Origin of the sequence: Pseudomonas sp. BIGb0164, assembly GCF_024810135.1 — a bacterium.
Lineage (GTDB): Bacteria > Pseudomonadota > Gammaproteobacteria > Pseudomonadales > Pseudomonadaceae > Aquipseudomonas.
In genome coordinates, this window is the sequence record NZ_JANUEA010000009.1 from 288,358 (window position 1) to 340,010 (window position 51,653).

Consider the following 51,653-nt stretch of genomic DNA (forward strand, 5'->3'; position numbering starts at 1 on the left):
CGAAGCGGACAACACGGTGTATCAGACAGACCGCGTTGATGCATTCGCGAGCAAGCCCGCTCCCACACAAGCCCAACACCCGCAGTAATCAGCAGGTCTTACAGAACGTCGAGCAGCTCGACGTCGAACACCAGAACGCTGTGCGGCGGGATGCTGCCAACGCCTTGAGCGCCATAAGCCAGTTCGCTCGGCACGTACAGGCGCCATTTGCTGCCGGCATTCATCAGTTGCAGGGCTTCGGTCCAGCCAGCGATCACGCCACCGACCGGGAATTCTGCAGGCTGGCCGCGCTCGTAGGAGCTGTCAAACACAGTGCCGTCGATCAGGGTGCCGTGGTAGTGGGTACGCACTTGGTCTTCACGGGTTGGCTTGGCGCCAGTACCCGCGGTCAGCACTTCAAATTGCAGGCCAGAAGCCAGGGTGGTGATGCCATCACGCTTGGCGTTTTCAGCCAGGAATGCCAGGCCAGCGCCAGCAGCCGCTTCAGCCTTGGCAGCCGCTTCGGCTTGCATGATTTCACGGATGACCTTGAAGCTGGCAGCCATTTGCTCCTGGTCAACACGGCTTGGCTTACCGGCGAACGCGTCGGTCAAGCCGGCCAGGATCGCGTCGATGCTCACGCCCGGTGGCGGGTTGTCGCGCAATTGGTCGCCCAGTTGACGGCCAATACCGTAGCTGACGCGGGTTTCGTCGGTGGACAGATTAACTTCGGACATGAAGGTGCTCCGCTGTAGGACGGCACGAATATCCGTGCCCTCCAGATCTAAAAGGGCCAGCAGACTAGCACACAACACCCAACCTTGATGAGCGTCCCGCTATAGCTATCTACAGCCGGACACCCGTCGCCACTCCCCATGCTGGTGGTTCCATTCATCACCCTGGGACCGTGCCGATGAGTACGCCGAATCACCGCCTCCCCCTGCAACAACTCCACAGTCACCTGCTGGAAATCGCCCCAACGCTGCGCCCCCATAGTCGGCGCCCCGTCACCTTGCCAGATGAGCGGCTGGCACTGGACACCCTCAACACCACCCTCAAGCGCATCAACCAAGCCTATATGACCCAGGCCAGCGCCCTTTACCAGGCGCTGGACCTGACCGACCCCGGCCAACTGGCCAAACTGAAAACCCGCCTGGACACCCAGCTGCAACACCTGGATGACACCAGCACCGTCAATGGCCAGAGCCGCAAGACCTACCTGACTGACACTGCCGGCATCAAGGCGCTGGAACAGGAAACCCGGCTCAATGTCAGCGATACCTTGCTGTCCCCCCTCGACCTGCAGATGCTGGAAGACTGCTCCCGGCCTCCGACGTTGCGCCCTGGTCTGTACGCCTTGACCTTTGATTACCAGGACCGACGCATCGAATTCGCCGGGGCGTTCGTGCTGACACGCCAGGCTACCCCGAGCGTTGACCGCTTGAGCGGCGATGCCGTCGTGGGCCCGGTGCTGCTCTTCACGCCCTCACGTGGGTTGGAAGCCTTCGCCACCTTGCAAGACCTTGACCAGGGCCTGCTGCATACCATGGCACTGCGCAGCGGCCATGCTGAATTCAGCCGTCACTTGCCGGTGCAGTATCAGCACTTGGATGTCACCGATATCTGGCCGCTGGCACTGCAACCGATCACCGATCAACCGCTGTTCGAACATGCTTATCAAGCCCTGCTCGACAAACGTAAAAAAGACATCCACCACGCCCTGAGCCTGGCCGAAAATGCTCAGTTGAACGCTACCCAACTCAAGCAGCACCTCGACGACGCCCTCCACGCCGCGCTGCCCGACCTCACACTGCGCCTGGACATTCTCGCCCAACGCCTGCTGGAGCGCGACCTGTTCAATGCCCTGCCCGACTGGTATCGCAGCGCCAACACGCGCGAGCGCGCGACCATCGACCAGCACCTGCAGCGCTACAATCAAGCCCGCCAGGCTTTCCTCGAGCTGTTCGGCCCCGCCGCGACACCTCAAGCCCTGGCCCGCCATCAATGGGCCGAGCAACTGGCCGATGAGCTGGATATCCACGACCTGGACCCGGACCTGCTGCACATCACCACGCTTCGTACCGTGCCTCAGGTTGGCACCTACAACCAGCAACGGTCATTGGTGGAGCTGACCCTGCGCGGCCTGCACCCCGGCGACAGTACGCCCGGTTCGGCGTTCCTCGATCGCAGCACCTTGAGCTACGCCGGAGCGCCGCTTGGCGCCGCCCACGCGCACCTCAACCTGCCCACCTTGCTCACGCTGCTGCAAGACATGCAACCGCGCCTGGACTTCGCCAGCACGCTGAAAACCGCACTGGCCGCTCCACAAATCAAACGGGCGGCACGGAGGCTCTTCGATCAGCGCCTGGTGCTCATGGCCAACCTCGCCCGGCTGCAAGGCCATCTGGGCCCGGACGATTTCCAACGTTTCGAAGACTTGCAAAAACACACACGCCAATCGTTGCACGCCCAGACCGTGTTGCTCCACGGCGCACAACTCAAGGACCTGTGGCTGCTGCGCGAAGATGACGGCCAGGGCCAGGTCAAACGCCTCTTGCTGTGTACGCCCGACGCACCGAGCGCCCGGCAGTTCATCGCATTCAACACACTGCGCGAATGCCAGACCCATATCATCGGCTGGACGGACAGCAAGGCCCGCCTCAAGGGGCGCACCATGAGCGACTACCTGCTGGAGCAGGTGCCGCTGCGCTTCAGGCCAAAGATGCGTGACTTTCTGCGCAGCATCAGCCTGCGCCCTGACGCCAACGAGCACCTGGAAGTGACTTTTGGCAAACCGTGCACCTATGCCGACTGCCTGGAAGCGATCGCCGCGCACCAGTTGACGATACAGTTGGATGACTACGAGTTCAGCTCACCGGCCTGGTACCGCACGGCCTCTGTCAATGATCGCAGCCGCCTGGCAAGCCTGGCCGACGATGCGGCCGGCGCACTGCGTGTCTATAACGCAAGGCCAGACGCTGAATCCAGCGTCCCTGCGTTCGAGCGCTACCTGCATGACCAAGCCAGGCTCAGTCTCAACCGTCTGTTAGGTCGCCAGCAAAACGATATTGACCCGGATACAGTATTTGCCTATGCCCCCAAACCACTGGTGGGCGCTGCGGCGACGCCAGTGTCGTACACCACGCTGTATCGCGATGGGTATGAAGACGGCATCGGCTTTCTCAATGAAAAATTCTCAACCTCCGCGACCTTCCGCGGCCCGCCCGACGTAGACCTGAGCCCGTTGACAGCGCAGAACGTAGCACGCTCCGTCACGGGCGTCTGGATCGGTCAACGCTACACCGATGAAATCCGTCGACGCCTGCAAAACAGTGACAGCCCAGGCTATGACGAGCGACGCACTGCCGTGCTGGCCATCGTGCAACTGCAGATAAAAAGCGCGGCTCTGGAGTCCCGCCTGCAAGGGCATCTCACTCCAGCTGACCTGGCCTGGCTGGAGAAGGCCATTGAGGGTCTTTCCGACAGCGGCAACACCGAGCGCAACATCTACAGGGTGCACCGACTGTCCATTGATGGAGACTGGGTGATCGGCAACTACCTGTTCAGCCACGGCGACAACCCGATACTGCTTTACACCCCTGATGCGCCGGACGGCATCCGTTGGCGCGAGGCCAGGCTGTTCAACTACGTGCTCAAAAAAGTTGAGGGGATGCCCGCTTACTGGGGCGCGCGGGTACCGTTGCCGTCAATGGCACGGGTTGCACAGTTCCTGAAAACCGCTCGTGAAGGGTTGCCGGTCGAGATCGACCGCACCACCCCGAGCCCTGCCCGGTATGACAGCATCCAGCACATCACACCGCTGACCGATCTGCGCCATGAGTTCTACAACATGAGCCTGCAACGCAAGATCGATGACGTGCACGCGACAACAGTCAATCGGCTCCAGATGATCACTGGCATTCTGTGGACCTGCGTCGAGTGGCTGACCGCGGTCGCCACCATGCCGTTCCCACTGCTCAGTCTGACCCTGGGCGGCCTACTGGCCTTCAAGGACGCCATGCTCGCCCTCAACGCCTACCACCAGAACGACACGGACAGCGCCCTGCAGCACTATCTCGGCTACCTGGCCAATGTGGGTGGGGCGCTGTTGTTCGACGCGCGTCCGGCATTGAAGGGCGCCTTCAAGTCACTGCGTCCGACGATTCGCACGAGCACACAAGCTGCCGACAACGCAGTGCTCAGCCAGGTAGACATGCTCAAACCCGAGGGCATGCAGCCGGTGCTGTTCGACGGAAACTCACTGTGGGCGTCACACACCCCGGATGCATTGGGTCGCTACTTGCTGTATCGCCATGACCCGCAGAGCGGCCAGTTGCTGTCCACCTCACGGTTGGTCAACCGCAATGCCGACGGCCAATGGGTGCGTTCCGGTGTGGTCGGTGGCGGGCGCAAGAAATACGAAAAGCTGTTGGCCGACGAGAGCAGCCCACTGGAGGCATTCGACGTCGCGCCCGAGCAAGCCAAGACCTTCCGCGCGATGCTCGACCCGGAGTTCAAGGCCCGCCTGGAGGGGATGGGGGCCGAATATGGCGGTGCCGCACAAGGTAATGCCTTCAACCAAGCGGCCCCCTTGCGCACGGCGTATGCCAAGCAGATCGAACGGCTGAACCAGCGTGCCGACGCCTTCTTCCCGGCGCTCCCCGCTGCAGCGCCCAAGTCCCCCTTGCCCGTGTTCGCGGTCGATACCGCACCTGTGGATATCCTCAAGTCCCTGTTCAATCGCCACAAACGCCTGATCATCGGCGCCCTCGACAGCTCCATCGCCAGCAAGCAACTGTTGATCGAACAATTGCCTGCGCTGGCCGAACAGGGGCTCAAGCGCGTCTACATCGAAAACCTGCCCCGCGACCTGTTCCATCGCAAGCTGAAGGTCCTCAACAACCAGCTCGGCGGCAACAAGGCCCAGGCGCTGGCCCAGATCGAGCGGCATCTGATGCAAGTCGATCAAGCCCTGGGGCTCACGGCCGATGCCCCGTTCACTTATCGAAAATTGCTGCTGGAAACCCAACGCTTGAATATTGCCATCGATGGCATCGACGGGTCCGCCTCGTACCATATGGAGCACGTACTGGCTCTTGGGGAGGGTCCGCGCTTCATTCCCCGCAGCAGCAAGCTGCGCAATGCCTACTCCCACTCCGTGATTGAACAAAACCTGAAAAACAACCCCGGCGAAGGCTGGTTGGCGCTGGTGGACTCCAACCGCCTGGGCACTCATGAACAGGTCGCGGGCCTGGCAGATCTACAAAACACTCCGGCCCTGCGGGTTGAAGACGCCGCACCCGGCCAACGCATCGGCGTATGGCCCGACACCGCCACCCGCGCGCAGTCTCGCGGTGACTTCATCCTGACCCTGCCAACCATCCACGCCACGTTGCGCAGACCCAGTACGTCGGGCACACCGGCGGGCGCTGCCAGCCATTACGCCGCGTTCGACCTGCCCTCGGACATTCGCAGCGATATCAACCTGATCAGGCAGACCCATCGCGGCCTCGACACTCGCTACTCAATTGCCACCCCCCGACATGCTGCCGCGCAATCCACCTTCAGCCAAACCCGGCAGCGGCTTTCGGACAACGCCAAGATTTTTTTCAACGAGCTCACATTGCCCCCGCGCAGTTTGCCGGCGAACCTGGCCACGACCAGCAGTGAAACCGTGTTCATCGAGCGGCTGTACCAACAAAAACTCGGGCTGGTCATTGGCGAAGCCCACAGCGCCCGCGCCAGCAAGCGGCTGCTGATCGACAACTTCAAGCTCCTGAAAAAACAGGGCGTCAAGACGCTATACATGGAGCATCTGCTCACCGACCTGCACCAGGCCGCGCTGGAGACTTACCAGCGCACGCTGAAAATGCCGCCCATTCTGGAACATTACCTGCTGAGTCTGGACGCCGGTCACATGCCGCAATACAGAGGCCCGGACACCTTCACTCAAGTCGTCAAGGCAGCCAACAAGCACGGGATCCGCATACGCGCACTGGACTGCACCGCCAGCTATCACGTCAAAGGCCTCGGTGGGGATACCCCCCGCGCCCGGCTGTTCAGCTACTTTGCCAACCAGGTGATCAGCGCAGACCAACAGGCCCTGGGTCCGCATAAGTGGGTAGCGTTCATGGGCAGTACGCACACGGACATGTATGTCGGCGTACCCGGTATCGCGCAGTTGCAGGATGCCGTCAGCCTGCATGTGCGTGATACCGCGCCGTCATTGGCCAAACCGTTGCACAGCGCTGGCTGGCAGAGGGTTGACGACCGCTACGGCGTGGCCTTGCACAGCGACTACCGCGTTGAAGTGGGCATTGCAGGGCGGCCGCTGCCCCCCGTCGAACCGCTGCCGGACCGCAGCAAGCTAACGGCGCCCGGACAGTTCTTCATCGAGCGCCCCACTGACGGCGAGGCCAACCTGGTGCACTTCTCGCGCAGCAATGAAATTCTCACCACGCCGATTCAAATCGACGACAAGGGCCAGTACTTCGTCGAGCGCTGGGAGTCCTTCAGCCCCCTGCGCTTCTACTACTTGTCTCAATTGGTCGAGGCGCTCAAAACCCCTCCCCCAAGAGGCATGGGGCTAACACAAGTGGCCGGATAAGCCGCCAGCACCCTGCCCGTTCATCGGGCAGAGTGCCTGTTTCACCCCACCAGCCGAAAAAGCCATTTCAGATTCATGTATCGCCGCCGATACCCATCTACTTACTTTGGCTGGCTCAAACAACAACACCGTCCAGCAGACAAACATCAACTTGCGGAGCATTCGATGAACAGCTGGTTCGGCAACATCAGCGTCAACCTCAAACTGGGCCTGGGCTTCGGCCTGGTATTGGTCCTCACCTCGATCCTGGCCTTGACCGGCTGGACCAGCCTGGGCGGCCTGATCGATCGTAGCAACTGGATGAGCGACATCACCCAGCTCAACGCCTCGTTGACCAAGCTGCGCATCGTGCGCTTGCAGTACATGCTGGCCAACGGTGATGAGGCCGTGGCGCAGAACGTGCAGACCAACCTCGACGCCTTCGCCGCCCAGCAACAGAAACTGCTGGACAGCTTCAAGAGCCCGGAAAACCTCAAGCTGCTCAACGAGCAGAAGAGCATCATCACCGCTTACCAGCAGTCTTTGAACAAGATGCGCGAGGCCTATCGCAACGGCAGCGCCGCGCGCCAGGTCATGGGCGACAAGGCTGACATCGCCAACGCCCAGATCAACGCCCTGGAAACCAACGTGCAGCAGATGCCCGACAGTGCAGAGCGCTTCACGCAATACCAGGCCGTGACAGATGCCAAGGAAGACTTCCAATTGGCGCGCTATGAAGTGCGCGGCTACACCAACAACGTCAACGCCGAGACCGAAGCCCGCGCCGCCGCACAAATCGAAAAAGCCATCGGCGGCTTGAAGAAGCTGAGCGCCGCGTTCGGCAGCAGCCAGCAAGCCGCATTGGCTTCGCTGGAAACGGCACTGGGCGCCTATCGCAGTGCCGTGCAGAGCTACAAGGCCGCCAACGCCAACATCGTGACCGCTCGTGCCGAGATGACCACCCAGGGCACCGACATCGTCTCGATCAGCGAAAAGCTCTACGACATCCAGCTGGATCGCCGCGACGCAGAAAGCGCCCAGGCCCGCAGCCTGCAATTGATCAGCACCCTGCTGGCCCTGCTGGTCGGCATCATTGCCGCACTGGTCATCACCCGCCAGATCACCCGCCCACTGCAAGACACCCTGGCCGTGGTTGAACGCATCGCCTCGGGCGACTTGAGCCACAACATCCAGGTCACCCGCCGCGACGAACTGGGCGTGCTGCAACAAGGCATCCAGCGCATGGGCACCACGTTGCGTGAACTGATCAGCGGTATCCGCGATGGCGTGATGCAGATCTCCAGCGCCGCCGAAGAGTTGTCGGCCGTGACCGAACAGACCAGCGCTGGCGTGAACAGCCAGAAGATCGAGACCGATCAAGTGGCCACCGCCATGCACGAGATGACCGCTACCGTGCAGGAAGTGGCGCGCAATGCCGAGCAAGCCTCCCAGGCCGCCTCCGACGCCGACGGCCAGGCCCGTGAAGGCGACAAGGTGGTGGCCGAAGCCATTGCCCAGATCGAGCGCCTGGCCGCCGAAGTGGCGCGCTCCACCGATGCCATGACGCACCTGCAGCAAGAGAGCAACAAGATCGGCAGCGTGATGGACGTGATCAAGGCCGTGGCCGAACAGACCAACCTGCTCGCCCTCAATGCGGCGATCGAAGCGGCACGTGCCGGTGAAGCCGGTCGTGGGTTTGCCGTGGTGGCGGATGAAGTGCGCGGCCTGGCCCAGCGCACGCAGAAGTCCACCGAGGAAATCGAAGGTCTGGTAGCCGGTTTGCAGAACGGCACGCAGCAAGTGGCCAACGTGATGAACAACAGCCGCAGCCTCACTGACAGCAGCGTCGAACTGACGCGCAAGGCCGGCGTGTCACTGGAAAACATCACCCGTACGGTGTCGAACATCCAGTCGATGAACCAGCAGATCGCAGCCGCCGCCGAGCAGCAGAGCGCCGTGGCTGAAGAGATCAGCCGCAGTATCGTGAATGTGCGTGATGTGTCTGAGCAGACCGCAACGGCGAGTGACGAGACGGCTAAATCGAGTGTGGAGCTGGCGCGCTTGGGCAGCCAGTTGCAGCAGATGGTCAGTCATTTCCGGGTTTAAGCGTAATCAATGTGGCGAGGGAGCTTGCTCCCTCGCCACAGGTGCAAACTCAGACATACTCGGCCCTCCGTGAGTTGGGCCTTACCTCCAGCGCACTTACCGGAACACGTGAGCCCTCGGACGCAGGTCGATGCGTCCTTTGAGAGCGCAACCCCAGCCACTAACTGGTTTTTTTATTGCCTGCGATTTCCCCTCAGCCCTCGCCTTCCTCGACAAACACCAGCCGATTCCCAAACGGGTCTTTGATGCTCATCTCACGCGAGCCCCAGGGCGTGTCTTCAACCCCTGGCTTGGCATACCGGTAGTCCTTGCCCACCAACTGCTGCTGATAGGCGTCCACCCCTTGCGCCTGGATCCGCACCGCCGCGCCCGGCGACGCATCGCCATGGTGCTCGGACAAATGCAGCACGCAGTCACCCAGCGATACTTGTAAATACAGCGGAAAATTCGCTTCGAAGCGATGCTGCCAATCCACCTTGAACCCCAGGAAATCGACGTAAAACTCCAGCGCCTTGGCCTCGTCGAAAATCCGCAAAATGGGGGTGACTTTTCCTAAGTGCATGCATCCGCCTCCGTGTCTGAAAACCACAACTATAGGGGGTTCCATTGTTGAATGGCAGATCGAAATCGCAGGCAGCTCCCACAGTGGATCGCATTCATCCAGCCCCCCCGATCCACTGTGGGAGCTGGCTTGCCTGCGATGAAGGCCAAACCGATCTACCGCCCCGCCACAAACCCACCCCGCAAATCCCCACTGCGCGCCAGGAACCGCCCCGGCCTTTCACCGTTCGCCTGCCCTTCGCTGTAGCTCAACACGCCGTTGACCCACACCCCATCAATCCCTTCCGCTGCCTGCTGCGGCGCCTTGAAATCCGCCACATCGCGCACGCGCAACGGGTCGAACAGCACCAGGTCAGCCCAGTGCCCTTCGCGGATTTCGCCGCGTTCGGACAACCCGAATCGCGCGGCCGACAGCCCGGTCATCTTGTGCACGGCGGTATGCAACGGGAACAAGCCGACATCCCGACTGAAATGCCCCAGCACCCGCGGAAACGCCCCCCACAAACGCGGATGCGGGAACGGGTCTTCCGGCAGCCCGTCCGACCCGACCATCGATAAGGGATGCGCCAAAATACGCCGCACATCCGCCTCATCCATCCCGTAGTACACCGCCCCGGCAGGTTGTAGCCGGCGCGCGGCATCCATCAGCGAAACATCCCACTCGGCCGCAATATCCTGCAAATCACGCCCGCCCATCTCCGGGTGTGGCGTCGACCAGGTGATGGTGATGCGGAACGCATCGGTGACCTGCTTGAGGTCCAGCGTCGAAGAGCTCGCCGCATAGGGGTAGCAATCGCAGCCTACCGGGTGGGTTTTCGCCGCCTCTTCCAAGGACGCCAGCAACTGCGGACTACGCCCCCAGTTACCCGCGCCGGCGCACTTGAGGTGAGAAATGATCACCGGCGCCCTGGCATGCCGGCCGATCAGGAAGGCCTCGTCCATCGCCTCCAGCACCGGTTCAAATTCGCTGCGCAAATGGGTGGTGTACACCGCGCCAAACGCGGTCAGTTCCTCACTCAATTGCAGCACTTCATCGGTCTCGGCGTTGAACGCGCTGGCGTAGGCCAGGCCTGTGGATAAACCGAGGGCGCCGGCTTCGAGGCTTTCTTGCAGTTGCACACGCATGGCCGAAATTTCATCCGGCGTGGCGGTGCGATGCAGGTCATCCATATGGTTGCTGCGCAAGGCCGTATGGCCGATCAGCGCAGCGACGTTGACCGCTGGGTGGGCGCTTTCCACCGCAGCACGGTAATCGGAAAACCGTGGGTAAGTGAACGCCGCGCGCGTGCCCAACAGGTTCATCGGGTCCGGAGGGTCACCGCGCAAACTGACCGGCGATGCACTGATGCCGCAATTGCCGACAATCACCGTCGTAACCCCTTGGCTGAGCTTGGGCAGCATCTGCGGTTGGCGGATCACCACCGTGTCATCGTGGGTGTGCACGTCGATAAAGCCCGGCGCCAACACGCGCCCCGTCGCATCCACTTCATGGGTGGCCGTCGCCTCGGATAAATCGCCGATGGTCTCGATGCGCCCTTCGCGCAGCCCGACGTCAGCAACATAGCCGGGCGTGTTGCTGCCATCGATGATCAACGCCTGGCGAATCAGCGTGTCGTACGTCATGTCAGTCTCCAAGCGGCAGGCTGTCGGGGCCGCCGCGATAATCGTCCAGCGCCAGCTTGATCCGGCGCAGGCGCTCCTGGTTGTCGTCCGGCATGGCCAGCGCCAGCTCGGTGGCGAGCAGGTCGATGGCCAACAGCAGTCCGTAGCGCGCCGCCGTGGGTTTGTAGATAAAACTGGTTTCAGCCGGTTGCAGCGGCAGCACCACGTCGGCCAGTTCGGCTAGCGGGGAACCGGCAAGGGTGATGGCGATGATGCGCGCATCGTAGTTGCGCGCCAGCCTGACCACGTCCAGCAACTCCGGCGTTAGGCCGGTGAGCGAGCACACAATCAGCGCGTGCTCAGGGCCCAACGTCGCAGCGGTGACTCGCATCATCACCGGGTCATGGCTGGCGGCAATCGGATAACCCAGACGCACCAGGCGGACCTGCAACTCATCGCTGCACAGGCTCGACGGGCCGCCCATGCCAAACGCATGGATCATCCGCGCCTTGCCCAACAGGCTCACCGCATCGGCAAAACTCGCCTGGTTGAAACCCGACAAATGCTGGCGCAAGGTCGCCTCGATATCCCCCAGGATCTGCCGATGAAAGGCCGACTGTTCCGGCAACCCCGACGGGTCCAGGAAACGGCTGCCCACGCCACTGGCCTGGGCCAGTTGCAGGCGCAAATCGCGCAGATCCCGACAGCCCACACTGCGCGCGAACCGCGACAGCGTCGCCGTGCTGACCTCGGCCCGTTGCGACAACGCTTCCAGACTGGCGGACGCGGCAAACCCCACGTCTTCGAGCATCAGCCTGGCGATACGCCCTTCACCGGCGCTGAAAGAATCCTGGCGGGCGCGGATCTGGTAGAGGATGTCCATGGGGTCTCCGGGTTACAGGATGCAGGACAGACCATAGGTCAGACCGAAGGCGACCACTGAAATGAGGGTCTCCAACACGGTCCAGGTCTTGAAGGTCTGGATCACCGTCATATTGAAGTATTCCTTGATCAGCCAGAAGCCGCCGTCGTTCACGTGGGAAAAGATCACCGAGCCCGCGCCCGTGGCCAGTACCAGCAATTCGGGGTGTGGATAACCCAGGCCCATGGCGACTGGGGCAACCACGCCAGACGCGGTGGTCATGGCCACCGTCGCCGAACCGGTGGCAATACGCATCAACGCAGCAAACAGCCACCCCATCACCAGCGGCGACAGGTGAAAGGCGTGGGCCAAACCGAGAATTTCGTGGGTAACGCCCGCGTCGACCAGGATGCGATTCAAACCACCGCCCGCGCCCACCAGCAAGGTGATACTCGCGGTCGGTGCCAGGCACTCATTGGTGAACTTGAGGATCGACTCGCGATTGAAGCCCTGTGCAATGCCCAAGGTCCAGAAGCTCACCAAGGTCGCCACCAACAACGCGATCACCGAGTTGCCGATAAACAGCAGGAATTGATTGAAGCCGGTGCCCGGTGTAGAAATCACATTGGCCCAACCGCCGATCATCATCAGCACCACCGGCAGCAAAATAGTGCCCATGGTCAGCGTGAAGCTCGGCAGGCGGGTGCGCGGTTCGCGGTCGATGAACTGGCGTTCCAGTGGGTTTTCGGCCGGCAAGTGAATGCGCGGCACGATGAATTTGGCGTAGACAGGACCGGCGATGATGGCGGTGGGAATGCCGATCAAAATCGCATACAGCACGGTCTGCCCCACTGACGCGTTGTACGCCAGCACCGCCATCATCGCCGCCGGGTGCGGTGGCACCAACGCGTGCACCACCGACAGGCCGGCGACCATCGGCAAGCCGACCATCAGGATCGACACGCCCACGCGCCGCGCCACGGTAAAGGCGATCGGCACCAGCAACACAAAACCGACCTCGAAAAACAGCGGTAACCCCACCAGGAAGGCAATGCACACCATGGCCCAATGGGCGTTGCGCTCGCCAAAACGGCTGATCAGCGTGCGCGCCACCTGTTCGGCGCCACCGGACTCGGCCATCATCTTGCCCAGCATGGTGCCCAGCGCGACAACCAGGGCGATATGCCCCAGGGTCTTGCCGACGCCCGCCTCGTAGGAGCCCATGATGGTGTCGGCCGGCATGCCGGCCATCAGCGCCAGGCCAATCGACACCAGGGTGATGACGATGAACGGGTTGAGCCGGTAACGTGCAATCAGCACGATCAATGCAATGATGGCAATGGCAGCGTATGCCAATAGCCCGAAGCCCGGTGATGCGGCCATGCGGTACTCCTCGGAAAGGGTCACGTCGATTTGTGGGTGAAACTCATAAATCATTACCGAGGAGCATTTTCAATTTTCATGAAAGTAATTTTCGCCTACGGATAAGCGCTGTCGCTTTGGGATATGCCAGGCGACCGTTCATGAAAATCCGGAGGGTGTTCTTACATGAAGTTTTTTGCGTGCCGAAACTCAATGGCCGGGGCCGAGTCTCAGATTGCGGCGCCCTCACCGCCCAGTACTCACGACCAGGAAAAACAGACAATGAATCGCAAAGCCCTGCTAGTTCCTTTTGCCGCCAGCGCCCTGCTGCTCGCGCTGTGCGGCAACGCCTCGGCCGCCGATAACCCGGCGCTGAAAAAATGCATGGACGGCGCCAACACCACCGCGGACATGGTCGGCTGCAACACCAAGGAGGCCAAGGTGCAGGATGACCGCTTGAACAAAGCCTACAAGACCGCGCTGGCCGCCCAGGAAGGCGATCGCAAACAGAAGCTGCAAGACGTGCAGCGCCTGTGGATCAAATACCGCGACGCCAATTGCGGCTTCGCCGGCAGCGCCACCGGCGGCACCATCGACCAGGTCAATGGCACCGGCTGTGTGCTCGAAATGACCCAGACCCGCGCCCAGGAACTCGAAGACCTGGTAGGGCCATAACCCCCAACTGTAGGAGCCGGCTTGCCGGCTCCTACAGGTTAATCGTGGTGGACCTTGGCGCGCTTGAGCAGCTTCTTGCACCGCTCGGACAGGTGCAGCACCCGCAGGTGCTTGCCGGCCTTGGTGTAGCGTTCGCGCAGGGTCATCAGCGCAGCAATCGCTGAATAGTCGACAAAGCTCAGGTGACGGCAATCCAGCGTCACCTGGGCCGGGTCGTTGGCCGGGTCGAAGCGGTTCAAAAACGGCGTGGTCGAGGCGAAGAACAACGTGCCGTGCACGCGGTACAACTTGCTGCCATCGGCTTCCAAGTGCTCATCGGCATACAGCTCCCGCGCCTGTTGCCAGGCAAAGTTCAGCGCCGCAATCACGATCCCGCACAGCACTGCCGTGGCCAGGTCGGTGAACACCGTGATCACGGTCACCGCCAGAATCACCAGCACGTCGTTGAGCGGCACCTTGTTGATCACCCGCAAGGACGCCCAGGCGAACGTTTGCTGGGACACCACAAACATCACCCCCACCAGCGCCGCCAGCGGAATCCGTTCGATGAACGGCGACAGAAACAGGATGAACAACAGGATCATCACCCCGGCGAACACCCCGGAGAAACGCCCGCGCCCACCGGAGCTGAGGTTGATCACGGTTTGCCCGATCATCGCGCAACCGCCCATGCCGCCAAACACACCCGAGACCATATTCGCCGCGCCCAAGGCCACGCTTTCGCGGTCGGGGTAGCCACGGGTCTCGGTGATTTCGTCAGTGAGGTTGAGGGTGAGCAGGGTTTCCAGCAGGCCGACCATGGCCATCAGGAACGCGTAGGGCGCGATGATGGCGAGGGTTTCCAGGGTCCAGGGAACCTGCGGCAGCGCGAAGGTCGGCAGGCCACCGGCGATGTGGGCCATGTCGCCCAGGGTGCGCGTGGGCAAACCGAGCAGGTACACCGCCAGGCCTACGCCGAGGATCGCCACCAAGGCCGGCGGCACGGCGCGGGTGATACGTGGCAGCAGGTACACGATGGCCATGGTCACCAGCACCAAACCGATCATCACGTACAGCGGCGTGCCGTTGAGCCAGTGCTCACCGCTCTTGAAGTGCTCCAGTTGCGCCAACGCGATGATGATCGCCAGGCCGTTGACGAAGCCCAGCATCACCGGGTGCGGCACCATGCGCACCAGCTTGCCCAGGCGCAGCAGGCCGAAGGCGATCATGATCAACCCGCCGAGCAACACCGTGGCCAGCAGATATTCCACACCGTGCTGCACCACCAGCGCGACGATCACCACCGCCATCGACCCGGCTGCGCCCGAGACCATGCCCGGCCGGCCACCGAACAGCGCCGTGAGGGTGCAGATGATAAACGCGCCGTAGAGCCCCATCAGCGGGTTGAGATGAGCCACCAGGGCAAAGGCGATGCATTCGGGCAGCAGCGCGAACGACGTGGTGAGGCCGGCCAGGGCATCGGCGCGCAGACGGGAGAGGGTCATGAGGTACCAGGGTAATGCGGGGATAAGGCGGGGGATGGTACGGAATTGAAGGGGTTGCGGCTAGCCTCGAAAACCGCGCCGCCTCCTTCGCGAGCAAGCCCGCTCCCACACTGACTGCATTTCAAAGCTGAAACTCGGTCAATTGTGGGAGCGGGCTTGCTCGCGAAGGCAGCACCGCGGTGCTAAGCGAACGTCACACCATCTCGTGGCGAATCCACTCCACCACCGACGTACGCTTCGGCGCCCAGCCCAGCAGCTCGCGCGCATGCTTGCCGCGCACGCGGCTGTTGGAGCCCAGGCCATAGTTGGCCATTTCATAGCCCCACTCGGCTTCGGCGTCGGCCAATGGCCAATCCTGCGGTTCACCCAGGTTCAGGGCTTGAGCAATGGCGGTGGTCATGTCGATAAACGACGCTTCGCTGCTTTCCACAAAGTAGAACGTGCCCGGCACATTCTTGGTCAGCGCCAGCAGGTACAAGGCCACCACGTCTTCAATGTGCACGTTGGACCAGATGTTCTGCCCAGTGCCCACATGGCGTACCACGCCGCTCTTGCGGGCTTGCTTGAGCAAGCGCGGCAATTGCACGCTGTCACGTTTCACGCCCAGGCTGTGGCCGTAGATCAAGGTGTTGCAGATCACTGCCGAGTTCACACCTTCTTGGGCAGCGGCCAGGATCAGGTTGTCGATGGCCACGCGAGCGGCTTTATCCACCGTCGGCTCGGGCAAGTTGTCTTCGAAGTAGATAACGTCGCTGGATTTACCGCCAGACGCGTCACCGACGATGCTCGAACCGCTGGTGTGCAAGAAGGGTTTGTTCGAACCTTTCAGCGCAGCTAGCAAGGTTTCAACGGCGGCGCGGTGGTCGCTGCTGGCGGCGTTGATCACGGCGTCGGCCTTCTGCGCCTGTTCGGTCAATACCGGAGCGTCATCAAGCGTGCCGATGATCGGTTTGATGCCCAGGGCGGTCATTTCTGCCGCTTGTTCGGCACTGCGCACCAGGCCGGTGACGCTGTGGCCGGCCTTGACCAGGCCGGTGGCGATGGAACCACCGATAAAACCTGCGGCACCGGTTACGAATACGTTCATGGAGTGTTCTCCTGACTGGGTAAGTGATGGGTGTAGGAGTTGTCGAGCGCAAGCGAGGCTGCGATGGGTGTAGGAGTTGTCGAGCGCAAGCGAGGCTGCGATGGGTGCGACTCGATGTATGCCCAGATGATGAAGGGACGACGGCTGTCGAATAAGCCCGTCCCGCCCAATTCACTCTTGCGCGAAGATCACGAATCAGCAGGCATACCGCGCCAGCTTGGCCTGGATAAAGTCCAGGAAACACTGGATACGCAACGCCAACTGCGAGTTGCGGTAGAACACCGCGTGGATCGGCTGGCGATACCCGCTGTTGAAGTTCTCCAGCACCGGCACCAGGCGCCCGGCCTCGATGTCGTCGATGGTCATGAAGTTCGACAGGCAACAAATGCCCTGACCCTCCAAGGCCAAATGCCGCACGGTTTCACCACTGGACGCGGCCACACTGGGCTGGATCAGCCAGCGGTCGCCCTCCACATGACGCAGCGGCCAGTGGTTGAGGGTTTCGGTCTGGGTGAAGCCGAGCAAGGTGTGCTCCGCCAATTCGGCGACCGTCTGCGGGGTGCCGTGCCGCTTGAGGTAGTCGGGGCTGGCGAGGATATGCAGCGGCGTGCAACCGAGGGAGCGCGCGTGCAGGGTGGAGTCGGCCAGCACACCGATGCGAATGGCGATGTCGGTGCTCTGTTCCAGCAGGTCTATGATCAAGTCATCGCTGTTGAGCTCCAGCTGAATGTCCGGGTACAGGCTGCGAAATTCGGCGATGTACGGCACGATCCCATGCAGCATGAACGGCACGGCGGCGTTGATCCGCAGCCGCCCGGCCGGTTTTTTCTGGCGCGACGACAGGCGCTCTTCCAGCTCATCCATCTGCGCCAGGATCACCTTGGCCTGCTCGAAGAAGTACTTGCCCTCCTCGGTCAGGTCCATGCGCCGCGTGGTGCGGTTGATCAGCGTGGTGTCGAGCTTGGCTTCCAGGCGCGACAAGGTGCGGCTGACCGCCGACGGCGTCTGCCCGACCTGCTCCGCCGCCGCGGAAATCGAGCCGCACTCAATCACGCTGACAAAGATCTGTAGCTCATCGGATCGGGCTTTCACGGGCAGTCCTCTTTTTCGGTTGCTGGCAGCTTACACCGAGAAATTGAACACCTGCGCCAGATGCCGCTCGTAGCGCGCCACGTCAGCCTCGATCGCCGGGCGCTTCATCACGTCCACACAGAGGAAAGTCGGCAGGCCGGTCATGCCAAGGAACTCATTGGCTTTGTGGAACGGGAAGTACACCGCGTCCACGCCCTTGGCTTCGAAGAAGTCGGTAGGGTCGTCGAAGGCTTGCTGCGGCGCGTTCCAGGTCAGCGACAGCATGTACTGCTTGCCCTGGATCAGCCCGCCGCTGCCGTACTTCTGCGACGAGTCAGAGCGCGTGCGGCCGTCGCTGGCGTAGAGGCTGCCGTGGCCTTCAGTGAAGACTTCGTCGATGTACTTCTTGACGATCCACGGCGCGCCCATCCACCAGCCGGGCATCTGGTAGATGATCACGTCGGCCCAAAGGTATTTGGCGACTTCTTCGGCCACGTCGTAGCCTGCGTCGATGTGGGTGACCTTGACGTCGATGCCGGCACGGTCCAATACCGCCACGGCGGCGTCATGCAGGGTGGTGTTATAGCGGCCGTCGGAGTGCGCAAATTGCTTGCCGCCGTTGAGCAGGAGGACTTTTTTCATGGGGGATTCCAAAGGGTTAGAAATGTCTGCCGGCAGGCTATCGACATTGCCCCCTCGGAATAAGCAGCGGCGCGGCAAAATACATTTGATCAAAATGCACGAATAAGGCGTTGATCTTTAACCGCTGATCAGCAGATGGGCGCCCAACAATGCCATGCCGACGAAAAACACGCGCTTGAACAACACCGCGCTGATGCGCTGGCGTACCGCCTGGCCCAGCCACATGCCCAGCAGCGCCGGCACCAGCGCCAGCAGCGACGCATTGATCTCGCCGCCTCCCAGCGAACCGCGCCAGGCTAGGCCGGCGGCGAGCGCCAGGGTCGACACGGTGAACGACAGCCCCAGCGCCTGCACCAGTTGATCACGGTTCAAGCCCAAGGCCTGCAGGTACGGCACCGCAGGAATCACAAACACGCCGGTGGCCGAGGTGATGATGCCGGTGATCACCCCGCACACCGGGCCCAGCCAGCGCTCGGCCTCAGGCTTGACCTTGAAAGTGGGCAGGAACAGCCCGCTCAGCGCATACACCAGCAACGCGCCGCCCAACGCATGCACCACCCAGCCACCGCCATCCATGCCCAGCCACAGCGTACCGAGCCCGGTACCGAGGAAAATCAGCAGCAGCATCGGCCACAGGCGTTTGAGCAACGCACTCAAATGACCGCCAAATGCCAGTTGCCACAGGTTGGTGACCGTCGACGGAATGATCAGCAGCGCCGCAGCCTGCGCCGGCAGCATAGCCAGGCCGAGCAAGCCCATGGCCACGGTGGGCAGGCCAAGGCCGATCACGCCCTTGACGGTACCGGCCAGCAGGAAAGTGCCGATCACCAACAGCGTCAGGGCGAGGCCGATGTCTTGGTAGAACGCTAGGAAGGTATTCATGGAGGGATTGTGGGGGATTTCGGCCTGATCGGAAATTCGCCATATACTGAGGCAGCCTCTTGTTTTGCGTGAGGCTGAGGCCGCCTTCGCGAGCAAGCCCGCTCCCACATTTGGAATGCATTTCAAAATGTGGGAGCGGGCTTGCTCGCGAAGGGGCCAGTCCTGTCAACCGAGAAACCCAGCCATGCACTTTGACCTGATCGACCTGCGCCTCTACCTGCACATCCTCGACACCGGCAACATCACCGCCGGCGCAGCCCGCAGCCATCTGTCCCTGGCCGCCGCCAGCGCACGCATCCGCGCGATGGAAGACTCACTGGGCATCGAGTTTCTGGAGCGCAACCGCCGCGGTGTCACGCCCACCCCCGCAGGCAAAGCCCTGGCCCGTCACGCTCGCCTGTTGCTGCAACAAGCCGAACACCTGCAACAGGACCTGGCGGAATACGCCAATGGCATCAAAGGCCAGGTGCGCTTGCTGTGCAACACCACGGCCCTTAGCGAATACCTGCCGGAACTGCTCGCCGACTTTTTGCGCCAGCACCCCAACCTCGATATCGACCTGCAGGAGCTGCCGAGCCTGCGCATCACCCAGGCCCTGCGCCAGGGCACGGCGGACCTGGGGATCATTTCCGACGCGGTAGACACCCACGGCCTGCAAACCCTGCCCTTTCGCGACGACCCACTGGTGCTGATCACGCCGCTGGATCATCCGTTCACCGGTGGAAGTTTTATCGACAGCCTGCAACACGACTTCGTCGGCCTGGCCGCCAACAGCGCATTGACCGTGTACCTGGAAGAACAGGCGCTGCACGCAGGGTTCCGCCTGCAAACGCGCATCCGCGCCGAGGGGTTTGAGGGGGTGATGCGCATGGTCGCAGGCGGTGCCGGCCTGGGGATTGTCCCCCAGGCGGCACTGGAGCGCTGGCCACTGGCGCCGCGTTTCAACACCCAGCCTTTGCAGGAAGACTGGGCCTGCCGGAAATTGCTGCTCGCGGCGCGCGCGTTCGAACAGCTGCCCGGTTACGCCAAGGCCTTGTTCGACGCCTTGGCCCTGCCCTTGCGGAAGAACCCGTAATACACCGCCGACAGGATCAGCAGGAAGGGCACGCCAAACACCAGGGTCATCTTGAACGCGTCAGTGAAGTAGGTGGTGATCATCACCGCGCCCATCAGCACCAGGCCCAGCAGCGTGCTGTAGGGAAACAGGCGCAGCTGGAACGACAGCGTCGGCCCGCCATGGCGCTTGCGGTAACGGCGGAAGAAGAAGTGGGTGAGGAAGATCATGAACCAGGTGAAGATCGCGCCAAACATGGAAATGGCCATCATCAGCGTGAATGAGCTTTCCGGATACACCACGTTGAGCAACGTCGCCAGGGCAATCCCCGAGCTGGACAGCAACAGCGCGTTCAGCGGGATGCCGCTCTTGCTCAAGGCGCCCATGGCCTTGGGCGCAAACCCAGCGCGAGACAAGCTGAACATCATGCGCGTGGTGATGTAGAGCTGGCTGTTCATGGCCGATAACGCCGCGATCAGGATCACGAAATTCATCACCCCGGTGGCGCCGGGAATGCCGATGGTCTGCATCACCGTGACGAACGGGCTCTGGGTCTGCCCGGCCTGGTTCCACGGCACGATGGCGAGCATCAACGCCAGGGTCAGCAGGTAAAACACCACCAGGCGCACGATGGTGGCGCGGAAGGCCTTCTTCACCGCCTGCTCCGGGTCGGCGGCTTCACCGGCGGCCACGGCGATCATCTCCACGCTCAGGTAGCTGAAGATCGACACAATCACCGCGATCCACATGCCACTCAGGCCATGGGGGAAAAAGCCGTCGTGGGCCGTGTAGTTCTGCACGCCGTACTCCGGGTTGCCCGAGCCGAACACCACGTAGACGGCGAGGATGATGAAGCCGACGATGGCGCTGATCTTGATCGTGGAAAACCAGTATTCGAAATTGCCGAAGGTCTTCACGCTGATTGCATTGAGCAGGATCAGCACGCTGGAAAACGACACGATCCACACCCATTCCGGCACATTGGCGAACCAGTACTTCATGTACATCGCCACCGCCGTGACCTCGGCGCCCACGGCCAGCACAATCGCCGCCCAATAGGCGTAACGCACCAGGAACCCGGCCAGCGGGCTGATGTAGAACTCGGCGTAGGCACCAAACGAGCCCGAGGTGGAATGGGCCACCGTCATCTCCGCCAGACAACCCATCAACAGCAAGGTGATCAACGCACCGATGGCGTAGCTCACCAGTACGCTGGGCCCGGCGTAACCAATGGCATAGGCGCTGCCCATGAACAGCCCGGTGCCGATGGCGCCACCGATGGCGATCATGCTCATCTGGCCGGAAGTGAGCTGGCGCCTCAGGCCCAGTTCGCGGTGGGTGATCTCTGCAAAGCCGTTGTCTGGCGTGGTCACGTGGTGTGCCCCTTTATTATTGTGATTGCACTGTTTTAGGCGGTTGTCACAGATCCACTGTGGGAGCTGGCTTTGTGTGGGAGCGGGCTCCACATTTTGATCTGCGTTGTGTCAGGTGACGCTGTTGCGCACTTTGAATTGCGGCTGGTCCCAGGTGCGGTTGTCGAGGATCTCGCCAAGGATTTCCACGGCGTCGAACACCTCGGTGAAGCTTGTGTACAACGGCGTAAACCCGAACCGCATGATGCGCGGCTCACGGTAATCACCGATCACGCCACGGGCAATCAGCGCCTGGATCACCGCGTAGCCTTCAGGGTGTTCAAAGCTCACGTGACTGCCGCGCTTGACGTGCTCACGCGGGGTGATCAGCACCAGGCCATGGGCAGTGCAACGCGCTTCGACCAATGCGATGAACAGGTCGGTCAATGCCAGGGATTTGCTGCGCAGGCTGGCCATGTCGGTCTGGGCAAAAATCTCCAGGCCGCATTCCACCATGGCCAGCGACGTGATCGGCTGCGTGCCGCACAGGTAACGGGCGATGCCCGCACTCGGCGCGTAGTTGGACTCCATGGCGAACTGGCGGGTATGCCCGAACCAGCCCGACAGCGGCTGGCGCACCACGTCCACCAGGGCCGGGCTGACCCACACGAACGCCTGGGAGCCGGGGCCGCCATTCAGGTATTTGTAGGTGCAGCCAATCGCGTAGTCCGCACCGGCCGTGTGCAAGTCGAGGGGCACCGCGCCCGCCGAATGCGCCAGGTCCCAGATGCTCAGCGCGCCGCACTCGTGGCTCAAGGCCGTGACCGCTTGCATGTCGTACATGTAGCCGGTCTTGTAGTTGACGTGGGTGAGCATCACCACCGCCACATCGTTGTCGATGGCTTCGGGCAGTTCGTCCGGGCTGTTGACCAGCCGCAAGGAATAACCCTGTTGCAGCAACTCGGTGAGGCCTTCGGCGATGTACAGGTCAGTGGGGAAGTTGCTGGCTTCGCTGACAATCACCTTGCGCGCCGGTGTGCGTTGGCGCTGCACCGTGAGGGCGGCACTGAGTACCTTGAACAGGTTGATCGAAGTGGTATCGGTGATCACCACTTCGCCGTCGCGTGCACCGATCAGCGGGGCCAGGCGGTTGCCCAGGCGTTGCGACAAGTCCGCCCAACCGGCGCTGTTCCAGCTGCGGATCAAGCCATCGCCCCATTCCTCGGCGATCACCGCCTGCGCCCGTTCCAGCGCGGCCACCGGGCGGGCGCCGAGGGAGTTGCCGTCGAGGTAGATCACGCCGTCAGGCAGCGCGAACTGACGGCGCAAGGGCGCCAGCGGATCCTGGTCATCCAGGGCTAGGCAGTGGCTTCGAGTGGTCATGGGTTGTCCTGTTTTTATAAGTGAAGATGGACAAAATATTGAACGAAGCTTTACAAAATTTTCGTGCAAAGTAACGGCTAAAAGGCTAATTAAGCTGTAGGAAATTCGAATTTAACCCCTAAACACGCGGATTTATTCTAACCATGATTCTCGACGCCACCGACCTGCGCCTCCTGCATTTCCTGCAACAGGATGGCCGTATCAGCAACCAGGAGCTGGCGGAAAAAGTCGCGCTGTCGCCGTCCGCCTGCCTGCGCCGTTTGCGCCTGCTGGAGAGCGAAGGAATCATCAGCGGCTATCGCGCAGTGCTCAACGCCGAGCAATTGGGCATCGAGCTGGAGGCCATCGTGCACCTGTCGTTGCGCCAGGATGTGGAGGATTGGCACGAGACGTTCATCAAGAAGGTGCAGGGCTGGCCCGAGGTGGCCAGCGCCTACGTGATCACCGGCGCCAGCAACTATGTGCTGCGGGTGCAGGCGAGGAACCTGAAGCACTTTTCGGACTTTATCGTAAACCACCTGAACCGCACGGCGGGGGTGATGGATATCCGTTCAGAGATTGTGCTGCAGAAGATCAAGGATCGGGATGAGGTGCTGGATCTGGTTATCCGCAAATAACCAGCAACACCACAAAAAAACCTACGAAAACTGGAACCTGTGGGAGCTGGCTTGCCGGCGATAGCTATGTAACATTCACCACCGCTATCGCAGGCAAGCCAGCTCCCACATTTTGAAGCGTGTTCGCTGTTTAGTTTTCGAGGGCGCGCACGCGCTGCATGCGTTTTTGCTCGACCGGTGCCGCCGAAGCCTGCAACTCGAAGTCAAAGTCGATCTGCGCAAACCGCCCTTCCACACCAAACTCCCGCGCCAGTTGCTGATCGTCACTGAAGCGGATTTCAGCAATCAATTCTTCCCGCGTCGCATAGGCAAAATCATCATGCAGGTACGGGTCATCCGACAGGTTGATCTGCGTGGTCAGGTGCCGATGCCCGGGCGCCGAGATGAAGAAGTGAATATGCGCCGGCCGCTGCCCATGACGCCCCAGTTGATCGAGCAACTGCTGGGTCGGGCCGGTCGGTGGGCAGCCGTAGCCTGACGGCACGATGCTGCGAAAACGGTAGTTGCCCTGGGCATCGGTTTCGATGCGCCGACGCAGGTTGAATTCCGACTGCGTCGGGTCGAACCAGGAGTAAGTGCCACCCGTGTTGGCCTGCCACACATCCACAATGGCCCCGGCCAATGGCTTGCCATGCGTGTCGCGTACTTGCCCGCGCATGAACAGCGGCACGGCCGCGTCAGTGCCGTCGTCCAGGCGTGCCTCGTATGTCGACAAAGGCGCCCCAGCCACATACAACGGGCCTTCGATGGTACGCGGTGTGCCGCCGGATTTACCGGCTTCTTCGTCGGCGGCGTCCATCAGCAAATCCAGGTAATGCTCCAGGCCCAGGCCGGCCGCAAGCAAACCGGCTTCCTGATGCTTGCCCAGTTCGTTGAGGTAGTTGACCGCCTTCCAGAACTCTTCCGGGGTCACTTCCAGGTCTTCGATGATGTTCACGGTATCGCGCAGGATCCGGTAGATCAGCGCCTTGGTACGCGGGTTGCCAGCGTCGTTGAGGTTGCCGCTGGCTTCTTCGAGAAACTGTTGGGCATGGGCAGTCTGGGACAGTCGGATGGACATGGTGCATTCCTCATCTTGTAGTTATTCGTGTGGAAAACGGCCTAGCGGTCGTCCTCATGGATCGACGAAGGGTGACGACACAGGGCGTTCACTTCGATGGCCATGTAGGGGAACAGCGGCAGCTGCATCAGCAGATCGTGCAAGTCCTGCACGCTGTCGACATCGAACACGCTGTAGTTGGCGTAGTGCCCGGCGATGCGCCACAGGTGGCGCCATTTGCCTTCTTGTTGCAGGCGCTGGGCCAAGGCTTTTTCTTCGGCCTTGAGGCCAGCAGCGCGCTCGGGACTCATGTCGAGGGGCAGGTTCACGGTCATTTTTACGTGGAACAACATGGCAGGCGCCTCTTAGTGTTTGTCACGACGGAAGAACGCCAGGCGCTCTTCATCGATGGCCAGGCCCAGGCCCGGGGCGGTGGAAACATGCAGCTGGAAATCGCGGTAAACCGGTGGTTCGACGAGGATGTCTTCGGTGAGCAGCAGCGGGCCGAACAGCTCGGTGTCCCACGCCAGTTTGTTCAGCGTGAGGAAGGCGTGGGCCGAGGCCAGCGTGCCGATACCGCCTTCGAGCATGGTGCCGCCGTACAGGCCAATGCCCGCCGCTTCAGCAATCGCCGCGGTGCGCAACACGGCGCGGGGCCCGCCGTTCTTGGCAATCTTGAGGGCGAACACCGAGGCCGCACCTTCGCGGGCCAGGTTGAAGGCATCCTCGACACACTCAATGGACTCATCGGCCATGATCGGCGCCGGGCTCGACAGGTTGAGCCGGGCCATGCCGCTGCGGTTATTGCGCGAGATCGGCTGTTCGATCAGGTCAATGCCGTTATCGCCGAGCACCTTGCACGCGCGCAACGCAACGGCTTCATCCCAGGCCTGGTTGACGTCGACCCGCACGCTGGCGCGATCACCCAGGGCTTTTTTGATGGCAATGACGTGAGCCAGGTCGTGGGCGACTTCACCGGCACCGATCTTCAATTTGAAAATGCGGTGACGGCGCAGGTCGAGCATCTTTTCGGCTTCGGCAATGTCCTTGTCCGTGTGGCCGCTGGCCAGAGTCCAGGCCACCGGCAAGGCATCACGCACGCGACCGCCGAGCAGTTCGCTGACCGGCAAGTTCAGCCGTTTGCCCAAGGCATCGAGCAAGGCGCTTTCGATCCCGGACTTGGCAAAGGTGTTGCCACGGATGCTGCGCTCCAGACGCAACATGGCCGCGTTGATATTGCTGGCGTCCTGACCGATCAGCAGCGGGGCGAAGTGGCGGTCGATGTTGATCTTGATGCTGTCAGGGCTTTCGTCGCCGTAGCTCAGGCCGCCGATGGTGGTGGCTTCGCCGATACCTTCAATGCCGTCGGCGCAACGCAGACGGATGATCACCAGCGTCTGGTTTTGCATCGTGTGCATCGCCAGCTTGTGCGGGCGAATAGTGGGAAGGTCGACGATGATCGTCTCGATCGACTCGATGGCGCAAATCGGCATGGCTATACCCGTTGGGTTCTTTTTAGGTTTGAGCCGATTCTGTGCCGTATCTTTAAAGGCTTCCAATATAGAATGGGTCTCGAGCAATACCCTCAAGGTATGAAAGGAGCCATCATGGAGCTGCGTCATCTGCGCTATTTCCAGGTGCTGGGTGAAACCCTCAACTTCACCCGCGCCGCCGAACGCCTGCACATTGCCCAGCCGCCGTTGAGCCGGCAGATCCAGCAATTGGAGGACGAATTGGGGGTGATCCTGCTGGAACGCGGCCGACCGCTGCGGCTGACCGAAGCCGGACGGTTTTTCTACGAACATGCCAATGTGCTGCTCGAACAATTGAGCAAGGTCTGCGACAACACACGGCGCATTGGCCAGGGCGAGAAGACCTGGCTGGGCATCGGCTTTGCCCCGTCGACCCTGTACGGCGTGCTGCCGGAACTGATCCGTCGCCTGCGCCCCCATGAGGCGTTGGAGCTGGAGTTGGGGCTGTCGGAAATGACCACCTTGCAACAGGTCGAAGCGCTCAAGGCTGGAAGGATTGATGTGGGGTTCGGGCGCATTCGCATCGACGACCCGGCCATCGTCCAGCGCGTGCTGGTGGAAGATCGACTGGTGGCCGTGCTGCCCGCCGGCCACCCGTTGCTGGAGGCGCCGGCCACCCTCGCCCAATTGGCCGCCGAACCGATTGTGCTCTACCCCGGCAACCCTCGACCCAGTTATGCCGACCACGTGATCGCGCTGTTCGACGCCCACGGTTTGAGCCTCAAGGTGGCGCAGTGGACCAACGAATTGCAGACCGCCATCGGGCTGGTGGGCGCGGGAATGGGCGTGACGCTGGTGCCGGCGTCGGTGCAGGTGCTGCACCGTGCAGACATCGGCTACACGCCGATTGTGGAGGCCACGGCGACCTCGCCGATCATTCTCAGCCGACGGGTGAATGACCAGTCGCCGGGGCTCAATCATTGCCTGCAACTGGTGGAAGAATTGATCTGATTCCTCCCAAACACCACATCTCCACTGTGGGAGCGGGCTTGCTCGCGAATGCGGTCTGCCAGTCGCCGGATGTATTGGCTGACACACTGCTTTCGCGAGCAAGCCCGCTCCCACATTTGGATCCTCATTGAGGTCAGCTACTGCGCAGGCGTTTGCGCTGCAGGGTTTGGCTGGGGGATTCATCGAACAGCTTGCGGTACTCCGCAGAGAACCGCCCCAGGTGCGTAAACCCCCACCCCAAGGCAATTTCGGAGATGGTGCGCGTGGAGCCTTGTTCGAGGATCTCCTCACGCACCGCGCCCAACCGATGCTTCTTGAGGTACGCCATGGGCGACAGCGCGAAGTACTTGCGAAACGCATCGAACAGCTTGAAGCGCGTCACCCCGGAGACAGCTTCCAGGTCTTCCAGACACACCGCCTCACGAGCGTTGTCGTGCAGGTACTGGCGCGCCCGAATCAGGTAGTGCGGCAGTTTCACACCGAGTACGTCGCGCAGTTCTTCGGAGTAGTTGTTCGGCTGCGCCAGGATCAGCCCCTTGATCAATGAGCTTTCCAGGTCTCGGGTAAACGCCGCCTGTTCATATAACTCGCTGCTGCGCTCCAGCTCTGCAATGAAGTAACGCGCCATGCGCCACCACGACGCCGATGCGCCGTCCACCGCATCCATCACCGACTCGAACCGCAGCGGTGATTCGATCGGCCGTTGCAACAAACCTTCCAGCGTTTCGCTCATCGCCGCGCGGGTGATCACCACCTGCAACTTGCGACAGTCGCCAGAGATCGCCAGCACCTGGTGTTCGTTGGGCGAGAGGATCACGCCTTGGTCGCGGTTGGAACTCAGGCGCTCACCGTTCTTGCTCAGTTCCTGCTCACCCACCAGCGGCAGGCTCAGGCTGTAGCTGCTGAAGTGTTCGGCGTCTTCGATGTCGATGGTCACGTCGGTGCCGTACTCGATCACGCCCAGGGTGGTGGCGCGGGACTTGAACACGTTGGCACTGTGGTGAAAACGCAGGCGCTCAGGCGTGGACGTCGCCAGCCTGTGCGGCCCACAGATGCCGGACATCCAGCTGCAGGCGCCTTCCAGGTCAAAGCGTTGAATATGGATTTCGCGTGTATGGCTACTCATCAAGGTGCACCCACGGCGGTTAGGCTTTTTGCGCGCTCTGGCGGCGCGTCGTTATTGTTCGACAGCAAGTTATGCGCCACACGCGCCCCATGGCCACTGAGTGGATAGGAACAGTCGACTATGTGGATAAGTCGCCGGTTTGCGCGCCCCTTGCCCTGCAAGACAGTAGCGCATCCCGTCACCGCCCTGCACCGGGTTGGGTATTTGCTGCCCAATTTTGCGGCCCAACTTTCCGGCGCAGGTTCGCCCATTTAGCGGATAGCCCGCGCGCTGCCCCGCCCCCTCTAATGAGCCACCGATTAGCCCTGATCAAAAAAGGTGCCTCCCATGAGTGGTGCAAGAAGCGTCGAGCAGTGGAAAACGTTTATCGAAGGCTGCCTGGATTTTCGCCCGGTGGATGAAGTGTTCCGCATCGCCCGGGACATGTTCACCGAGCCGGAATTGTTCGACCTGGAGATGGAACTGATCTTCGAAAAGAACTGGATCTACGCCTGCCATGAAAGCGAACTGGCCAACCCCCACGACTTCGTGACAATGCGCGCCGGGCGCCAGCCGATGATCATCACCCGCGATGGCGAAGGCCGGCTCAATGCGCTGATCAACGCCTGCCAGCATCGGGGTACCACCCTGACGCGGGTCGGCAAGGGCAACCAATCGACCTTCACCTGCCCCTTCCACGCCTGGTGCTACAAGAGCGACGGCCGGTTGGTGAAGGTCAAGGCGCCGGGGGAGTACCCAGAGGGCTTCGACAAAGCCACACGCGGCCTGAAAAAGGCACGCATCGACAGCTACAAGGGCTTTGTCTTCATCAGCCTGGACGTGAATGGCAGCGACAGCCTGGAAGACTTCCTCGGTGATGCCAAAGTGTTCTTCGACATGATGGTCGCGCAGTCTGCCACCGGCGAACTGGAAGTACTGCCGGGCAAGTCCGCCTACACCTACGACGGTAACTGGAAGCTGCAAAACGAGAACGGCCTGGACGGTTATCACGTCAGCACCGTGCACTACAACTACGTGGCCACGGTGCAGCATCGCCAGCAGGTCAACACCGAAAACGGCACCGGCTCGGGCAGCACCCTGGACTACAGCAAGCTCGGCGCCGGTGACGCAAACACTGACGACGGCTGGTTCGCCTTCAACAACGGCCACAGCCTGTTGTTCAGCGACATGCCCAACCCGAGCGTGCGCTCCGGCTACGCCACCATCATGCCGCGCCTGGTGGAAGAACACGGCCAGCAGAAGGCCGAGTGGATGATGCACCGCCTGCGCAACCTGAACATCTATCCGAGCCTGTTCTTCCTTGATCAGATCAGTTCGCAACTGCGCATCATCCGCCCGGTGGCATGGAACAAGACCGAGATCATCAGCCAGTGCCTGGGGGTGAAGAACGAATCCGACGCCGACCGTGAAAACCGTATCCGCCAGTTCGAGGACTTCTTCAACGTCTCGGGCATGGGCACGCCGGATGACCTGGTGGAGTTCCGCGAAGCCCAGCGCGGTTTCCAGGGGCGCCTGGAGCGCTGGAGCGATATCTCGCGTGGCAGTCATCGCTGGGAAACCGGGCCGACACCCAACAGCGAAGCCATCGGCATTCAACCGGCCATGACCGGCACCGAATTCACCCATGAAGGCCTGTATGTGAACCAGCACCGCAACTGGCAGCAATTCCTGCTCGATGGCCTGGACAAGCAAGCGCTGACCCTGCGGGAGGTGGAGTGATGAATGCCCCATTGCAGTACCGGATCGAGCAGTTCTTCTACCGCAAGGCCGAGCTGTGCGATGCCCAGGATTGGGACGCCTATGTGCAGCTGTTCGACCCGCAGAGTGAATTCCACCTGCCGCAGTGGGACTCGGAGCACGTCTACACCCGCGACCCCAAGTGTGAGATGTCGTTGATCTATTACGCCAACCGCTCCGGCCTGGAAGACCGTGTGTTCCGACTGCGCACCGGCAAAGCCGCGTCGGCCACGCCGATGCCGCGCACCTTGCACCTGATCAACAACGTGCGCATTGCCGAGCAGGGGGATGGAACGCTGGAGGTGAAATTGAACTGGCACACGCTGTTCTATCGCCTGGCCACCTCGGAGCAGTTCTACGGGCATGCCACGTACCGCCTCAAGCCCCACGGCGACAGTTGGTTAATCACCCGCAAGCATGCGCTGCTGCTCAACGACACCATCAACTCGGTGCTCGATTTCTATCACCTCTGACAACGGACTGTAGAGAGCGGGCTTGCCCCGCGCGGCGGTGTGTCAGATACGGCTTGTGTGTCTGATTGACCGCGGCGCGGGGCAAGCCCGCTCACTACAAGTTCTGTGAGCCAATAAGATGAATCACAAAGTGGCGTTCAGTTTTGCCGATGGCAAGACGCTGTTTTTCCCGGTGGCCGCTAATGAAATCCTGCTGGATGCGGCGCTGCGCAATGGCATCAAGATCCCGCTGGATTGCCGCGAGGGCGTGTGCGGCACCTGCCAGGGGCGCTGCGAGAGCGGCGATTACACTCAGGATTATGTCGACGAAGAAGCCCTGTCCAGCCTCGACCTGCAACAGCGCAAGATGCTCAGTTGCCAGACGCGGGTGAAGTCTGACGCGACGTTCTATTTCGACTTCGACTCAAGCCTGTGCAATGCGCCGGGGCCGGTGCAGGTACGGGGCAGCGTGAGCGCGGTGGAGCAGGTGTCGGCCAGCACGGCGATCCTGCAGGTGCAGTTGGAACAGGCCCTGGATTTTCTGCCCGGCCAATATGCGCGCCTGTCGGTGCCAGGCACGAACAGCTGGCGGTCATACTCCTTCGCCAACCTGCCGGGTAATCAGCTGCAGTTCCTGGTGCGCCTGCTGCCCGACGGGGTGATGAGCAACTACCTGCGCGAACGCTGCCAGGTGGGCGATGAGCTGGTGATGGAAGCCCCGCTGGGCGCGTTTTACCTGCGCCACGTGACCAAGCCGCTGGTGCTGGTGGCCGGCGGCACCGGGCTGTCGGCCTTGCTGGGCATGCTCGACGACCTGGCCGTCAACGGCTGCGACCACCCCGTTCATCTGTATTACGGCGTGCGCGGGGCCGAAGACTTGTGCGAAGCGCCGCGCATCCAGGCCTATGCTTCGAAAATTCCGGGCTTTCGCTACACCGAAGTGCTCAGCGCGCCCGCCGAAGACTGGCCCGGCAAGCGCGGCTACCTCACCGAGCATTTCGACTTGGCCGAATGGCGGGACAGTTCGGCGGATATGTACCTGTGCGGCCCCCCTCCAATGGTCGAATCCGTCCAACAATGGCTGGCGGATCAGGCACTTGATGGCGTTCAGCTGTATTACGAAAAGTTTACGCAGAGTAATATCTGACCCTCAGTACTTCTGAGGGGCAGCTGCGCGTGCACTTACCCTAAGAAAAACAAGTAGAAGGGAATGTTAATGGCGGATGACATGGTTAACCCGGTAGGCCTCAAGCGTGGCCTGAAGAACCGGCATATTCAGCTGATCGCCTTGGGAGGGGCGATTGGCACGGGGTTGTTCCTCGGCTCGGCCGGGGTACTCAAGTCGGCAGGGCCGTCGATGATCCTGGGCTACGCGATTGCCGGTTTCATCGCGTTCCTGATCATGCGCCAGCTCGGCGAGATGATCGTCGAAGAGCCGGTGGCCGGCTCCTTCAGCCACTTCGCCCACAAATACTGGGGCGGCTACGCGGGCTTCCTGGCGGGCTGGAACTACTGGGTGCTCTACGTACTGGTGGGCATGGCCGAACTGACGGCGGTGGGCAAGTACATCCAGTTCTGGTGGCCGGAGATCCCGACCTGGGTCAGTGCACTGGTGTTCTTTGTGGCCGTGAACCTGATCAACACCCTGAACGTGAAGTTCTTCGGTGAAGCGGAGTTCTGGTTCGCGATCATCAAGGTGGTGGCGATTGTCGGCATGATCGTGCTCGGCTGCTACCTGCTGTTCAGCGGCACCGGTGGCCCGCAAGCGACCGTCAGCAACCTGTGGAGCCACGGCGGGTTCTTCCCCAATGGCGGCATGGGGCTGTTGATGTCCATGGCGTTCATCATGTTCTCGTTCGGCGGCCTGGAGCTGGTGGGCATCACCGCCGCCGAGGCCAGCGAGCCGCGCAAGGTGATCCCGAAGGCGATCAACCAGGTGGTCTACCGGATCCTGATTTTCTACGTCGGCGCCCTGACCGTGCTGCTGTCGCTGTACCCATGGGACCAACTGCTGCAAACCCTCGGCGCGTCGGGCGATGCCTACAGCGGCAGCCCGTTCGTGCAGATCTTCTCGCTGATCGGCAACGACACCGCTGCCCACATCCTCAACTTCGTGGTGCTGACTGCGGCGCTGTCGGTGTACAACAGCGGCGTGTACTGCAACAGCCGCATGCTGTTCGGCCTGGCCGAGCAAGGCGATGCACCGAAATCGCTGATGAAGCTGAACAAGCAAGGCGTGCCGATTCGCGCCCTGGCGATTTCGGCACTGGTGACGATGCTGTGCGTGGTGGTCAACTACGTGGCACCGAAGAGCGCGCTGGAGTTGCTGTTCGCGCTGGTGGTTGCCTCGCTGATGATCAACTGGGCGCTGATCAGCATCACCCACATCAAGTTCCGCAAAGCCATGGGCCAGCAAGGCGTGACGCCGTCGTTCAAGACCTTCTGGTTCCCGTTCAGCAACTACCTGTGCCTGGCGTTCATGGTGATGATCATCAGCGTGATGCTGGCGATTCCGGGAATCAGCGAGTCGGTGTATGCGATGCCGGTGTGGGTGGGGATTATCTATGTGGCCTACCGGTTGCGGGTCAGAAACACGAAAGCAGCCGTGGCGCAGTAACCCCTGTGGGAGCGGGCTTGCTCGCGAATGCAGTGTGTCAGTCACTAGATGTGCTGGCTGAACCACCGCTTTCGCGAGCAAGCCCGCTCCCACAGTTTTGAATGCATTCCAAATGAAAAGGCCCTGGTAATCCGGGGCCTTTTATTTAGAGCGTGGAGCGTACTCGCCATAGCTCTGGGAACAACACGGTGTCGAGCATCTTGCGCAAATACCCCACGCCCTCGGTGCCGCCGGTTCCCGGCTGGAAACCGATAATCCGTTCCACCGTCGTCACATGGCGAAAACGCCACTGGCGGAACGAATCCTCCAGGTCGATAAACTTCTCGGCCAACTGGTACAAATCCCAATAGCGACTCGGGTCGCGGTACACCTCGCGCCACGCCGCCTCCACAGAGTCATCATGTACCGTCGGCGCCGTCGGGTCGCGTTCGGCGCGTGTCGGGTCAATCGCCAGGCCGGCCTTGGCCATCAGGTTGATCGCCTCGTCATACAGCGACGGTGTGGCAATCGCCACTTTCAACTCGTTCAACAGCTCCGGCCGATGGGCGTGGGGCCGCAACAGCGCCGCGCTCTTGTTGCCGAGGATGAATTCAATCTCGCGGTACTGGAACGACTGAAACCCCGACGACTGCCCGAGGAACGGGCGGATCGCCTTGTACTCCGACGGCGTCATGGTCGCCAGCACTGCCCAGGCGTGCACCAGTTGGTCGAAGATCCGCGACACCCGCGCCAGCATCTTGAACGCCGGCGGCAACTCGCCCAGGCGTACATGTTCGCGAGCGGCCTTGAGTTCGTGGAGCATGAGTTTCATCCACAGCTCAGAGGTCTGGTGCTGGATGATGAAGAGCATTTCGTTGTGGTCCGGCGACAGCGGGTGCTGGGCGCTGAGGACTTTGCCCAGGTCCAGGTAATCGCCGTAGCTCATGGACTCGGAAAAATTCAGTTCGGCGTTATGCCATTCTTCCGGGGGTTGGTAGTCGGAAGAGAAAGGACATTGGCTCATCGCGTGGGCTCCTTGAGCGGGCGGAGAATGGCGCGGACTGGGCTGGCGTCGAGGTTGGCAAACCGCAGCGGCAGCGCGATCAGTTCATAGTCGCCCTCCGGTACGTCGTCGAGCACGATGCCTTCGAGAATCGCCATGCCATGGCGCGCCACGGCGTTGTGCGAATCCATGGTCTTGGACTGCTGCGGGTCAAGCGACGGGGTGTCGATGCCGATCAAACGCACGCCCAGGCTGGCAAGCAGCTCGATGGTTTGCGGGGCGATGGCGGTGAAGCCCGAATCCCACTCAGTCAGCGGCGCTTGTGGATAAGTGCGCAGCAGCACGCGCTCCGGCAAGTTATCCACACGCCCTTCCAACTGATGCGGCTGCACCAGGGCGCCGCTGTCCAGGCAATGCAGCACGCGGCATGGGCCCATGTACACGTCCAGCGACACCTCGCCAATCGGCGCGCCGTCGGCGCTGTAATGCAGGGGTGCGTCCACGTGGGCGCCGGTGTGCGGCGACAAGGTGATGCGCCCCACATTCACCGGGCACTCCGGGCCAAACTGCCATACGCGCTCTTCCTGGAACGGCGTATCTCCCGGCCAGGTCGGGGTCGCCGTACTCAAGGGCGGGCTGATATCCCACCACGTTTTTATTGGGTTCATCTGAAGGCTCTCGGCGGTTACTGGGGTGAATGATACGAGGGCCTGTTGCGAATTTTCTTGCGAAATCTGGCGTGGATCGGGAAATTTTTCGCACTTACTGCGAAGAAATGGCGGATTTACGAACAAGTCTATCGTCCAGATGCGCCACCACTCCCTGTGGGAGCCGGGCTTGCCCGCGATGACGGTGGCACTGCTCGCATCTTCATAGCCTGACACTCCGCTATCGCGGGCAAGCCCGGCTCCCACAAGGGTTCGCGGCGAATTTCGAGACCATCGCACCGCTGCGCTTCTGGGCATCCCGATGTCGAGTTCAGACCACTGACACAACGCCCAAGGCCTTAGGGTGGCTCTTTCCATTCCCTGCCCTGGAGACATCATGTCCAAGCCCATCACCGTACTGCGCGACACCCACCCCTTGCCGGTCCTGGATGCCTGCAAATGGGAAAAACTCGAAGGCGACCCGCACACCGTCAACCTCAACGCCTACACCAGCGAAGACGGCAGCAAGATCATGGGCACCTGGATCTGCACCCCGGGCAAGTGGTACGTGGACTACGTGAAGTGGGAATACTGCCACTTCCAGGAAGGCTACTGCATCATCACCCCAGAAGGCCTGGAGCCGATTCACCTGCGGGCTGGGGATATCTTCGTGGTGGAGCCGGGGATGAAGGGGACGTGGGAAGTGGTCGAGACAGTGCGTAAGTATTTTGTGTTTGCCTAAACAACACCTTGTGGCGAGGGAGCTTGCTCCCGCTGGAGTGCGCAGCGCTCCCAGGCTTTTTGGGGCTGCTTCGCAGCCCAGCGGGAGCAAGCTCCCTCGCCACAGTGTTTATTTGGGCTTGCGATAGCTGTTGATGATCGCCGAGAAGTCCTTGCCCCCTTCCCCACGCTGGCTCATAGATTGATACAACTGCTGGGCCACGGCCCCCAGAATCACGGGTTGCTTGGCCTGACGCGCCGCTTCGGTGGCTAGGCCCAAATCCTTGAGCATCAGGTCGGCGCCAAACCCACCGGTGTACCCCCGCGACGACGGCGCGGTTTCAATCACGCCCGGCCATGGGTTGTAGGTGTCTGAACTCCAGCAGCGCCCGGTCGAGCTGTTGATGATCCCTGCCAGCACTTGCGTGTCGATGCCCAGCGCATCGCCCAACGCCATGGCTTCGCTGACGCCGACCATGCTGATCCCCAACAGCAGGTTGTTGCAGATCTTGGCGATTTGCCCGGTGCCCACGTCGCCGCAGTGCACGATGTTGCGGCCCATCTGCGCCAGCACCGGTTGCAGGGTGGCGAACAGTTCCGCGGTGGCGCCGACCATGAAGGTCAACGTCCCAGCGGCAGCGCCGCCGGTGCCGCCGGAGACCGGGGCGTCGGCCACGGCCACACCTTGCTTGGCCGCCACATTCGCGACGTCGCGGATGGTCTGTGGGTCGATGGTGCTGCAATCCACCGCCGGTACGCCTTGGCCGATGCCGGCGAGTACGCCGTCTTCATTCAGCCACACGCTGCGCACATGGGCGGCAGCAGGCAGCATGGTGATCACCAGTTCAGCGCCGGTGGCCGCATCACGCGGTGAGTCGCTGATGGTGCCGCCCAACTCGGCCAGTTCCTTGAGCACCGCCTGGTTCAAGTCGAACAGGTTCAGCGCATGGCCGGCCTTGATCAGGTTGCGGGCCATGGGCGCGCCCATGTTGCCCAAGCCGATAAATGCAATCTTCATGGTCGTCTCCCGGAGTCAGCGCAGGTTGATGGTGGTGTTGACGCCATCGTTGACCGTATCGTCGTCGAACCAGCGGCTGGTGACGGTCTTGGTCTGGGTGTAGAACTGCACCACTTGCTTGCCGTACGGGCCCAGGTCGCCGAGCTTGGAACCACGGGAGCCGGTGAAGCTGAAGAACGGCACCGGCACCGGGATCGGGATGTTGATGCCGACCTGGCCGACATCGATTTCGCTCTGGAACTTACGCGCTGCCGCGCCGCTCTGGGTGAACAGGCCGGTGCCGTTGCCGAACGGGTTGGCGTTGACCAGGGCGATGGCCTCGTCGAGGGTCGCGACTTCAATCACCACCAGAACCGGGCCGAAGATTTCCTGGGTGTAGATCTGCATATCGGTGGTCACGCCCGAGAACAGGGTCGGGCCGACAAAGTTGCCTTGCTCGAAGCCCGGCACCTTGATGTCACGGCCGTCCAGCTCCAGCTTGGCGCCTTCTTTCACGCCGCTTTCGATCAGGTCCAGGATGCGTGCCTTGGCGCGCTTGGAGATCACCGGGCCGACATCCGTGCCCGCTTCGCTGCCGGCATTCACCTTGAGTTTCTGCGCCAGTGCTTTCAGGTCCGGCAACCATTGCTTGGACGCGCCCACCAGCACCACCACCGAAGTGGCCATGCAGCGCTGGCCCGCCGCACCGAAACCGGCGCCGACCAAGGCATTGAGGGTGTGTTCACGGTTGGCATCCGGCAGCACCACGGCGTGGTTCTTGGCGCCCATCATCGATTGCACGCGCTTGCCGTGTTTGCCGGCCAGGTCATACACGTGGGTGCCCACGGCAGTCGAGCCGACGAAGGACACGGCCTTGATGTCTTTGTGAGTGCACAGCGCATCCACCACGTCCTTGCCGCCGTGCACCACGTTGAGCACGCCAGCCGGCACACCGGCTTCCAGCGCCAGCTCCACCAGCAACATCGTCGACAGCGGGTCCTGCTCGGACGGTTTAAGGACGAAGGTGTTACCGCAGGCGATGGCCATCGGGAACATCCACAGCGGGATCATCGCCGGGAAGTTGAATGGGGTGATGCCGGCGCAGACGCCGATCGGTTGGCGCAGGGTGTAGGTGTCGACGCCCCCAGCGACGTTCTCGGCGAACTCGCCCATTTGCAGGGTGCCGATGGAGCAGGCGTGCTCCACCACTTCCAGGCCACGGAAAATATCGCCCTCGGCATCGGCAATGGTCTTGCCCTGCTCAGCGCTGAGGACCACGGCGATGCGTTTGGAATGTTCGCGGATCAAGGCTTGCAGCTTGAGCATGATGCGCATGCGCGCGCCGATTGGCGTCAGCTTCCAAGTCTGGAAGGCGCGATGGGCGGCGTCGATGGCGGCGTTGACTTCATCGGCGGTGGCGAAGGGAACTTTGGCCAGCACCTCTTGGGTGGCCGGGTTGACGATGTCGTGCCACTCGGTGGTCTTGGACTCGACCCACTCACCGTTGATCAGCAGCTTGACCTGTTGCACGGAAATATCGGCAGATGCGTTCATGTGGTCTCCAATCTTGTAGTTATGCAGAGACAAGGCGCGTGAATCGCCTTGGAAATGAGGCGTTCGGACTGTTTTTCGAGTATAGATGTGCAAATCTCTAATAAGAACGCACATAAAAGCCGGACCAATATGCAAAAAAACATCACGTCCCTGGGCTCCCTGAACTGGGATGACCTGAAGTTTTTCCTCGAAGTGGCCCGCACCCGCAAGGCCAGCGTGGCCGCCAAGCGCCTGGCGGTGGACTACACCACGGTGTCGCGGCGCATCAGTTCACTGGAAGTGTCCCTCGGCACCCTGCTGTTCGAAAAATCCCGGACCAACGGCTTCGTCCTCACCACCGAGGGCCAGCGTTTGCTGGGTTACGCCGAGTCCATCGAAAGCACTTTGCACATGGCCTGCGAGCAAGTCTCCGGCTCCGGTGTGGCGCTGTCCGGCCATGTGCGCATGGGCTGCACCGAAGGGTTCGGCAGCTTCTTCGTCACCCCGCAGTTGAGCCACTTCGTCGACACCTACCCGGCCATCTCGGTGGACATCCTGCCCCTGCCCCACTTCATCAGCCTGTCCAAGCGCGAAGCCGACATCGTCATCGCCCTGGAACGCCCGGAACATGGGCCCTATGTGTGCTGCAAGCTGTGCGACTACAAGTTGCAGCTGTACGCGACCCAGGAATACCTGGACCAGCACCCGCCCATCCGTAAACCGGCGGATTTGGCCGAGCATCCGTTTATCAGCTATGTGGATGATTTGGCGTTCAGCTCGGAGTTGCTCTACCTGGCCAACGTGGTGCCCGGCGCCAGCGCGAGTTTGCGCAGCACCAGCGTGATCGCGCAGTACGTGGCAGCGCAGCAGGGGCGGTCGATGGCAATATTGCCGTGCTTTCTGGCGGCGCAGGATCCGCGCTTGTTACCGGTGCTGGGGGAGCAGATTGCGATCACACGACAGTTCTGGATGTACTGCCGGGAGGATCTGAGGAAGTTGAAGCGGATTACGTTGTTGTGGGACTACATCAGGGAAGTGACGGAGCAGAATCAGGGGTTGTTGATGGGGGAGACGCGGGAGATCAGGTTCGCGGATTAAAGGGCCATCAACGATGATTCGCTTTAAATTGCAGGACGTTTCCTAGAGACTCTCTACCCCATTGCGCCTTACCGTTGGGGTCACTAGCCTCCTGACTTCGCTGCTCATCAGCGATCGGGTTTAGCGACTCGGATTAGTTGGGATGTGATGCCAAAGTATTGCCAGGCTGTTTACCTGTCTTTACCGTTTTATGGCGGCTGTACGCGGGAGACCTTCGGGTCTGCCGGGTTCCCAAATTTACCGGTTCGCTAACCCGTGTACAGCTGCCACCTCTTCATGTTTAGCGACATGCCGTGGTGACCCCTACTGCAAATTTGGGAAACATCATGTCAAAAATCGTCCCCGATCCCCCGCTTTCCTCCATCACCACCCTCGGCGTAGTCACCTTCGGCGACTACGGCGAAAACGAAAAACCGCTGTTTCGCGTCAACGCCGGCATGCCAATAGAGGAAGCGTTAGAGCACGCCTCCACCCTGCTTTTCTACTCCAAGAAACTCGCAATGGACGCCGCCATGGATGTGCGTGGCGAGCAATACGCGTGGGCCGCGCATTACCTGTGTGAGATGGGCAAGGCCGTGGTGGATGACTTGACGCAGGCGATGACACCGGGCCGTTAAGCGAACAAGGTCTCAAGCACACCGCAAAACCCACTGTGGGAGCTGGCTTGCCTGCGATGGCAGTGTGTCAGTCAGGACATCCAGTACTGAGACACCGCTATCGCAGGCAAGCCAGCTCCCACAGTTGATTGGGTTTCACATTGAGATTGGGGGGACGGGTTCAGTCCGCAATCACCACAATCGATACCCGGCGATTTTCGGTGCGCCCCGCTGCCGTGGTGTTCGGCGCGACCGGTTCGCTGCTGCCCAGGCCGCGCAGTTGGATGTTTTCTTCTTTCATCCCGACACCTTGCAGCACCGTGGCCACGCTTTTGGCGCGGCGCAGGGACAGTTGCTGGTTGTAGGTTTCCTTACCCGAGGCATCGGTATGGCCGTCGACGCGCACGCGTTCGATACCGACGCCCAGCAGGGCCTTGCCGATACGCTGGACGATGTCGGTACTGGGCTGGTTGAGGGTTTCGACGTCGCTGCCGAACAGCACTTTGCCGGACAGGCCGAATGCCCAGCCTTCGTCAGTGAGTTCGAAACCTTGCTGCTTGAGGACGGCGACCTGGGCCGGGGTCAGGCCTTTTGGGGGGGCTGTCTGGCATCCACCGAGGGCAAGGAATGCCACCAGCAAGGTGATAAACATAAATCGTGCAGTCGAGAACAAGGGATCAACTCCTGTGTTGAACGTTGACGACGGGGTTCTCCGACTCCGCCGTTTGCTGGCCACCGGACGATAAACGCTTGGCCTGGTACATCGCCGCGTCGGCGGCATTGAGCAGGGTGCCGGGAGTGGCGCCATGATCGGGGTAGAGGGCAATGCCGATACTGAGTGAGGTCAACACCTGGGTGTTGCCGGGCACCGGGATCGGCTGGTCCATGCTGGCAATGATTTTGTCGGCGATGCGCTGGGCATCTTCCACGTTGTGCAAGGGCGCCAGCAGGATGGCGAACTCATCACCGCCCAGGCGCGCCACCAGGTCATCTTCGCGCAGCTGGGCGCGCACACGGTCCGCCACGGCCACCAGCACCGCATCGCCTGCGGCGTGGCCAAAGCTGTCGTTGATTTCTTTGAAACGGTCGCTGTCGAGGTACAACACCGCCACCCGTTCCTTGGCCTTGGCCGCGCTGCGCAGGGCACGAATCAGGCGCCCTTCGAAGAACGCACGGTTGGGCAGGCCGGTGAGGCTGTCGTGATTGGCCTGGTGGGCGAGGGATTCGTTTTCACTTTGCAGGTGGCTTTGCCAGGCTTCCATCTCGCCGAGCAACGCGTTGAAGTCACTGCCCAGGCTGTCGAGTTCGGCAATTCGCGCCGGAGGCACGCGTCGGTCGAAGTCGCGCTCGCTGCGGGCGGCGTGGGCCACGGAGGCGAGACTCTGCAGGGGGCCGGTGATGCCACGCAACAGGCGTCGGGCCAGGTGCAAGGCGACCCAGGCGCTCAGGGCGGTGCAAATCAGGATCCCGGCCAGGCCGCTGAGCAAAAAGCGCAGCAAGCTGCCGCCATGGCCGGTCAGGTGAATGCTGCCGATGGTTCGCCCTTGGTGCAGGATCGGTTGATTGATCGGCTGTTCGAGCAGGGTATGGGCCAGCGCCAGTTCGACGCGCGAGAGCATGCCGGTTTCCGGGCGGGTCCATTGCGCGAGCACCTTGCCATTCACGTCCTGCACTTGGGCCTCGGCGACCTCTTCAGTGGACGCAATCAGGCTCAGGGCCTCCGTGGCCGCAGCGCTGTCATTGAACACCACCGCTGCCTCCACGGTGTAGTTGATGGAGCGCGCGATCAGGTGCAGGTTGTGCTCGGCGTACACCCGCAGCGCCAGCACGCCGAGCAGGGTCAGGGAGACACTCGCCAGCGTCACCGCCACCAGCGCCAGGATCAAATGCCCTCGGCCAATGACGGAGCGCAGGGTTGGCCGCGCTTTTTCAAGGCTCATGGCGCAGGCGCCCGACGACGAGACAGTTGCAGCACGCTGGGGTGGATTCGCACACCGCTGCGAGCGACGGAGTCGAGATTGACCTCGAACGACACCTGGTCATCCGCCACGCGCAGGCAGAACAGGCTGCCCACGGTGCATTGGTCGCCGCCTTCGCTGATGCTGAGCACCGGGTGGCCGATCAACGAGGTAAACAGGCGGCCACGCTCATCGGCGGTGAGCTTGCCGATGTACACCGCGTCACAGGCGTTGACGATATCGGGATGATCCGCCAGCAGGCGTTGCACCACCACCGGTCGGCCGGTGGCCTGGGTGGTGCCTTTGACCAGGTCGTCGGTGTATTGGGTCGGCCCGATGATGCACAGGCGCAATTGCGCAGGCTCCACCGGCCAGCGGGCATAACTGAGGATGCCAAGCACCACTTGGGTGACCGCCTGGGCACGCTGGTCAGCCAGGCTGGCCGGGGCAGGCGACTGGGCAAATACCCGGGGCGCGAGCAGGCACAGAACCGCCACCAGTAACATGCGTCTCCAGCTCAAACTGCGCTCTGCGGGCGAGACAGCCACGTTCATGCAGCAATTCTCTCAGGTGTTTTCAAGATGATGCCGCAACGATAGCACAGCGGCGGAAAACCCCGCGAAGAGTAGGTCTTCACGGGGCGCGCTATTTTTTCAGAAAAATCAGACGACTGAATCAGAAATATTGCGTGACCTGTCAGTCAATTTTTTCAGCGGCATGATCCAGCTCAAGCATCAGCCCGCTCAAACGCTTGACCTTGCGCCGCACTGCCTCCTCGAACACGCCGCCACGGGGCTCGATCAGGCTGAACCAACGCTTGGCCCGGGTGATGCCGGTGTAGATCAGCTCCTTGGTGAGTACCGGGTTCAGTGCGTCCGGCAGGATCAAGGCGGTGTGGGTGAACTCCGAGCCCTGGGATTTGTGCACGGTCATGGCGTACACGGTTTCCACGTCGTTGAGCCGGCTGGGCAACACAAAGCGCACACCGCCCTGGCCGTCGTTGCGCGGGAAGGCCACACGCAGCACCTGGGGGCCGCCATCGCTTTCGGGCAATTTCAAGGCAATGCCGATGTCACCGTTCATCAGGCCCAGGCCGTAATCGTTGCGGGTCATCAATACCGGGCGACCTTCGTACCATTGATCATCGCCTTCGATCAGCCGCACTTTGCGCAGGGCCGCCGTGATACGCAGGTTGAGACCTTCGACACCCCACGGCCCCTTGCGCACGGCACAGAGCAATTGGAAGGCGTCGAAAGCCTCGAGCAACTGTTGCGCCCAGTGGGTCCACGCCGCGTTTTCGCGCGGCGTATCAAGGGGCGGTCGGGCGCTTTGCAGCAGGTTGAGGTAATAACGATACCCCTGGGCGCCGTCGCCCTGCCCGTCCAGCACCAGGCGCTCCAATGCGTGGTCGTGCTCGCCTTTGAGGCTGAGGCAGAACAGGTCGGCATGACTGCGTGCCGCCAGGAGCTTGCGAGCCTCTTCAGCATTTTGCTGGTTGACCCAACGCGCCAGTTGCCCGATGCCGCTGCCTTCGCCAAATCGCCGCGAATAACGCAGCATCACCACCTGTTGCGCCAACGGGTGACTGCCATCGAGGTCTTCTTGCAGGCCGCTGGTACTGAGGTCTTCACCGCTAACCGCTTGTAACCATTGCCGCGTCTGGGGGCTGTACCAGCCGGCTTCGGCATCGCGGCACAGATCACCAAGCACCGCGCCCGCCTCGACCGAGGCGAGTTGGTCCTTGTCGCCCAGCAACACCAGGCGTGCATGGGGCGGCAAGGCGTCGAGCAGGTTGGCCATCATTTCCAGGTCGATCATCGACGCTTCGTCCACCACCAGCACATCCAGGGGCAGCGGGTTGCCGATGTGATGGCGGAAGTGCCGCGTGCCCGGGCGGCTGCCCAGCAAGCGGTGAACGGTGGTGACCTGGGTCGGGATTTTTTCCTTCACGCTGTCCGGCACTTTCAGCGACAGCACCTGCTGGCTGATGGATTCGGTGAGGCGCGCCGCGGCTTTACCGGTGGGAGCGGCCAGGCGGATACGCAACGGGCTGCCGGTTTCCACGGCCGGGCCCTGCAACAGCGCAAGCAGCCGCACCACGGTGGTGGTCTTGCCGGTGCCAGGGCCGCCGGTGACGATACTGAAGGCACCGCGAGTGGCCAGGGCACAGGCCAATTTCTGCCAGTCGATCACACCGTCAGGCGGGGGCTGATCGAACAGGCCATTGAGTCGCCGGGGCAAGTCGGCGCTGACGGTTTCCTGGGTCGCCAGTCGCAGGCGCAGGGCCGTGTCGATACGCCGCTCGTAGGTCCAGTAGCGGCGCAGATACAGGCGTTTTCCCGACAGAACCAAGGGCCGGCTTTGGGCGGCTTCGCTGCCATCGACGGCCAGGGCGACCAAGTGGCTGGCAGCCAGCGCATGGCACCAATGAGCACCGTCCAACCCGTCGAGCAGTTGCGACGGCAACAGCATGGCGCCGGTTTGCAGGTCGCCTTCGGGCGGCAGGGACAGGGCAAAGTCGGGGGCCTTGAGGGTTTCGAACAGGTCGAGGCAGACGTGACCGTGGCCCAACTGGTGGCTGGTCAAGGCCGCCGCCAGCAGCACCAACGGGTCGGCCTGTGGGTCGAGTTCGTGCAGGAAACCGACGAACGCTTTGTCCAAGGCACGCAGCCAGCCACGATCAACCCATCGCTCCAGCAGTTGCACCAGGTCACCCGCTCGGCTGAGGGGCTTGAGCGCTTCAAGCGGTAGCGGCGAAAGGCTCATAGCAGCACTCCTTGTTCCCAGGCGGGCTCGGCCTTGGGCGGGATGGATTTGCCCTGGAACATCAGGTCCAGACCTTCGATCAACGCCCGTGGTGGCCGGGTGAAATAAGCGCCTTGGCTGGCGGACTGAGTACCGCGCAGAAATACATACAACGCACCGCCCACATGGCGCTCGTAGTCGTAGTCCGGCAGGCGCGCCTTCAGTTGTCGGTGCAGGGCCAGCAGGTAAAGTACGTACTGCAGGTCGTACCGATGGTCGAGAATCGACTGTTCCATGGCCTCATGGGTGTAGGCCGAATCGTCAGGGCCGAGCCAGTTGGATTTGTAATCGGCCACGTAATAGCGGCCGTCGTGTTCGAAGGTCAGGTCGATAAACCCCTTGAACATGCCGTTGAGCAACACCGGTTCGGCGGCGACGCGAGAGACGCCCCCGTGGGTGTACTGGCACACCAGTTTGTCGAGGGCGAGCACGTCGACTTTGTGGCTGGAGAACCAGAACTCCATTTCGATCTGGTACTGCGTGAGGCCGCTGAGGGTGATGTGGCCGTTATCCACCGGCAACGGTGTTTGCAGCAGGTGGCCCAGCCAACTGCTCAAGGTGACGATCCAGCCTTCCCAGTTACGGCGGTTGCAGCGGGCGCCCACGGCTTTTTCGATAGCTACCGGGGTGACGTTGAAGCCCTCCTCACCCGCCCATTCCAACAGGCCGTGGAGGAACGTGCCTGGGTTCGGCCCTCGTGGGAAACGGTGAATGTCGCCACCCGAGGCGGCTACTTCGCGCGGTGCATCGGGGTCCAGACGCTCGTCATCGAACAGCTTCTGGGCCTGTGGGTTTTCCGGTGCTTCGAGGCTGGCGGCGCTCATGCTGTCGCCAATACGCAGCGCGCTGTAGGACGCTATCCACCAGTTCTCCGCCGCCTTGCGTTTGGGCAGCAAGGGTGCGAGCAAGGTGGCTTCATTTTTGGGTGGATGGAACAGGGTGCTGGTGACTTCGGGCACCGGGCCATAGTGGATGGCCTGGCAGCCTTCCTGAAGATCCAGCAGCCAACGTGCAAGGCCAGCGGACTCGCCCAGCGAGGCTCCCGCACCCAGTAGATAACCGAGTGCCGAAAGGTGCAGCACGGAGCTGCTGTTGTTGCCGCGCTTGAGGTCGGCGATGCCGAGCCAGCACGCATGCTTGGCGCGGGTCAGCGCCACGTAGAACAAGCGCAGGTCTTCGGCGAGGCGCTCGTCATCGGCTTGGGCGATCAGCTCGACGGTTGGGCGCAGGCTGACCTGGGATTTACCGTTTTCATCATGGTAGTGAAGGGGCAAGCGGCTGCCATCGACCGGCTTGGCCGAACAGATGAAGGGCAGGAAAACCAGGTCGTACTCCAGGCCCTTGGACTTGTGGATGGTCACCACCTTGACCAGTTGCTCATCGCTTTCCAGGCGCAGGATCTGCTCTTCACCGGCTTGCCCGGAGAGTGCCAGGTGCTCGGCCAGGTGGCGGATCAGCGCCTGTTCACCGTCCAGTTCCGATGCAGCCTGTTGCAACAGTTCACTCAGATGCAGCAGGTTGGTCAGCACGCGCTCGCCGTCACTGCGGGCGATCAGGGTTTGTGGCAGTTGGAAGTCATGGAGCAGGCGTCGCAACATTGGCAGCACGCCTTGGGTGCGCCAGATCGCACGGTAACCTCGGAACTGCATGACGCGGGTTTCCCACGCCAGTTCGTCTTGATTCAGGCGCTCCAGTTCCGGCAACGAAAGGTTCAGGGTGACGCAGGCCAAGGCGGCACGCAGGGGGCGCTCGACATCCGGCTCGGCGCAGGCCTTGAGCCACGCGAGCAGGTCATGGGCTTCCTGGGCGGCAAAGACGGAGTCTTTATCCGACAAGTAAACGCTGCGCACGCCCCGGGCGGCCAACTCGGCCCGCACCGCCTGGGCCTCCTTGCCATCACGAACCAGGATGGCGATATCCGATGGAAGCACGCCCTTGAAGCTCGCGTCCGGCTGCAGGAAACCCGCCGTACCTTGCTGCCCGCCATTGAGCAACTCAACAATTTGCGTGGCACAGGCCGCTGCCAGTTGCTGGCGATAAACCACGTTGGATATCGGCTGGTCGGTGGACAAGTGCCAGAGGTTCATGGCGGGCAGCGTATGCCCGTCCACTTGCAGCTGTTCCTTGCGGCCCTGGGACAGCACCGACTGGAACGGCACCGGGTTTTCGCCATCCGGCTGACGGAACAGGAAAGCGCCACGGCCGGTTTCCGCACGTTGGAACACATGGTTGACCGCCTCGACCATCGCGTGGCTGGAGCGGAAGTTGGTGCCCAGGGTGTGGTGGCGACCGGTGGTGGACTGGCGCGCGCGCAGGTAGGTGTAGATGTCGGCACCGCGGAAAGCGTAGATCGCTTGCTTGGGGTCGCCGATCAGGAACAGGCCACTGTCGAGGTGGTTTTCTTCGATGCGGTAGATGCTGTCGAAGATGCTGTATTGCACCGGGTCCGTGTCCTGGAACTCATCGATCAGCGCCACCGGGAACTGTTCGCGAATCACACTGGCCAGGCGCTCACCGCCGTCGGCTTGCAGGGCGGCATTGAGGCGGATGAGCATGTCGTCGAAGCCCATTTCGGCACGACGGCGTTTTTCGTCCTCAAAGCGTTTGCCGACCCAACCGGCAGCATGTTGCAACACGGCGGCGTCAGGGCTTGGCAGCGCGTCGAGAGCAGCCTTGAGGCCGGCCATGGCGTCGATGCCGGGGTGATGCGGTGGCTCACCTTTCCAGGCTTCGGCCATGCCGTCGGGCGTAAGGCGGGTGAAACCGGTACCGATGTCCAGTTGTTCCAGGGTTTCGTCAGCGGCCCAGGCACTGATTTTTTCGAACCAGGGCTCGAAGTAGCGGGCTTGCATCTTGCGGCCATCGACGGCTTTGGCGGCCACGGCTTGCAGGCAGATGTCGCGCAGCTCGGCGGCCCATTGTTGCCAGGGGGCCTTGATTTGTATCAGCGCCTCACGGCGCTCCTGCAGGCAGGCGTTGATCAACTCGGCAGGGTCGCGGGTTTCGTCGGTGGGCCGTTCGCTGCCGAACAGTGCGCGCACTCGCGGCATCAATGCGGCAGGGCCGCCCCAGTTATTGCGCACCCAGTTGAGCGCGTCGTCGTGCATGGGGTAGCAGAACAGCCGCCAGTAGTCGCGCAGGACTTCGCCGAGCAGGTCGCTGTGGTCGGTTTCCAGGGTCTGGGTGAACAGGCTGCCGCTGTCGAAGGCGTGTTCGCGCAGCATGCGCTGGCACCAACTGTGGATCGTGGAGACAGCGGCTTCGTCCATCCATTGGGCTGCGATGTCCAATCGGTTAGCGCAGGCGGGCCATTGTTCCGGTGGGTATTGATCACGCAAGTCGGCGATCAAGGTGTCCGGCTGCGGGATTTCGTCACGGAAGAAGCGCGCGGCCTCGGACAGACGGATGCGGATGCGCTCACGCAATTCCTTGGTGGCCGCATCAGTGAAGGTCACCACCAGGATTTGCGGTGGCAGCAGTTCGCGGCCAAAGCCTGACTCATCACCACCGTGCCCGAGCACAAGGCGCAGATAGAGGGCGGAGATAGTGAAGGTCTTGCCGGTGCCGGCGCTGGCTTCAATCAGCTGGCTGCCTTTGAGCGGGAAGGCCAGGGCCAAGGGTTTACTGCTCATGCGCCGGCCTCCTCGCTTGTCAGTGATCGCCATGGAGCGTTGAGCAAGGGGCGATATAGGGTTTCGCACCAACCTTCGAACTCTTCACTCGCCATCAGGGTGGCGAAGTCGGGGAACTGTCGCGTGAGCGCTGGGGTTTCACGGCGTTCACCATCGGTTGTGAGGCCGTCACCCTCGTAGGCTTTACTCGCTGCTGCCAGGGCTTTTACAGGATCGGTTTGGCCGAGCCAGGCGAAGGCGGTTTTAACGGCGACAGGCAGCGGTTTGCTCATGCCGGTATGCCAGGCCAGCAGCAGGTGGCCGAGGATTTCCTGGGCGGCAGGTTTATCCAGAGGTGACAGCAGCAAAGTGTCATCGCTGGCCACCAAGCCGGTACTCAACGGCAGCCCGCAGGCGCAGGCAACCACGTGATTGACCCAGGGACGGATCAGGCGATGCCATTTGCGTGATTTGATCGAGCCGATGCTGTTGGGGATGGTGGTGACACTCAACAAGCCACCATCACTGCGCCGGTGCAGGCCACTGATCCAGCCGTCAAGTTGAATGCCTTGATGCTCAAAATTGATCGGTTCCGCGCCAGTGTGAGGCGTCGGCCAGAGGGCGAGTAATTGTTGGTAACGTTGCAGCAGGTCAGGCAACGGCTCGATCAGCTCGTTACGCAAACATTCGCCAAAGCCGACCATGGGCAACAGGCCACTGCCTTGCAAGCGCAGGGCCTGCGCGCTTAGGGCTTGGTCGAGATGGTCGGGCTGCGTCAGTGCGGCATTCAGCAGGCTGTCGCTGAGGCTATAGCGTTGCAGCGCGTCGAGCACGAAGGGTTCTTCGTCGGCCAGCGGCACTTCAGCGGCCTCAAAGAAAACTTTCAGACGCTGGCTGAAGAAGTGTTTGACCGGGTTGCGCAGGAAGTCCTGCAACTGACCGAGGGTCAGGGGTTCTTCCTGCTCGTGTTGTGTGAGCCCTTCTTCTTCAAGCCTGGTAACCGGTGCTTCGTGGAGCAACTGCCATTCACGGGCGTAGCTGAACAGTGGGTCACCTTCGTGGAAATAGCGCGCGCTGAAGGGTTGGAGTGGGTGTTCCTGGGTCATGGCGTCCAACAGGAGTTCGTCTATGTTTGCGTTGCGCCAGCCACTGGCGAGGTGGTCACGCAATTGACCGATCAGCACGGAGGCTGGACGGTCACTGTTGTCGCGGATGCTGCGGCCCACCCAGCTGATGTACAACTGGTCTCGGGCTGACAACAGGGCTTCGAGTAGCAGGTAACGGTCGTCTTCACGGCGTGAACGGTCGCCAGGACGGTAATCACTGCCCATGAGGTCGAAGTCCAAGGGTGGCTGGGCGCGCGGGTAGTCGCCGTCGTTCATGCCGAGCAGGCATACGAGCTTGAACGGGATCGCACGCATAGGCATCAAGGTGCAAAAATTGACAGCTCCAGCGAGGAAGCGTTGGGACAGGCGACCTTGATCCAGTCCGGCCAGCCAGGCTTCACGGACGACGGTGAGCGGCAACTCATCCTGCAAGCCGACGGACTCACAGGTTTCCAACCAGGTCTCTCGCAGTTGCTCGAGTTGGCCCAGCAAGTAGTCGTCGTGTTCACTGCTCGGCAGGAAGAACAGTTGCATCAAGCGTTGCAGTCGCTCGCCCCATTGTTGAGGGGCGGCTGGTTGGGACAGCGCTTGGTGCGCGTCATTCAATGCATCGAGCAGGGCGACCAAGGGGCCGATAAGGGCAGCGTCAAGGCCACCAATTTCGTCGTAGGGCTCGATACCGTGACACGCAGCGCCGGAGCCGACCGCGTAACCCAGCAACATGCGGCGCAGGCCGAACCGCCAACTGTTTTGCTCCAACTCATCCGGCAGGCCGAGACCCGCGCGTTGTTCGGCATTGAGCCCCCAGCGGATGCCGGCGCCTTCGATCCAGCGATGCAGTGTGGGCAGGTCGCGTTCCTTGATCGCGAAGCGCTCGCGCAGGGCGGGCACGTCAAGCAAGTCGAGGATTTCGCTGACGGGGAAGCGGCTGTCGGGGAGTTTGAGCAGGTGTTCGACAGCGATCAGCAGAGGGTCGCGGCCGCGTTGGCCTTGGTCGGTGAGGGTAAAGGGGATGAAACGGGGGTCGCTTTTTTCCAGTTGGCCGAACACTGCGCGAATATGCGGTGCGTAGCTGTCGACGTCGGGGACCATGACGATGATGTCCCGGGGGCGCAGCGTGGGGTCTGCGCTGAAGCGCTGGAGCAATTGGTCGTGGAGGATTTCCACTTCGCGCTGGGCGCTGTGGGCAATGTGGAAGCGGATTGAGGTGTCGTGTTCCAGGTCCACGGCGGGCCATAGCTCGCGGGTTTCGTTGAGCGGGCGCAGTTCGAGGATGTCGTCCTGGAGCTGGTTGAGCAGCGTGGTGGGCTGGCTGTCGCTGAACAGGTCGATGCGCCCATCGCGGAAGGCGGCGCGGTAGCTGTTGGGGTCGTCGTAGCTGTCCAGCAGGCTGATGTAGTCGCGACCTTGTTTGCCCCAGGCTGCCAGCAGTGGATGGGCGTGCTGGTGCAAGGTTTGTGGGTCGATGGTGACCGGCATTCCGGCTTTACGAGCTTGGCGCTTGTACTCGTTACGCAGCAGGTCTTTGTCGGCGACGATGTCAGACCAGTGGTGACGGCAAGGGTTGTGCACGCACAACAAGACTTGGCTGAAGCGTGCCAGGCCGGCGAGAGCTTCCAACGCTTGCGCGGGCAAAGATGAGATGCCGAACACAATCACCCGGGATGGCAAGCCTGCCGGAGCTTTTTCAAGGCTGTTGATGCGTTCGATAAAACGCTGGTGAACACCGGCGCGGCTTTCGGCCATGCCCTCCTCTCCTACGTCCAACAGCAGCGCGCGCCATAGCTCGGCTTGCCAGCAGTTGGCGGGGTTGAGTGGCTTGGGTTCGCCTCTGGCGCTACGCAATTGGTGGCGGCCGGCTGCCCAGTCCTCCAGCCAGTCGGCACGATAGACCTGGTATTGATCGAACAGGTCAGCCAGACGCTCGGCGAGTTGGTAGCGTTTGCGCAGGTCAGTGTCGTGGGTGAGGAAACGCTGCAATGGTTCAAAGTGCGGTTGATTGATGAGCTCTGGAAGCAGCCGCATGAGGCGCCAGGTCAGCGGCGCTTTATCGAGCAGAGACTTGGGCGGGATTTCATCCTTGCCCAAGACCATGCGATAGAGCTGCCACATGAAACTACCGGGTAGCTGCACGTCAATTGCAGCAGCGATGCCACAACCGCCCATGTCGTCGTCTTCCGGATCTTCAGCCAGGGCCAGTTTGAGCCACTGTGCGATACCGTTGCTTTGTACCAAGGCAATTTCGTTTTCCAGGGGCGCCAGTGGATAGCGGCGCATCCAACTGACCACCAGGCTGCGCAGTTCGTCCAGGCGGTTGCCGTGAACCACCATGAATCCAGCGCTGAGGGACGTTGCATCCGGCATAACGGCTTCCTTGGGAAAAGCAAAATCGAGGGTGCGACTTTAGCACTGTGGGCAGTTGTTGGCGGAGTTGGGATGTTAGCTGGCTTTTCGACCGCCCAAAACAAAACCCCATCTGCTCTCGCAAATGGGGTTTCGGAATTTAATCTTGACGATGACCTACTCTCACATGGGGAAACCCCACACTACCATCGGCGATGCATCGTTTCACTACTGAGTTCGGGATGGGATCAGGTGGTTCCAATGCTCTATGGTCGTCAAGAAATTCGGGTACTGAGTCGTGACCGGTTGGCCTCGCTTCAGCAAATTGGGTATGTGACAGCTATCGGTGTTTTGTGAGCGTCGAACTTTCGGTTCATTTCGTCTTCACACACCGCAATCTGGTGCCTTTTCAGGTCAGCAAATTGCTTGGGTGTTATATGGTCAAGCCTCACGGGCAATTAGTATTGGTTAGCTCAACGCCTCACAGCGCTTACACAC

General features: G+C 61.7%; 39 protein-coding genes, 1 rRNA gene and 1 pseudogene. 14 read left to right on the forward strand and 27 right to left on the reverse strand.

The features are described from left to right. Window positions 1-98: 98 nt before the first annotated feature. Entirely contained in the window at window positions 99-716 is a 618-nt protein-coding gene (locus M2394_RS23650) for an FKBP-type peptidyl-prolyl cis-trans isomerase (protein ID WP_106578202.1), read from the reverse strand. 176 nt (window positions 717-892) lie between these two features. Between M2394_RS23650 and M2394_RS23655 the strand changes: the two genes are divergently transcribed. From M2394_RS23655 to M2394_RS30570, 3 genes and pseudogenes are all read left to right on the forward strand, one after another. Further along, entirely contained in the window at window positions 893-6,586 is a 5,694-nt protein-coding gene (locus tag M2394_RS23655; RefSeq protein ID WP_259174755.1) for a membrane-targeted effector domain-containing toxin, read from the forward strand. 300 nt (window positions 6,587-6,886) lie between these two features. Beyond that, window positions 6,887-7,768: pseudogene (locus M2394_RS30565) on the forward strand (methyl-accepting chemotaxis protein); the annotation flags it as partial. Between the two features lie 198 nt (window positions 7,769-7,966). Next, on the forward strand, window positions 7,967-8,671 hold the full coding sequence (locus M2394_RS30570; protein ID WP_405046582.1) for a methyl-accepting chemotaxis protein: 705 nt from the start codon (window positions 7,967-7,969) through the stop codon (window positions 8,669-8,671). A gap of 193 nt (window positions 8,672-8,864) precedes the next feature. Here the strand turns inward: M2394_RS30570 and M2394_RS23665 are convergent, their stop codons facing one another. From M2394_RS23665 to M2394_RS23680, 4 genes are all read right to left on the reverse strand, one after another. After that, window positions 8,865-9,233 carry a glyoxalase superfamily protein gene (locus M2394_RS23665; protein WP_178923613.1) on the reverse strand — a complete coding sequence of 123 codons (369 nt, stop codon included), beginning with the start codon at window positions 9,231-9,233 and terminating at the stop codon, window positions 8,865-8,867. Between the two features lie 155 nt (window positions 9,234-9,388). Further along, entirely contained in the window at window positions 9,389-10,855 is a 1,467-nt protein-coding gene (locus M2394_RS23670; RefSeq protein ID WP_259174757.1) for an amidohydrolase family protein, read from the reverse strand. 1 nt (window position 10,856) lies between these two features. Next, a complete protein-coding gene (locus M2394_RS23675; protein ID WP_259174758.1) occupies window positions 10,857-11,717 on the reverse strand; it encodes a MurR/RpiR family transcriptional regulator in 861 nt (286 codons plus the stop codon). Window positions 11,718-11,729: 12 nt separating this feature from the next. Beyond that, window positions 11,730-13,079, reverse strand: a complete 1,350-nt coding sequence (locus tag M2394_RS23680; RefSeq protein WP_256732910.1) for a gluconate:H+ symporter — start codon at window positions 13,077-13,079, stop codon at window positions 11,730-11,732. 261 nt (window positions 13,080-13,340) lie between these two features. On the opposite strand from M2394_RS23680, the gene M2394_RS23685 reads away from it, so the two are divergent. Then, on the forward strand, window positions 13,341-13,733 hold the full coding sequence (locus M2394_RS23685) for a lysozyme inhibitor LprI family protein (protein ID WP_259174760.1): 393 nt from the start codon (window positions 13,341-13,343) through the stop codon (window positions 13,731-13,733). Between the two features lie 38 nt (window positions 13,734-13,771). Here the strand turns inward: M2394_RS23685 and M2394_RS23690 are convergent, their stop codons facing one another. From M2394_RS23690 to M2394_RS23710, 5 genes are all read right to left on the reverse strand, one after another. After that, window positions 13,772-15,217 carry a SulP family inorganic anion transporter gene (locus tag M2394_RS23690; RefSeq protein WP_178923599.1) on the reverse strand — a complete coding sequence of 482 codons (1,446 nt, stop codon included), beginning with the start codon at window positions 15,215-15,217 and terminating at the stop codon, window positions 13,772-13,774. Between the two features lie 193 nt (window positions 15,218-15,410). Continuing rightward, complete coding sequence (locus M2394_RS23695) at window positions 15,411-16,304, reverse strand: NAD-dependent epimerase/dehydratase family protein (protein WP_259174761.1); 894 nt, start codon at window positions 16,302-16,304, stop codon at window positions 15,411-15,413. A 195-nt stretch (window positions 16,305-16,499) separates the two neighbouring features. Then, window positions 16,500-17,396, reverse strand: coding sequence for a LysR family transcriptional regulator (locus tag M2394_RS23700; protein WP_178923595.1), 897 nt, complete (start codon window positions 17,394-17,396; stop codon window positions 16,500-16,502). A 30-nt stretch (window positions 17,397-17,426) separates the two neighbouring features. Further along, window positions 17,427-18,017: an NAD(P)H-dependent oxidoreductase gene (locus M2394_RS23705; protein WP_178923593.1), complete on the reverse strand. Its 591-nt coding sequence runs from the start codon at window positions 18,015-18,017 to the stop codon at window positions 17,427-17,429. Window positions 18,018-18,134: 117 nt separating this feature from the next. Further along, complete coding sequence (locus tag M2394_RS23710; RefSeq protein WP_259174762.1) at window positions 18,135-18,899, reverse strand: sulfite exporter TauE/SafE family protein; 765 nt, start codon at window positions 18,897-18,899, stop codon at window positions 18,135-18,137. Between the two features lie 184 nt (window positions 18,900-19,083). Here M2394_RS23710 and M2394_RS23715 point away from each other — a divergent pair, with 184 nt between their 5' ends. Beyond that, entirely contained in the window at window positions 19,084-19,974 is an 891-nt protein-coding gene (locus tag M2394_RS23715; protein WP_259174763.1) for a LysR substrate-binding domain-containing protein, read from the forward strand. Here M2394_RS23715 and M2394_RS23720 read toward each other — a convergent pair. Next, window positions 19,920-21,326, reverse strand: coding sequence for an amino acid permease (locus M2394_RS23720; protein WP_259174764.1), 1,407 nt, complete (start codon window positions 21,324-21,326; stop codon window positions 19,920-19,922). The genes M2394_RS23715 and M2394_RS23720 overlap by 55 nt on opposite strands. Window positions 21,327-21,437: 111 nt before the next feature. After that, entirely contained in the window at window positions 21,438-22,688 is a 1,251-nt protein-coding gene (kynU, locus tag M2394_RS23725) for a kynureninase (RefSeq protein WP_259174765.1), read from the reverse strand. 143 nt (window positions 22,689-22,831) lie between these two features. Between kynU and M2394_RS23730 the strand changes: the two genes are divergently transcribed. After that, window positions 22,832-23,305 carry an Lrp/AsnC family transcriptional regulator gene (locus M2394_RS23730; RefSeq protein ID WP_016974903.1) on the forward strand — a complete coding sequence of 158 codons (474 nt, stop codon included), beginning with the start codon at window positions 22,832-22,834 and terminating at the stop codon, window positions 23,303-23,305. 130 nt (window positions 23,306-23,435) lie between these two features. Here the strand turns inward: M2394_RS23730 and catA are convergent, their stop codons facing one another. The 3 genes from catA to M2394_RS23745 are packed head-to-tail and all read right to left on the reverse strand — an operon-like array spanning window position 23,436 to window position 25,837. Continuing rightward, window positions 23,436-24,365 (reverse strand): catechol 1,2-dioxygenase, encoded by a 930-nt coding sequence (catA, locus tag M2394_RS23735; protein ID WP_259174766.1) that lies wholly within the window; start codon window positions 24,363-24,365, stop codon window positions 23,436-23,438. Between the two features lie 41 nt (window positions 24,366-24,406). Further along, complete coding sequence (catC, locus tag M2394_RS23740; RefSeq protein ID WP_178923581.1) at window positions 24,407-24,697, reverse strand: muconolactone Delta-isomerase; 291 nt, start codon at window positions 24,695-24,697, stop codon at window positions 24,407-24,409. A 12-nt stretch (window positions 24,698-24,709) separates the two neighbouring features. Beyond that, entirely contained in the window at window positions 24,710-25,837 is a 1,128-nt protein-coding gene (locus M2394_RS23745) for a muconate/chloromuconate family cycloisomerase (RefSeq protein ID WP_178923579.1), read from the reverse strand. 114 nt (window positions 25,838-25,951) lie between these two features. Between M2394_RS23745 and M2394_RS23750 the strand changes: the two genes are divergently transcribed. After that, window positions 25,952-26,827 (forward strand): LysR family transcriptional regulator, encoded by an 876-nt coding sequence (locus tag M2394_RS23750; protein ID WP_259174771.1) that lies wholly within the window; start codon window positions 25,952-25,954, stop codon window positions 26,825-26,827. Window positions 26,828-26,960: 133 nt separating this feature from the next. Here M2394_RS23750 and M2394_RS23755 read toward each other — a convergent pair whose 3' ends face one another. Beyond that, a complete protein-coding gene (locus tag M2394_RS23755; protein ID WP_259174772.1) occupies window positions 26,961-27,953 on the reverse strand; it encodes a helix-turn-helix domain-containing protein in 993 nt (330 codons plus the stop codon). A 327-nt stretch (window positions 27,954-28,280) separates the two neighbouring features. Here M2394_RS23755 and antA point away from each other — a divergent pair, with 327 nt between their 5' ends. The 4 genes from antA to M2394_RS23775 all read left to right on the forward strand — a co-directional run bounded on the left by antA (window position 28,281) and on the right by M2394_RS23775 (window position 32,759). Further along, on the forward strand, window positions 28,281-29,672 hold the full coding sequence (antA, locus tag M2394_RS23760; protein ID WP_178923573.1) for an anthranilate 1,2-dioxygenase large subunit: 1,392 nt from the start codon (window positions 28,281-28,283) through the stop codon (window positions 29,670-29,672). Further along, window positions 29,672-30,163, forward strand: coding sequence for an anthranilate 1,2-dioxygenase small subunit (gene antB, locus M2394_RS23765; protein ID WP_259174773.1), 492 nt, complete (start codon window positions 29,672-29,674; stop codon window positions 30,161-30,163). Before antA ends, antB begins: the two co-directional genes overlap by 1 nt. 118 nt (window positions 30,164-30,281) lie before the next feature. After that, window positions 30,282-31,289 (forward strand): anthranilate 1,2-dioxygenase electron transfer component AntC, encoded by a 1,008-nt coding sequence (gene antC, locus M2394_RS23770; RefSeq protein ID WP_259174774.1) that lies wholly within the window; start codon window positions 30,282-30,284, stop codon window positions 31,287-31,289. Window positions 31,290-31,358: 69 nt separating this feature from the next. After that, window positions 31,359-32,759: an amino acid permease gene (locus M2394_RS23775; RefSeq protein WP_178923560.1), complete on the forward strand. Its 1,401-nt coding sequence runs from the start codon at window positions 31,359-31,361 to the stop codon at window positions 32,757-32,759. A 145-nt stretch (window positions 32,760-32,904) separates the two neighbouring features. Here the strand turns inward: M2394_RS23775 and kynA are convergent, their stop codons facing one another. Together kynA and kynB are read right to left on the reverse strand one after the other, a co-directional pair. Next, window positions 32,905-33,762: a tryptophan 2,3-dioxygenase gene (gene kynA / locus M2394_RS23780; RefSeq protein ID WP_259174775.1), complete on the reverse strand. Its 858-nt coding sequence runs from the start codon at window positions 33,760-33,762 to the stop codon at window positions 32,905-32,907. Further along, complete coding sequence (kynB, locus tag M2394_RS23785) at window positions 33,759-34,409, reverse strand: arylformamidase (RefSeq protein ID WP_178923556.1); 651 nt, start codon at window positions 34,407-34,409, stop codon at window positions 33,759-33,761. The genes kynA and kynB overlap by 4 nt, the downstream gene beginning before the upstream one ends. 376 nt (window positions 34,410-34,785) lie before the next feature. Here kynB and M2394_RS23790 point away from each other — a divergent pair, with 376 nt between their 5' ends. Beyond that, a complete protein-coding gene (locus M2394_RS23790) occupies window positions 34,786-35,130 on the forward strand; it encodes a cupin domain-containing protein (RefSeq protein WP_010206533.1) in 345 nt (114 codons plus the stop codon). Window positions 35,131-35,238: 108 nt separating this feature from the next. Here the strand turns inward: M2394_RS23790 and mmsB are convergent, their stop codons facing one another. Together mmsB and M2394_RS23800 are read right to left on the reverse strand one after the other, a co-directional pair. Beyond that, window positions 35,239-36,126 carry a 3-hydroxyisobutyrate dehydrogenase gene (gene mmsB, locus M2394_RS23795; protein WP_178923554.1) on the reverse strand — a complete coding sequence of 296 codons (888 nt, stop codon included), beginning with the start codon at window positions 36,124-36,126 and terminating at the stop codon, window positions 35,239-35,241. A 15-nt stretch (window positions 36,127-36,141) separates the two neighbouring features. Then, window positions 36,142-37,659 (reverse strand): CoA-acylating methylmalonate-semialdehyde dehydrogenase, encoded by a 1,518-nt coding sequence (locus M2394_RS23800; RefSeq protein WP_259174777.1) that lies wholly within the window; start codon window positions 37,657-37,659, stop codon window positions 36,142-36,144. A gap of 129 nt (window positions 37,660-37,788) precedes the next feature. Here M2394_RS23800 and M2394_RS23805 point away from each other — a divergent pair, with 129 nt between their 5' ends. Further along, entirely contained in the window at window positions 37,789-38,736 is a 948-nt protein-coding gene (locus M2394_RS23805) for a LysR family transcriptional regulator (RefSeq protein WP_259174779.1), read from the forward strand. A gap of 326 nt (window positions 38,737-39,062) precedes the next feature. Next, entirely contained in the window at window positions 39,063-39,353 is a 291-nt protein-coding gene (locus M2394_RS23810; RefSeq protein WP_259174780.1) for a DUF3077 domain-containing protein, read from the forward strand. Between the two features lie 160 nt (window positions 39,354-39,513). Here M2394_RS23810 and M2394_RS23815 read toward each other — a convergent pair whose 3' ends face one another. The 7 genes from M2394_RS23815 to rrf form a co-directional block, all read right to left on the reverse strand. Beyond that, a complete protein-coding gene (locus tag M2394_RS23815) occupies window positions 39,514-40,005 on the reverse strand; it encodes an OmpA family protein (protein ID WP_259174781.1) in 492 nt (163 codons plus the stop codon). 4 nt (window positions 40,006-40,009) lie between these two features. Then, the gene (locus M2394_RS23820; RefSeq protein WP_178923546.1) at window positions 40,010-41,272 is read right to left on the reverse strand and encodes a diguanylate cyclase domain-containing protein; all 1,263 of its coding nucleotides are present in this window, start codon (window positions 41,270-41,272) and stop codon (window positions 40,010-40,012) included. Further along, window positions 41,269-41,844 (reverse strand): YfiR family protein, encoded by a 576-nt coding sequence (locus M2394_RS23825; protein ID WP_178923543.1) that lies wholly within the window; start codon window positions 41,842-41,844, stop codon window positions 41,269-41,271. The genes M2394_RS23820 and M2394_RS23825 overlap by 4 nt, the downstream gene beginning before the upstream one ends. Window positions 41,845-41,986: 142 nt before the next feature. Further along, the gene (gene recD, locus M2394_RS23830; RefSeq protein ID WP_259174782.1) at window positions 41,987-44,056 is read right to left on the reverse strand and encodes an exodeoxyribonuclease V subunit alpha; all 2,070 of its coding nucleotides are present in this window, start codon (window positions 44,054-44,056) and stop codon (window positions 41,987-41,989) included. Then, a complete protein-coding gene (gene recB / locus M2394_RS23835; RefSeq protein WP_259174783.1) occupies window positions 44,053-47,727 on the reverse strand; it encodes an exodeoxyribonuclease V subunit beta in 3,675 nt (1,224 codons plus the stop codon). The genes recD and recB overlap by 4 nt, the downstream gene beginning before the upstream one ends. Next, window positions 47,724-51,176, reverse strand: coding sequence for an exodeoxyribonuclease V subunit gamma (gene recC / locus M2394_RS23840; protein WP_259174784.1), 3,453 nt, complete (start codon window positions 51,174-51,176; stop codon window positions 47,724-47,726). The genes recB and recC overlap by 4 nt, the downstream gene beginning before the upstream one ends. A gap of 143 nt (window positions 51,177-51,319) precedes the next feature. After that, window positions 51,320-51,435: ribosomal RNA gene (gene rrf, locus M2394_RS23845) — 5S ribosomal RNA — on the reverse strand. Between the last annotated feature and the right edge of the window lie 218 nt (window positions 51,436-51,653).

Coding starts and splice junctions, on each gene's coding strand:
- M2394_RS23650 (WP_106578202.1), bottom strand. CDS start 716: ATGTCCGAAGTTAATCTGTCCACCGACGAAACCCGCGTCAGCTACGGT.
- M2394_RS23655 (WP_259174755.1), top strand. CDS start 893: ATGAGTACGCCGAATCACCGCCTCCCCCTGCAACAACTCCACAGTCAC.
- M2394_RS30570 (WP_405046582.1), top strand. CDS start 7,967: ATGACCGCTACCGTGCAGGAAGTGGCGCGCAATGCCGAGCAAGCCTCC.
- M2394_RS23665 (WP_178923613.1), bottom strand. CDS start 9,233: ATGCACTTAGGAAAAGTCACCCCCATTTTGCGGATTTTCGACGAGGCC.
- M2394_RS23670 (WP_259174757.1), bottom strand. CDS start 10,855: ATGACGTACGACACGCTGATTCGCCAGGCGTTGATCATCGATGGCAGC.
- M2394_RS23675 (WP_259174758.1), bottom strand. CDS start 11,717: ATGGACATCCTCTACCAGATCCGCGCCCGCCAGGATTCTTTCAGCGCC.
- M2394_RS23680 (WP_256732910.1), bottom strand. CDS start 13,079: ATGGCCGCATCACCGGGCTTCGGGCTATTGGCATACGCTGCCATTGCC.
- M2394_RS23685 (WP_259174760.1), top strand. CDS start 13,341: ATGAATCGCAAAGCCCTGCTAGTTCCTTTTGCCGCCAGCGCCCTGCTG.
- M2394_RS23690 (WP_178923599.1), bottom strand. CDS start 15,217: ATGACCCTCTCCCGTCTGCGCGCCGATGCCCTGGCCGGCCTCACCACG.
- M2394_RS23695 (WP_259174761.1), bottom strand. CDS start 16,304: ATGAACGTATTCGTAACCGGTGCCGCAGGTTTTATCGGTGGTTCCATC.
- M2394_RS23705 (WP_178923593.1), bottom strand. CDS start 18,017: ATGAAAAAAGTCCTCCTGCTCAACGGCGGCAAGCAATTTGCGCACTCC.
- M2394_RS23710 (WP_259174762.1), bottom strand. CDS start 18,899: ATGAATACCTTCCTAGCGTTCTACCAAGACATCGGCCTCGCCCTGACG.
- M2394_RS23715 (WP_259174763.1), top strand. CDS start 19,084: ATGCACTTTGACCTGATCGACCTGCGCCTCTACCTGCACATCCTCGAC.
- kynU (WP_259174765.1), bottom strand. CDS start 22,688: ATGACCACTCGAAGCCACTGCCTAGCCCTGGATGACCAGGATCCGCTG.
- M2394_RS23730 (WP_016974903.1), top strand. CDS start 22,832: ATGATTCTCGACGCCACCGACCTGCGCCTCCTGCATTTCCTGCAACAG.
- catA (WP_259174766.1), bottom strand. CDS start 24,365: ATGTCCATCCGACTGTCCCAGACTGCCCATGCCCAACAGTTTCTCGAA.
- catC (WP_178923581.1), bottom strand. CDS start 24,697: ATGTTGTTCCACGTAAAAATGACCGTGAACCTGCCCCTCGACATGAGT.
- M2394_RS23745 (WP_178923579.1), bottom strand. CDS start 25,837: ATGCCGATTTGCGCCATCGAGTCGATCGAGACGATCATCGTCGACCTT.
- M2394_RS23750 (WP_259174771.1), top strand. CDS start 25,952: ATGGAGCTGCGTCATCTGCGCTATTTCCAGGTGCTGGGTGAAACCCTC.
- M2394_RS23755 (WP_259174772.1), bottom strand. CDS start 27,953: ATGAGTAGCCATACACGCGAAATCCATATTCAACGCTTTGACCTGGAA.
- antA (WP_178923573.1), top strand. CDS start 28,281: ATGAGTGGTGCAAGAAGCGTCGAGCAGTGGAAAACGTTTATCGAAGGC.
- antB (WP_259174773.1), top strand. CDS start 29,672: ATGAATGCCCCATTGCAGTACCGGATCGAGCAGTTCTTCTACCGCAAG.
- antC (WP_259174774.1), top strand. CDS start 30,282: ATGAATCACAAAGTGGCGTTCAGTTTTGCCGATGGCAAGACGCTGTTT.
- M2394_RS23775 (WP_178923560.1), top strand. CDS start 31,359: ATGGCGGATGACATGGTTAACCCGGTAGGCCTCAAGCGTGGCCTGAAG.
- kynA (WP_259174775.1), bottom strand. CDS start 33,762: ATGAGCCAATGTCCTTTCTCTTCCGACTACCAACCCCCGGAAGAATGG.
- kynB (WP_178923556.1), bottom strand. CDS start 34,409: ATGAACCCAATAAAAACGTGGTGGGATATCAGCCCGCCCTTGAGTACG.
- M2394_RS23790 (WP_010206533.1), top strand. CDS start 34,786: ATGTCCAAGCCCATCACCGTACTGCGCGACACCCACCCCTTGCCGGTC.
- mmsB (WP_178923554.1), bottom strand. CDS start 36,126: ATGAAGATTGCATTTATCGGCTTGGGCAACATGGGCGCGCCCATGGCC.
- M2394_RS23800 (WP_259174777.1), bottom strand. CDS start 37,659: ATGAACGCATCTGCCGATATTTCCGTGCAACAGGTCAAGCTGCTGATC.
- M2394_RS23805 (WP_259174779.1), top strand. CDS start 37,789: ATGCAAAAAAACATCACGTCCCTGGGCTCCCTGAACTGGGATGACCTG.
- M2394_RS23810 (WP_259174780.1), top strand. CDS start 39,063: ATGTCAAAAATCGTCCCCGATCCCCCGCTTTCCTCCATCACCACCCTC.
- M2394_RS23820 (WP_178923546.1), bottom strand. CDS start 41,272: ATGAGCCTTGAAAAAGCGCGGCCAACCCTGCGCTCCGTCATTGGCCGA.
- M2394_RS23825 (WP_178923543.1), bottom strand. CDS start 41,844: ATGAACGTGGCTGTCTCGCCCGCAGAGCGCAGTTTGAGCTGGAGACGC.
- recD (WP_259174782.1), bottom strand. CDS start 44,056: ATGAGCCTTTCGCCGCTACCGCTTGAAGCGCTCAAGCCCCTCAGCCGA.
- recB (WP_259174783.1), bottom strand. CDS start 47,727: ATGAGCAGTAAACCCTTGGCCCTGGCCTTCCCGCTCAAAGGCAGCCAG.
- recC (WP_259174784.1), bottom strand. CDS start 51,176: ATGCCGGATGCAACGTCCCTCAGCGCTGGATTCATGGTGGTTCACGGC.